At 41.0% G+C, this 40,799-nt stretch carries 36 protein-coding genes and 1 pseudogene; 18 read left to right on the top strand and 19 right to left on the bottom strand.

Annotated elements, in window-relative coordinates; all coding sequences use genetic code 11:
* Window positions 1–67 precede the first annotated feature (67 nt).
* Together FC093_RS19775 and FC093_RS19780 are read right to left on the bottom strand one after the other, a co-directional pair.
* Window positions 68–796, bottom strand: a complete 729-nt coding sequence (locus FC093_RS19775; protein ID WP_137263547.1) for a hypothetical protein — start codon at window positions 794–796, stop codon at window positions 68–70.
* Between the two features lie 338 nt (window positions 797–1,134).
* On the bottom strand, window positions 1,135–3,786 hold the full coding sequence (locus FC093_RS19780) for a TonB-dependent receptor (protein ID WP_137263548.1): 2,652 nt from the start codon (window positions 3,784–3,786) through the stop codon (window positions 1,135–1,137).
* A 265-nt stretch (window positions 3,787–4,051) separates the two neighbouring features.
* Here FC093_RS19780 and FC093_RS19785 point away from each other — a divergent pair, with 265 nt between their 5' ends.
* Window positions 4,052–4,573, top strand: a complete 522-nt coding sequence (locus tag FC093_RS19785) for a DUF2911 domain-containing protein (RefSeq protein ID WP_137263549.1) — start codon at window positions 4,052–4,054, stop codon at window positions 4,571–4,573.
* 233 nt (window positions 4,574–4,806) lie between these two features.
* Entirely contained in the window at window positions 4,807–5,214 is a 408-nt protein-coding gene (locus tag FC093_RS19790) for a hypothetical protein (RefSeq protein WP_137263550.1), read from the top strand.
* 284 nt (window positions 5,215–5,498) lie between these two features.
* Here the strand turns inward: FC093_RS19790 and FC093_RS19795 are convergent, their stop codons facing one another.
* Entirely contained in the window at window positions 5,499–6,215 is a 717-nt protein-coding gene (locus tag FC093_RS19795; protein WP_137263551.1) for a LytR/AlgR family response regulator transcription factor, read from the bottom strand.
* A complete protein-coding gene (locus tag FC093_RS19800; RefSeq protein WP_137263552.1) occupies window positions 6,215–7,255 on the bottom strand; it encodes a sensor histidine kinase in 1,041 nt (346 codons plus the stop codon). Before FC093_RS19800 ends, FC093_RS19795 begins: the two co-directional genes overlap by 1 nt.
* A 497-nt stretch (window positions 7,256–7,752) precedes the next feature.
* Here FC093_RS19800 and FC093_RS19805 point away from each other — a divergent pair, with 497 nt between their 5' ends.
* The 5 genes from FC093_RS19805 to FC093_RS19825 all read left to right on the top strand — a co-directional run bounded on the left by FC093_RS19805 (window position 7,753) and on the right by FC093_RS19825 (window position 15,490).
* A complete protein-coding gene (locus FC093_RS19805) occupies window positions 7,753–10,506 on the top strand; it encodes a DUF1553 domain-containing protein (RefSeq protein ID WP_137263553.1) in 2,754 nt (917 codons plus the stop codon).
* Window positions 10,507–10,780: 274 nt separating this feature from the next.
* A complete protein-coding gene (locus FC093_RS19810) occupies window positions 10,781–12,283 on the top strand; it encodes a DUF1501 domain-containing protein (RefSeq protein ID WP_137263554.1) in 1,503 nt (500 codons plus the stop codon).
* A gap of 406 nt (window positions 12,284–12,689) precedes the next feature.
* Window positions 12,690–13,619 carry a sugar phosphate isomerase/epimerase family protein gene (locus FC093_RS19815; RefSeq protein WP_137263555.1) on the top strand — a complete coding sequence of 310 codons (930 nt, stop codon included), beginning with the start codon at window positions 12,690–12,692 and terminating at the stop codon, window positions 13,617–13,619.
* Between the two features lie 67 nt (window positions 13,620–13,686).
* Window positions 13,687–13,896: a four helix bundle protein gene (locus FC093_RS19820; protein WP_137263556.1), complete on the top strand. Its 210-nt coding sequence runs from the start codon at window positions 13,687–13,689 to the stop codon at window positions 13,894–13,896.
* 187 nt (window positions 13,897–14,083) lie between these two features.
* Window positions 14,084–15,490, top strand: coding sequence for a c-type cytochrome domain-containing protein (locus tag FC093_RS19825; RefSeq protein ID WP_137263557.1), 1,407 nt, complete (start codon window positions 14,084–14,086; stop codon window positions 15,488–15,490).
* 90 nt (window positions 15,491–15,580) lie between these two features.
* Here FC093_RS19825 and FC093_RS19830 read toward each other — a convergent pair whose 3' ends face one another.
* A complete protein-coding gene (locus FC093_RS19830) occupies window positions 15,581–17,338 on the bottom strand; it encodes a UvrD-helicase domain-containing protein (RefSeq protein ID WP_137263558.1) in 1,758 nt (585 codons plus the stop codon).
* Window positions 17,339–17,766: 428 nt separating this feature from the next.
* Window positions 17,767–18,264, bottom strand: a complete 498-nt coding sequence (locus FC093_RS19835) for an FKBP-type peptidyl-prolyl cis-trans isomerase (RefSeq protein WP_137263559.1) — start codon at window positions 18,262–18,264, stop codon at window positions 17,767–17,769.
* A 303-nt stretch (window positions 18,265–18,567) separates the two neighbouring features.
* Here FC093_RS19835 and FC093_RS19840 point away from each other — a divergent pair, with 303 nt between their 5' ends.
* The 4 genes from FC093_RS19840 to FC093_RS19855 all read left to right on the top strand — a co-directional run bounded on the left by FC093_RS19840 (window position 18,568) and on the right by FC093_RS19855 (window position 22,795).
* Complete coding sequence (locus FC093_RS19840; RefSeq protein WP_137263560.1) at window positions 18,568–20,043, top strand: hypothetical protein; 1,476 nt, start codon at window positions 18,568–18,570, stop codon at window positions 20,041–20,043.
* Between the two features lie 102 nt (window positions 20,044–20,145).
* Complete coding sequence (locus FC093_RS19845; RefSeq protein WP_170971163.1) at window positions 20,146–20,739, top strand: Lcl C-terminal domain-containing protein; 594 nt, start codon at window positions 20,146–20,148, stop codon at window positions 20,737–20,739.
* Between the two features lie 202 nt (window positions 20,740–20,941).
* The gene (locus FC093_RS19850; RefSeq protein WP_137263562.1) at window positions 20,942–22,603 is read left to right on the top strand and encodes a sodium:solute symporter family protein; all 1,662 of its coding nucleotides are present in this window, start codon (window positions 20,942–20,944) and stop codon (window positions 22,601–22,603) included.
* A 12-nt stretch (window positions 22,604–22,615) separates the two neighbouring features.
* Window positions 22,616–22,795, top strand: a complete 180-nt coding sequence (locus tag FC093_RS19855; RefSeq protein WP_137263563.1) for a hypothetical protein — start codon at window positions 22,616–22,618, stop codon at window positions 22,793–22,795.
* A gap of 94 nt (window positions 22,796–22,889) precedes the next feature.
* Here the strand turns inward: FC093_RS19855 and FC093_RS19860 are convergent, their stop codons facing one another.
* Genes FC093_RS19860 through FC093_RS19875 form a run of 4 tightly spaced genes read right to left on the bottom strand, consistent with a single transcriptional unit; the run spans window position 22,890 to window position 25,083 of the window.
* The gene (locus tag FC093_RS19860; RefSeq protein ID WP_137263564.1) at window positions 22,890–23,798 is read right to left on the bottom strand and encodes a TIGR01777 family oxidoreductase; all 909 of its coding nucleotides are present in this window, start codon (window positions 23,796–23,798) and stop codon (window positions 22,890–22,892) included.
* Window positions 23,799–23,810: 12 nt separating this feature from the next.
* Entirely contained in the window at window positions 23,811–24,206 is a 396-nt protein-coding gene (locus FC093_RS19865; RefSeq protein WP_137263565.1) for a hypothetical protein, read from the bottom strand.
* Entirely contained in the window at window positions 24,203–24,577 is a 375-nt protein-coding gene (locus FC093_RS19870; protein ID WP_137263566.1) for a hypothetical protein, read from the bottom strand. The genes FC093_RS19865 and FC093_RS19870 overlap by 4 nt, the downstream gene beginning before the upstream one ends.
* Window positions 24,574–25,083, bottom strand: coding sequence for a GbsR/MarR family transcriptional regulator (locus tag FC093_RS19875; protein ID WP_137263567.1), 510 nt, complete (start codon window positions 25,081–25,083; stop codon window positions 24,574–24,576). Before FC093_RS19875 ends, FC093_RS19870 begins: the two co-directional genes overlap by 4 nt.
* Before the next feature lie 271 nt (window positions 25,084–25,354).
* Between FC093_RS19875 and FC093_RS19880 the strand changes: the two genes are divergently transcribed.
* The 4 genes from FC093_RS19880 to FC093_RS19890 all read left to right on the top strand — a co-directional run bounded on the left by FC093_RS19880 (window position 25,355) and on the right by FC093_RS19890 (window position 30,242).
* A complete protein-coding gene (locus FC093_RS19880) occupies window positions 25,355–25,852 on the top strand; it encodes a DinB family protein (protein WP_137263568.1) in 498 nt (165 codons plus the stop codon).
* Between the two features lie 812 nt (window positions 25,853–26,664).
* Window positions 26,665–27,123 (top strand): MaoC family dehydratase, encoded by a 459-nt coding sequence (locus FC093_RS19885; protein WP_137263569.1) that lies wholly within the window; start codon window positions 26,665–26,667, stop codon window positions 27,121–27,123.
* A gap of 296 nt (window positions 27,124–27,419) precedes the next feature.
* Window positions 27,420–27,587: a hypothetical protein gene (locus FC093_RS23845; protein ID WP_170971164.1), complete on the top strand. Its 168-nt coding sequence runs from the start codon at window positions 27,420–27,422 to the stop codon at window positions 27,585–27,587.
* A 267-nt stretch (window positions 27,588–27,854) separates the two neighbouring features.
* A complete protein-coding gene (locus FC093_RS19890; protein ID WP_137263570.1) occupies window positions 27,855–30,242 on the top strand; it encodes an alpha-L-rhamnosidase-related protein in 2,388 nt (795 codons plus the stop codon).
* A 118-nt stretch (window positions 30,243–30,360) separates the two neighbouring features.
* On the opposite strand, the gene FC093_RS19895 is transcribed toward FC093_RS19890, so the two are convergent.
* The 4 genes from FC093_RS19895 to FC093_RS19910 form a co-directional block, all read right to left on the bottom strand.
* Entirely contained in the window at window positions 30,361–30,603 is a 243-nt protein-coding gene (locus FC093_RS19895; protein ID WP_137263571.1) for a hypothetical protein, read from the bottom strand.
* A 114-nt stretch (window positions 30,604–30,717) separates the two neighbouring features.
* Complete coding sequence (locus tag FC093_RS19900) at window positions 30,718–31,134, bottom strand: hypothetical protein (RefSeq protein ID WP_137263572.1); 417 nt, start codon at window positions 31,132–31,134, stop codon at window positions 30,718–30,720.
* Between the two features lie 171 nt (window positions 31,135–31,305).
* Window positions 31,306–31,884 carry an NUDIX domain-containing protein gene (locus FC093_RS19905; protein WP_137263573.1) on the bottom strand — a complete coding sequence of 193 codons (579 nt, stop codon included), beginning with the start codon at window positions 31,882–31,884 and terminating at the stop codon, window positions 31,306–31,308.
* 45 nt (window positions 31,885–31,929) lie between these two features.
* Entirely contained in the window at window positions 31,930–32,661 is a 732-nt protein-coding gene (locus FC093_RS19910) for a YoaK family protein (protein ID WP_137263574.1), read from the bottom strand.
* 409 nt (window positions 32,662–33,070) lie between these two features.
* Between FC093_RS19910 and FC093_RS19915 the strand changes: the two genes are divergently transcribed.
* Both FC093_RS19915 and FC093_RS19920 read left to right on the top strand, forming a co-directional pair.
* Window positions 33,071–33,652: a DUF892 family protein gene (locus tag FC093_RS19915; RefSeq protein ID WP_137263575.1), complete on the top strand. Its 582-nt coding sequence runs from the start codon at window positions 33,071–33,073 to the stop codon at window positions 33,650–33,652.
* 413 nt (window positions 33,653–34,065) lie between these two features.
* On the top strand, window positions 34,066–35,376 hold the full coding sequence (locus FC093_RS19920) for a hemolysin family protein (RefSeq protein WP_137263576.1): 1,311 nt from the start codon (window positions 34,066–34,068) through the stop codon (window positions 35,374–35,376).
* 297 nt (window positions 35,377–35,673) lie between these two features.
* Here FC093_RS19920 and FC093_RS19925 read toward each other — a convergent pair whose 3' ends face one another.
* The 4 genes and pseudogenes from FC093_RS19925 to FC093_RS19935 form a co-directional block, all read right to left on the bottom strand.
* The gene (locus tag FC093_RS19925) at window positions 35,674–35,973 is read right to left on the bottom strand and encodes a DUF6582 domain-containing protein (RefSeq protein ID WP_137263577.1); all 300 of its coding nucleotides are present in this window, start codon (window positions 35,971–35,973) and stop codon (window positions 35,674–35,676) included.
* Window positions 35,974–36,079: 106 nt separating this feature from the next.
* Window positions 36,080–36,568, bottom strand: coding sequence for a methylmalonyl-CoA mutase family protein (locus tag FC093_RS24295; RefSeq protein WP_317129057.1), 489 nt, complete (start codon window positions 36,566–36,568; stop codon window positions 36,080–36,082).
* A pseudogene (locus FC093_RS24300) lies at window positions 36,551–37,345 on the bottom strand (methylmalonyl-CoA mutase family protein); the annotation flags it as partial. The gene FC093_RS24295 and the pseudogene FC093_RS24300, both read right to left, overlap by 18 nt.
* Window positions 37,346–37,634: 289 nt before the next feature.
* A complete protein-coding gene (locus tag FC093_RS19935) occupies window positions 37,635–38,138 on the bottom strand; it encodes a DUF7935 family protein (protein WP_137263578.1) in 504 nt (167 codons plus the stop codon).
* Window positions 38,139–38,245: 107 nt separating this feature from the next.
* On the opposite strand from FC093_RS19935, the gene FC093_RS19940 reads away from it, so the two are divergent.
* A complete protein-coding gene (locus FC093_RS19940) occupies window positions 38,246–38,590 on the top strand; it encodes a HesB/IscA family protein (RefSeq protein WP_137263579.1) in 345 nt (114 codons plus the stop codon).
* Window positions 38,591–38,760: 170 nt separating this feature from the next.
* Here FC093_RS19940 and FC093_RS19945 read toward each other — a convergent pair whose 3' ends face one another.
* Window positions 38,761–40,218 carry a DUF6600 domain-containing protein gene (locus FC093_RS19945; protein WP_137263580.1) on the bottom strand — a complete coding sequence of 486 codons (1,458 nt, stop codon included), beginning with the start codon at window positions 40,216–40,218 and terminating at the stop codon, window positions 38,761–38,763.
* Window positions 40,219–40,799 lie beyond the last annotated feature (581 nt).

Consider the following 40,799-nt stretch of genomic DNA (forward strand, 5'->3'; position numbering starts at 1 on the left):
GTAGAAACAAAGGGTACGATTGCTCCATTTTTATGAGAAAAGGATTGTAATTGCTTATTGTCTTTATTTACTGTTTAGGCATATCGAATATGGTAGCATCTACTGTTGGGTTAACGTCTACTTTGGTAACCTTCGCGGTTATGGAAAATTGCCCACCCATGTCTGTTTGTATAGCGCGCGGAAACACATAACCTTCCGGTGTCTTTTGAAAATCGGAGTTGGTAACTGTAATCGTAACCGGGTTACCCATCATTTCGCCATTTACACTCATCTGAATGATGTAATAAGTATTAGGGTCAATGTAATAGGTAGCAGCATTGCCGGCTTTGTTGGTTATTTTCAGTTTATAGGCATTTACATCGCCCACTTTTTCCTGTCCCTGCAACTCCAGGGTGCTTCCTTTTTCGGTATAGTTGTATAATGGGCTGGTAGCATAAATCTGGTTTGCTCCTTGTTTATACTGCTCTTCGGGCATAGCTTGAGCAGTAGCAGCACCCGCCATCGGGTTAATCATCCAGCCGCTGGTGTCGGTTACTACCTGTATTACTTTCTGCCCCATCACATCCGATTCGGACCGGCTTCCTTTACCTTCTACGATAGTAACCGAAGAGAGTGCTTCATTGCCCATTATCTGCATAGTCATGTCCATGTGAAGGGATTTTAACTGTGCCTGTTTGTCTTTGCCACCCATTGCTTCAATATGTTTGTTTACAATATCATCGGTAGTTTGCGCATGTACCTGAGCAAAACATACCAATGCCGTTAATAACAGCAGGCTGTGTTTAAGCGTTTTCATGTGTTGTTTGTTTTGCGTTTAATAATTTGCAGTAGAGATTGTGAATGTATAATTTTTACAGATGCGTTAGGAGGTCTATAATTTGTACGGCGAAGTAATGTTTTGGCCGCGTAAAAAGCTGTTTGAGATAATTATTTTAACTACAAACCTGCCTGCCGGTAAAACGAGGGTATTAAGACCTCGAAGCTTACGAAAATTTAATAAAGAATACTTTGTATAACTTATATTCTTTTTGCCTTAATGGTTTTAATTTTTAAACAATTTCTCATAAGAACTTTGCCTTACATAGTATAAAAGCCGGTGCAATGATGCACCAGCTTTCTATGTTCCACTCACCATTACATTCCTTGCGTAGCGCCCTGCATTCCTTCAGCCTGGCTCTTCATATTGGTACGTTTAAACAGGTTTACATCCATTTTGCCAAAGCGGTAAGTAAAATTGATTCTTACCTGTTGTGGATTGTTCAATCTATAATAGTTCTGCACAAAGTAGTTGCTGTACGAATACTGGTCTTGTTTGCGTGTTCTGAAAATATCATTCATACTTACACTTATTGTTGCCGCATTATTTTTCAGGAAGCTTTTTCTTACAGCTATATCGGTACCCCAGAAAGAGCGGATATAACCTTGCGAAGAAGACTGTGCCTGGCTCATTGGAGGTCCCATCCGCTGGCCCGAATTGTTATCAACCGGCAGGTTGGTTTTGCTTTGATAATCGGCAGACAATTGGACAGCAAAGTTTTTAGGCAACTTGATGCTGTTATTCAGTTTGCCAAACCAGCTCCACATTGCAGCTTGCTGAATGGCATTGCTGATGTTATCGGTGTTAATTTTTGAGTTATATACATTCACGTTGGTAGTGGCATCCCACCATTTGGTAAGATGGTTTACAGCAGTTAACTCTGCACCGTAAGCATAGCTGGAATTAGCATTGATAAACGTGTTGATCAGGTCTTCTTTACCAGTTATATCATTAATGTCCTGCTGCAAATAGCGCGTAATTAAATTGTTGGTATGCTTGTAATAGATAGAAGTTAATACGTTGTTGCCACCTTTGAACGTTTTACTGTAGCTTACTTCATAAGAATTGGTAAACTCTGGTGTTAAGCTTGGGTTACCTCTTGTGATGTTAAGACTATCTGTATAATCTGTATAAGGAATTACCTGGAAGAAATTAGGACGGTTTACACGACGTGTAACGCTTGCCTGCAACTCCTGGTTCTTCTTCAGTTTTTGGCTTAAGAAAACCGAAGGAAATAAACTGATAGGATATTTGTTGCTGAAGGTTTCGCCGGTGTTAGTCAGTTCACCTTTATAGTCCGAACTTTCTGCGCGCAAACCTACCTGGTAGCCAAAGTTTTTAATGGCGCTCTTTACGCTTACATACGCTGCATATACGTTATCGTGATTTTTGTAATTGGTAGAGCCGGTATAAACCTTGGTAAACTGGTCTTTTGTTGGTCCCACATATGTTTCATTATCGTTGGTAAGCTGGCGCAACTGTGCACGTACACCGGTTTCCAGTTTGGTACTTTTACCAATGGGTTGTGCATAGTCTGTTTGCAGGGTTAAAAACTGGTTGTTGCCATCGCTTACTACCCTTTGCAGTCCTGTTCCGTTGATGGCGCTGCCATTGTAGTAATTAGTGGTGTACAAGGCATCACCGCTGCTTTTACCAGAGAAATAATTCAGATCGGCAGTCCACTGCTGACCTTCTTTGGCAAAATTGTGTACCATACCGGCTTGCAAACCATTGGCGTTGAAGGTGCGCTGGCTATTGGCAATACGCTGGCTGTACATACTTTTTATACCACTATTGAACAAACTATCAGTAGTAATATCCGTTGTTTCATTAGGCTTAAACTCACCGTGCACTTTAATGCCGGAAATAGACAATGTGGTTTTATTGGTAACAAAATAGTCTAAGCCAAGCCTGCCAAACATAAAGCCACCACGGGTTTTATTCAGGTTACTTTGATACACGTGTGTTTGTGTATCACCGAGGTTGAGGCGGTCGGTGGTGCCTGTGGTTTGGTTGCGCATCATGTTGGTCATTACGGCTGCACTCAGGTTTATTTTGCCTTGCCGTACATTAAAGTTGCCACCGCCGTTTATGCCGCCACGGCTATCCACACCTGCCATAATATTGCCATTGTAGCCGGTCTTTTTGTTTTTCTTCAATACAATATTCAGAATACCGGCATTGCCGCCCGAAGCATCGTATTTAGCCGAAGGGTTGGTAATTACTTCTACGCTTTGAATGGCATCGGCAGGAATCTGGTCGAGGGATAACGTAGTAGGCTTTCCATCCACATAAATCTGCGGCGAAGCATTGCGCAGCTTTACATTACCATCTATATCCACCTGGATAGAAGGCACGTTGCGCATTACATCTACGGCAGTACCGCCGGCACTTACAATATTTTTTTCTACATTAAATACTTTTTTATCTATATCCATCTTCAGGGCAGAAGAGGTGGTGGTAACGGTAACGCCTTGCAACTGTGCTGCATCGGCGGTCATTTCCAGTTTGCCTAAGTCTTTATCAAACGAAGATGGGAAAGCGGGCATTCCGCCACCGGAAGTTGCAGCAGGTGTGCTACCCGTAGTGCCTTGCGCAGGCTTTTGCATTTTAGAAGGGTCTAGGAACTGCACCGGTTGGTTCAGCTCTTTAAATCCGGTAGCCGAAATCTTGATTTTGACGCCCATTAACGGCAATTCTTCTGCATTAAATTCGCCCTTGTTATCGGTAGTTAATCCTTTTACCAAAACTTCTTTCATCTTTTTGGTAGCAGAGTCAAATTTTGATTGCAGTATTAGCACAGATGCATCTGCAATGGGTTTGCCGGCACTGTCCACCAGTTTACCATACAGGCGGCCCAGATTAGGCATATTGGGCATTTTGCCAGCCTTTACATTTCCGCCCGGAAGCTGTGCCGAAACACTCAGGCAAAACAGGAAGGCTACTGCCACAAACAACAACTTTTTCATAAAGAATTAAATTAATGACGCAAAGCTATTATTGCGCGAAGGCGCGTTTGGAGCAAATGAGACGATTCCGCAAAATGTTGCGACAAAAAAGATAAGGCTGTGATGAACGGTAAAAAAGTAGAGATGAAATGGAAAAGTTTATAATTTTAATGAATAATGTAAGCCTGGTTTTTTCAGAGGCATTATAATAGCACCTTAAATAACATGAATATTACTAACATTAGCTAACCTTTTTACTAATTTTCCATTACTAAAAACAAATATTATGAAACGCAAACTATTCCTCTCTTCCGTTCTTTTGGCAGCAGCCAGTTTGCTGGTGCCTTTTGCTGTAACGGCGCAAAGAGTAAGCCCGCATGATACTGTAACGAGTGTAGTGTCGGGGGCTAATATCAAGATTACCTATGGCAGCCCTGCGGTGAAAGGCCGACAGATTTGGGGCGGTCTGGTGCCCTATGATAAAGCATGGCGTGGAGGCGCCGATGAAGCCACACTGTTTACTACTGATAAAGACATTATGCTGGGCGGCAAAAAGTTACCTGCGGGTACATATAGTGTATTTGTAATTCCGTCCCAGAACCAGTGGACGTATATTTTTAACTCGCAAACCGGTCAATGGGGAATCAAACAAGGCGGCGTTGCCAATTTTGATGAATCGAAGAATGTGCTTACGGTAACGGCTACCCCTAAACAGGCTCCTATGGCAGAACATCTGACCTACCAGGCAAATGACGAAGGATTTGGATTGCATTGGGAAAACCTGGAGGCTTTGGTGCCTATTAAATAACGCAAAATTTAGTGAAAAGAGGATGAGACGAACGCTTGTTTCATCCCCCTTTTTTATTCCGGCAGAGCAATGTATTGGTAATAAATCCTTTTTAAGGCAGCGTATAATAAGTTTATTGCAATAGCATCGCCATTGTTGCTGCATTATTTGTGTATTTGCGTATCGAACACAAAGCAGTAATGGAAATCAGTACATAAAATTGAAGACAATTAAAACACTTGCACTAAAAAATTATGAGAAGTATTTTATTCCTACTCTTTACCCTTTTAGTCTCAGGATTGTCAGCACAATCAAGTGAACCTTCTACTAATTTTTTCGGCTATCTGAATGATATTCGGTTGGATAGTATCAACGCTCATTATGCCGAAGTATATTTTAAATCCGAAATAAGTAAACAATCAGTTGATTACGGGAACAGCAGTATTTACGTAAGCTCACCCAAACTTTGCTTTACTTTTCAACCGGAAGACAACAAAAAAGATGCGTTTATCAGAGATAGTAAAGGAAATACGGTTTCTTTTAGAGGAAATATGGCTGCTGCACTTAACTTTTTGTATTTTAATGGTTGGGATCTTGCAAACATTGTTTATGAAGATTCCTCCATGCATAGCTATTATTTTCTATTAAAAAAGAGAATATAGACCTCTGTATCAATTGATGAGGCATCAGATGAAAAAAAAATACATTCATAGGCAACGCTGACAAGGTTTAAAACCTTAGAGTTCGAAACCTGCTAAAGTGCAATCTTACACTACGCCATTGCGAACGGAGTGAAGCAATCTGTGGATGGTAGTACAATCAAACTAAGCCATCTATATTGATGTAAGGTTGAGCACAAACTGCTTTGCTTAAGCCCGCAGTGACGATATTGCTTTACTCCCAAATACAACATTCATATTTAGAACACTGTTAGCGTTAATTAAATTTATAAACTCTGCCTTCCCGTCAAAGCCGCCACTGCATCGCGGTAGTTTTCCCCTACGGGAAGCTCCATATCATCCATAAAAACACTGTTTTTTCTAATGGCAGTAATATAGTCAACAGAAACTATATACGACTTGTGAATGCGTAGAAATCTGGCAGGCGGCAACTGGTCTTCTATCGTTTTCATATTCATGCGCGTAACCACCGGCTTGTTATTGTGCAAGTGAATTTTGATGTAATCTTTCAGTCCTTCAATCCACATAATATTGGCAATCACCAGTTTTACCAGGCTGTATTCTACATTTACAAAAATATATTCCGGGGCACTTTCTTTTTCAACAGCAATAGGCTGTTTTGTTTTTAACTGGTACAACTCCCACGCTTTGTTGCAGGCTTTAATAAACCGCTCCAAAGAAACCGGCTTTACGAGGTAATCAATCACATCTAAGTTGTAGCCATCCAATGCATATTTTTCGTATGCAGTGATAAGGATAAACATGGGTTTTTTTGCCAGACTTTGTATAAACTGCAAGCCTGTTAAGCCGGGCATTTGTATATCCAGGAAAATAAGATCAACGGATTGTTGTTGCAACACCTGCATTGCTTCCAGCGGGTTGGAACAAAGGGCAACTAATTCTAAATAAGGCACTTTGCTGATGTTATCTTCCAGCAGTTCGAGTGCAAGGGGTTCATCGTCTATGGCGAGGCAACGCAGCATTAGTGCAGTTTTAATTGCAGCGAAGTTACAAACCAGCCATTCTTATCGGCAATTTGCAAAGAATGATTTTTGCCATATAGTAAATTCAAACGCCTTTTTACATTGGTAAGACCAATGCCCGAAGCCTTATCTTTCACTTCGGCTGTGTTACAGTTAAATTTGTTTTGTACCGTCAAATACAGCACGCCCGCATCGGCTTTTAATTGCACACTAATCACCGGTTCCTCTATCATGCCGGTGCCATGCTTAAACGCATTTTCTATAAACGGTATCAATAGCATGGGTTCTATTTCGTAACAGCAATCCTGTATATCAATATCCACTTTCACGGTTAGTTTTTTGCCAAAGCGTTGCTGCTGTAAATCAATATAACTATGCAGGTATTCTACCTCTTTTTCCAGCGGTACCTTTGCCTCATCCGTTTCGTACAACATATAGCGCATCAGCGAAGAAAGCTTGATGAGCGAAGGCTCTAATTGTTCTGATTGTTTACGCGCCAGCGCCACCATATTGTTTAGCACATTGAACATAAAATGCGGACTTACCTGCGAGCGCAAAAAAGATAATTCCGTTTTCAGGTTTTCATTTTCCTTTTCTTTCAACAACCGTTCTGCTTCCATTCTGTCTTGTATCATGCGGTAAGCAGTACTGCATGCAAGAATAAAAAGGTATGGAAAAATATTAAAGAAGATAAAGCCGCTGATATTGAATGGTATTTTGATAATGAATGTAAAGAAAATCCACTGAAACAACGTAAGCACTGCTATAATTAGTAGCTGAAGCAACACATAATAAGAAAGCTTTCTTTTATAAATAAACCTGGGAATTAATACTAAAGAATTCAGGTAAAATAAAACAACCCAGAGAATATCAGTAAAAATGGTAAGATAAACAAACCAGCTTCTGTCGGCTTCTACGTGCTCTCTTTTTCCACGCTGAATAGATTGCGACAATAAAAGCGGAAGCAAAAAAATTAATGTCCATACAGCCGTATGCAGTAAAACAATTACCCATTTTCTCTTGTACCATGCTGTTGCCATTTGGCAAAATTAAATCAGTTATAACCGTTGCATCGGAATATTGCGACAAAAGCGGGAAATGTGTATATGTACAGGCTTCACGTTCTTAAATGTTGGTAGCAGAACGAAAATCTGGATGTATTGTAGCCCATTAAACTCAGTATGTTATAGCAGTTTATAAAAAAGCTACCTTTATACTGTTCGTTAACGAATTGCTGAAAGCATTTATACTGATAGCTGTTTGAGCTATTCACTTGGCGCAGGTAATTTACCTGGAAAATCTGCTTATTTTTTACGATTGCTTTGATTGTAGCTGTTCGGTTCGTCACGATGGTGTGAGAAGGTACAATTAATTATTCCAGGCTATTAAGTACTTCAGCGCAGTACTTCTATTCTTGGTCGCTATTATCCAATGATTGCCATTTTTAAACTGTTCTGCCTTTATTACATGATTATAAAACATGCTTTTAACAGTAAATAGTTTACTAATTTGTATTTTAGACCATTGAAAATATTTCATGCGATTGCTTTATTCCAAAAAAACCATTGTTGTCTTGTTGCTTGCTGTGACTACGCTTTCTTTTGTGCTGTTCACAAAAGGCGACCGGGTAGATTACAGCACACAGGTGAAACCAATAATCAATAAAAACTGTATAAGTTGCCACGGTGGTGTGCGTGCCAAAGGCAATTTTAGTTTATTATTTCGCGAGGAAGCCCTCGCCAAAACAAAGAGCGGCAAGTACGCGATTGTACCCGGCGACCCGGATAACAGCGAAATGATCCGCCGTCTTACGCTAACCGATCCTGAAGAGCGCATGCCTTACCACCACGAGCCATTAACCAAAGAAGAAATAGACCTCCTGAGCAGGTGGATAAAGCAGGGCGCACAATGGGGCGAAAACTGGAGCTATGTAGCATTAAAACCCATTGAAGTACCCATGCCCAAGAAGTTTTTCGGGCTGGTAAATACTACAAGTGATTGGGCAAAAAATGAAGTGGATTATTTCATCTTAGATAAATTAAATCAGAATAATTTAAATCCTTCGCCACAGGCAGACAAAACCACTTTATTGCGCAGGGTAAGCCTGGATATTACCGGTATGCCCGCGCCACAAAGCATAGCAAATAAATTCCTGAACGATGAAAGCAATCATGCTTATGAAGACCTGGTAGATAGTTTACTCGCATCAAAGCGGTATGGTGAAAAATGGACTTCCATGTGGCTAGATTTGGCGCGCTATGCCGATACGAAAGGCTACGAGCGGGATGACAACCGCAATATCTGGCGTTATCGAGACTGGCTGATAAAAGCGTTTAACAAGGACATGCCGTATGATAGTTTTTTGATAAAACAAATTGCCGGAGATTTGTTACCTAACGCTACAGATGAAGATTATATAGCAACGGCTTTTCACCGCAATACGATGACTAATGATGAAGGCGGCACCGATAATGAAGAGTTTAGAACATCTGCTGTGCTCGACCGTGTAAACACCACCTGGAATGTGCTGGAAGGCACTACTTTTTCATGTGTGCAGTGCCACAGCCATCCCTACGATCCCTTCAAGCATGAAGAATATTACCAGTTTGCTGCTTTCTTCAACGATACCAGAGATGAAGATACTTATGCCGATTATCCTTTGCTTCGTATTTACAACGATAGCATGCAGCAACAACTAACTGAAGTGGTGAATTGGGTGCGCAACAATACTTCGCAACAGCGCGCCAAAGAAGTGAAAGAATTTTTAAAAACCTGGCAGCCTGCTTATAATTCGCTTGCCTGCGACAGCTTTACAAACAGCGAACTGAATGATACAAAGTGGGCCTCCTTTCGCAACAATGCCATATGCCGTTTGCAGCACGTGGACTTAACCGGCAAAAGCCACCTTATTTTTCGCTACCAGGGTTGGATGGATGGCGGTGTATGGCAAATACATTTGGATGATGTACATGGAAAAGTAATAGCCACCATACCATTAGCCAAAACTTCCGGCTGGCAAATAACCGAAACAGACATTGAGCCTGCCACTGGCATGCATCATCTTATCTTTACTTATACCAACAGCAACCTGCAAAAGCCAACGGATGCCGGCGCTATGCTCGATTGGTTATATTTTACACAGCCATTCCCCGGCAAAGACCAGCCGGGCTATACAGCGGTAAAAAATGAATTTTGGAAACTGCTGAATGCAGATGTGCCTACTACGCCGGTGATGATAGATAACCCGCCCGCTATGCACCGCACTACTAATGTATTTGAGCGCGGCAACTGGCTGGTAAAAGGCGATAAAGTGTTGCCCGGTGTGCCTCATATTTTAAATCCTTTTCCGGCAAAGCAACCACGCAACAGGCTGGGGCTCGCCATGTGGATGATTTCCAAACAAAACCCACTCACCGCACGTACAATGGCCAACCGTGTGTGGGAGCAACTCTTTGGTGCCGGCATCGCCGAAACATTGGAAGACCTTGGCACACAGGGCATTCCACCCACGCACCCGGAATTGCTGGATTGGTTAAGTTATCAGTTTATGACTGAAGATAACTGGAGTATAAAGCAGTTGATCAAAACCATTGTGATGAGTGCCACCTATCAGCAAACCTCTAAACTTACTCCCGAATTACAACAAAAAGATCCTTTTAATAAACTCTATGCACGTGGCGCCCGGGTGCGCCTGTCTGCCGAAGCAATCAGAGATCAGGCATTGTGTATTGCAGGCGTGATGAACGATAAAATGTATGGTCCGGGCGTAATGCCTTACCAGCCGCCGGGCATCTGGCAGTCGCCCTGGAACAGTGCCGAGTGGGTGCAAAGTACCGGTGGCGAGCAATACCGCCGGGCTGTTTATACGTACTGGAAGCGCTCGGCTGCTTACCCGGCTATGCTTACGTTTGATGCTGCTTCGCGCGAAGTATGTACGGTACGGCGCATTAATACCAATACGCCGCTGCAGGCGCTCACTACGCTCAATGACAGTGCCTTTCTTGATCTTGCGCGCCACTTCGCTTACCGTATGCAAAACGAGGGCGGAGAGAACGTGGTGCAGCAAATAAAGAAAGGTTATACTATAGTCACGTATCACAACATAGATAATAAAAGTCTGGCGGCATTGCTAAAACTATATAACACCGCGTATGAACAGTTTAAAGCAGATAAGCAAAAGGTGTATGAAATAATTGGTGGCGTTAATGAACATACCAATGCGCAAACAGCGGCCTTAACAGTGGTTGCCAATGCGATGCTGAACCTGGATGAAGTAGTAACAAAGAATTAAGAAGCAGATTTAGGATAAAGGAAGTTGGAATGGTGCAGATGCTCTGAGGGTACAAATTATAATTTTAGAAAACAAAATATCGCTGTTATTTTTAAAGTATTAAAGCAACCCATTCATCCGCCCAATGAAAAACGCAGAATGATAAGCTTTAAGCAAGATGAAGAAAATGAATGAGTTGAAATAAATAATGGTTTAAAAATTAACGAATACAACAGTAATTACAGATAAAAAAGTTCTCGCTCTATTCCGTGGAGCGGGGCAGGGGGTGAGGCTTATGACACAACAGGAACTACACAACCAGCGATTGCTTCGCGAAGCAGAACATGCTGTATTGCGCATGCATACCCGCCGGCACTTCATAAAAGAAAGTGCGATGGGTTTGGGCGGGCTTGCACTCGCAACTTTATTTGGTTGCTCGCAAAAGAAAAGTGCATCGCCCATTGTCTTCGATCCGGCACATCCATTAGCGCCCAGGCAGCCACCTTTTTTAGCCAAAGCAAAAAGTGTTATTTACCTGCACATGGCGGGTGCACCTTCACAATTAGAGCTGTTTGATTACAAGCCGGAACTGGCAAAAATGGACGGACAATTGTGTCCGCCTTCTTTGTTGGAAGGAAAACGTTTTGCCTTTATTCGTGGTGTGCCAAAGATGCTTGGTCCGCAGGCAAAGTTTGCACAGCATGGCGAGAGCCGCGCATGGGTAAGCGAAAACATGCCGCACCTGGCTTCCATTGTAGATGAAATATCCTTTCTGAAAGCTGTTTCCACCGACCAGTTTAATCATGGTCCGGCGCAGCTATTAGTACATACCGGATCGCCACGCCTGGGGAGAGCGAGCCTTGGAAGTTGGGTAACATATGGCTTAGGAACAGAAAACGAAAATTTGCCCGGTTTTGTAGTGCTCACAAGCGGCGGTAAAAATCCGGACGCAGGTAAAAGCGTATGGGGCAGTGGTTTTTTGCCCAGCGTTTATCAGGGCGTGCAATGCCGCAGCGAGGGCGATCCGGTGTTGTTCATCAAAGACCCTGATGGTATGAGCCGCGATTTGCGCAAAGCAAGTATTAATGCCATAAATGAAGTAAATGCGGAGGAATACAAGCAGTACAATGATCCTGAGATTCTGTCGCGCATTTCGCAGTATGAGATGGCGTATAAGATGCAGATATCTGTGCCCGAAGTGATGAATATTAATAATGAGCCGCAGTATATTCATGATATGTATGGCACCAAGCCAGGGCAGGCGTGCCTCGCTAATAATATTTTACTCGCCAGAAAACTGGTAGAAAAAGGAGTGCGATTTGTGCAAATATTCGACTGGGGTTGGGATAGTCATGGTACCGATTCAAGCCTTGCCATTGATATTGGTTTTATTAATAAATGCCGCCAAACTGATAAAGCTGTTACAGCATTGATTTTAGATTTGAAACAGCGTGGATTGCTGGATGAAACGCTGGTTATCTGGGGTGGTGAATTTGGCAGAACGCCGATGATGGAGAACAGGGAAGGCAAGCAAAATCCATATAAAGGGCGCGATCATCATACCGAAGCATTTACCATCTGGATGGCGGGTGCAGGCGTTAAGAAAGGTTTTTCTTACGGAGAAACCGATGAGATTGGTTACAGCGCTATCAGTGGTAAAGTAGATTGCTTTGATGTGCAGGCAACTATCCTCGACCAGCTTGGTTTTGATCATGAGCAATTCACGTACGACTTTCAGGGAAGGCCATTTAGATTAACGGATGTAAAAGGGAGAGTAATCGAGGAGATTTTAGTGTAGGATTTTTTAATACATAGCATAATAGGAACACAGGAAGAACATAGCAGGAAATTGGAATAATGTTTATGTAATAATTGAATGTATAATAAATCAACCTGATTAAAAGCAATGCAGCCCGTCATTCCGCAACGCCGCCAGCACGAGAACTCTGCTTTCTAAGAATTTGCGCCAGCTTTGTGCGGAATCTGTGGATGGTGATAGATAAATGTTACTGCTCACAGTATTGATCTCTAACAATTAGTTCAAAGTAAAGGCTGACTGCAGATTCCATACAAGGCCACCGCTAAGTTTGCTTTTATAAAGTCACCTTGCTGGCAGCAATGGAATGACAGACAATATCACCTTACCTTAATTTTACAGGAGTACTTATATTCATATGGTCTTATGTGTTTAACAAAATAAAAATATGCCATTCACCAGGAGAACTTTTTTACAAACCACTACCAAAACCACCACAGCATTACTGCTCTCTTCTATGAGCGCACTAGCCATACCACAAACCATCAACAACATGAATAACAATTTTAAATTGAAAGTTTTAGCAACCAACTGGGGCTTTCCCGGAACTACAGATGAGTTTTGCTCGAGAGTAAAAAAGGACGGCTACGATGGTATTGAAATCTGGTGGCCGCTACAACAAAAAGAGCAGGATGAGTTGTTTAATGCCCTGCAAAAATATTCGCTGGAAGTAGGCTTTTTGACCGCAGGTCATGAGAGCGATTACCAAACACATTTCAACACGTTTACTGGTATGATTGATGCGGCTGCTACCAATACAATGCAGCGACCGTTATACATCAATTGCCATTCCGGTAGAGATTATTTTTCTTACGAACAAAACAAGACATTCATTGCCCATACCGTACAGTTGTCCCGGCAAACCAGCATTAAAATTTGCCACGAAACACATCGTTCCAGAATGTTGTTTGCTGCACCGGTGGCGAGGCATTATTTAGAAACAGTTCCTGCATTAAGAGTAACTTTTGATGTATCGCATTGGTGCAATGTAAGTGAAACACTCCTGGAGGATCAGCAATCTACGATAGACATAACATTGCCAAGGGTAGATCACGTTCATGCGCGCATTGGCCATCCCGAAGGTCCGCAGGTGAATGACCCGCGTGCACCGGAATGGGATGAGGCTGTAAAGGCGCATTTTGCATGGTGGGATAAAATAGTAGCATTGAAAAAACAACAAGGCGATACATTAACAGTTTTAACAGAATTTGGTCCGCCTACCTACATGCCCACACTGCCTTATACACAGCAACCTTTAGCCGACCAATGGACGATAAATGTATATATGAAGGAGTTATGGAGGAAAAGATATAGTTAGAGAAGCTGCATGCTATGGGTTTGAGCTACGAGCAATAAAAAGAAGATAAAGTAAAAAACCAAATACGATGAGAAATTTTAAGGAGTTGAAAATCTGGCAAAAAGATTTTGAAATAGCAGTAAACACTTATAGATTGATTCAAAGCCTTCCTGTTTTGGAAAGGTTTGGTATCATACAACAAATAATGAGCGCAGCGGTATCTGTTCCTTCAAACATTGCTGAAGGAAGCAGTAGAACAAGCGAAAAGATTGCAGGAGATTTATTGAGGTTCCGTTAGGTTCATCGTTTGAATTGGAAACACAGTTGCTTATTGCAAAGCAGTAAATTTTGGAGATGCCTTTATGATAGATGATACATTACGCAAAACAGATGAAGAACAGAAAATATTGATTGCTTTTGCTAATAAACTTACTCACCGATTTTATTAAAACACTAAATGCTTACGGCTCATAGCTTCTTTTCTTATGTCTGAACTCTTTGGTCACTTTCATCCGGTATTGGTTCATTTGCCTATTGGTATTTTAATGGCTGGCTTGCTGTTGCAATGGCTTGCCGGTAAAGAAAAATACAAGTCATTGCAATCCGCTGTTCCTATTGTTTTGTTGGTAGGCGCTGTGAGTGCTTTATTTTCCTGCATTACCGGTGCTTTACTTTCTACTACAGACGATTACAATACCGCTTTAGTATCGTGGCATATGTGGATGGCAATTGCATTAACCTTAGTTGCCGGCATGTTATATGCTAAAGCAAAAAATCCGCAATTTCCCGCAAATAAAAATGTGTTAGCCATTGGCTTGCTGGCGTTGATTATAATTACTGGTCACTTAGGTGGTTCACTTACGCATGGCTCCGATTATCTTACCAAACCATTAGTCAATATTTTTTCCGGTGATAGCAATTCATCACTCACCATAAAGCCGGTACCAAATGTACAGGAAGCACAGGTATATACCGATGTAATAAAACCTATTTTACAAACACGCTGTTACTCCTGTCATGGTGCCGAAAAGCAAAAAGGCGGCTTGCGTATGGACGATAGCTTACGGCTGATAAAAGGTGGTAAAGACGGGATAGTAATTGAAGCGGGTAGCGCCGAAAAAAGTGAATTGATTAAGCGGCTTGCTTTATCACTAAGCAATGATGATCATATGCCGCCCAAAGAAAAGCCGCAGCTTACCAAAAGTCAAATTGCATTACTGCATTGGTGGATTGATAATGGTGCTGACTTCAATAAAAAAGTAAAAGAAATAGAGCAATCATCCGATATTAAACAGCATTTATTAGCACTGCAATCACCGCAGCAGAAAGCAGCGGAAATAACTACAATACCTGATGCGCCTGTTAGCAAGGCAGATGAACAAGTCATAGCAAAATTAAAGACTGCCGGTGCGCTGGTTTTGCCCGTTGCCCAAACCAGCAATTACCTTATGGTGAGCTTTATTACCGATACTACTGTAAGCACAGATGCTTTGCGTTTGATACAGCAGTTAAATAAGCAAATCGTTTGGCTCAAACTTGCTAATACTAACATAAGCGATGCAGCATTGCAAACTGTTGAGCAGCTTACACAACTTACTAGGCTTGACCTTTCCAACACGGGCGTTACCGATGCCGGATTGAAACAGCTTACTCCATTATCTAATTTGCAACACCTCAATCTGGTAAACACAAAAGTTACGATAGAAGGAATTACTTCATTGAAAAATATAAAGACATTGAAGGAATTGTACTTGTATAAAACAGGAATAAATCAATCCGGTTATACCGATTTAAAAAAAATATTTCCGCATACAACTATTGATACTGGTGGCTATATAGTGCCAACTTTTGCAACAGATACAACGGTAGTGAAGGAGAAAAAGGAGTATTAGGTTTTATACTGATGATAAGGTTATTATTATATTGAAAAACTTATTAAAACCTCTTTTGCAGTGTGCCCGCATAAATTATAGGTAGCAATCTTATTCCAATGCCAACTCATTCAATCTTGCTTTAATGACGCTGTATGTTTTGCCAAAATGCTTTGCCATTATGCCAATGGTAATGCCATCATAATACATTGTCATCAGCTCATGGTCAAGCTCATCTGTCCACGGCTTGTAAGCAACTTTATGTACTGTTCTTACTCTTTTATAAGTATTACTTTTCTCCTTTATCTCCTTCCGGTTGTATATAGGAGTAATTGCAGCTTTTTTCTTTTCTTCTTCCTTTACAACAGGAATGATTTGAATGTTGGGTGAAGAAGGAAAATCAGCTCGTATTAATGTATCGGGGATATGCAGTACATTCTTTGTTCGCGTAATGGCTACATACAGCAAGTTGACTTCTTCATTCAGTTTGTCCGTATTACAATTCTCTTTATCTTCTTTTAATTTTTCTAATCTTTTCTCCGTAATAAAATCATCCACCAATTGCACATAATCGTACTCCATTCCTTTGCAGCGGTGAACGGTGGAAAAAATCATTTCAGCCTGCGCTTTATCATCGCTATCTATGTGTTTGTCTTTAATCTTTTTCAAGATGTTTGGAATATCATTCTCGTATTCTTTCACGATTTCCACCATCATTTGAAGTTGTGTATCTTCGGTTTTTTCAATGTATTCTTCCAGTTCTTTCATGTCTTTCATTCCTTTAATCAGCTTGTCTCTGATGAGGTCATGCTTTTTATTGTACAGGTTCAACACATCATACAGCGATGCGCCTTCATCTGCATACGTGTAAGAGTGAATATTGCCTTCAAAATAAATGTGCTTAATGTACTTTTTGGTAGTTACATACTCTATAGCTTTTAGTAATAAGCCAAGGTTTGTTCTTGCCAAAACAGCCTTTGTTTTTTGTTGTTTGCTGCTGCCTTTGCCGGTAATGGCAATTTGTTTTTCCTGTTCAATGTGTCTTTTCCATTGCAACACTTCCATTGCCAAATCCGCCACATCCTGACTAAAGCGAAAGCTTGTGGAAAGATGGTATGTTGCAAAATTCGCTTTCTCCAACGAGTTCACTGCATAGCGCCAGCCATATATCTGCTGATGCGTATCGCCCACGATTACTTTGGTTGCTTTTTGGTTTAAAAATACATCCAGCATTGCCGGGGATGCATCCTGTCCTTCATCAAACAAAATATAGTCGTAGTACAACACCGGATTGGATAACTGAAATTTTTTGAGATAAAAATCATGTGTTATTTCAATTGCGCCTTTATCCATTTTGCTAAGGAGTAAGCGCGTTTTGTTTTCGATGTAACTATAAAATGTTTTTACAAATGCCTTTGCCTTTTCGTCATAAATGGTATTTAAATAATTTAATTCCTGTACTTTTTTCTTATCGCTGTTACAGAAGTAAGCGATGAATTTGTTGATATGGTTGGCAATGATGTACTCCGCATGTTTTTCGCCGCTTGCTTCGAGGTGAAGCATTTCTGCAATCTCGGCTGTTTTATAGCCTTGCGGTTTTATTTTGTAGTTGTTGTAATGCACAATATGCTTATACGCCAGCGAATGGGCCGTTTCTACTTTTACATTGTGCAGTCCTTCGTCTGCAAACCGTTTAGCTGCTTCCAGTTTTACCGATTTATTAAAAGCGAGATATAAAATGCGGCTGTTTGCGGGCCTCGTTTTTGCATATTCAATGATGGTGGTGGTTTTGCCGGAACCTGCAACTGCATTGATTTTTATATCGCCGGCAGCATTGATGATAGCCTGTTGTTCAGGGGTTAATTCCATAGGTAATTAAGAAGAAAAATATAGCTGATACAGCAAAGATTACTAAAAATTGTTAGGTCAAAACCATTGCGGTAAATACTTTTAAAACGGTGTTTTGAAAACCTGCAAATTTAATTCAAAAACCTGTAATTAATTGATGTATTACGGATTTTTATACCTTTTATTGCATATTCTTTATCGAAGGATGACAGTCATTTTTTGCAGCTAAAGAAGACATTTTAGTGATTAACGGAGGCGAGAAAATCTATTACTTTTTTACGGCTAAAGCATCTTGTAACAACAGGAACACAATGTGCTGTTTTTGTATGAATATTTTCCGTGTGATCATCTTTATTCTGTTGTTTCTGTCTTGTTGTTACAGCAAGCATAAAATAAAATCGCCGCTACAATATACCTGTAGCGGCGATGTGTTTTATGCACAATAAAAATTAATTAAAAGCCCAAAGTTTGATGTTGAATATCAGGTACGAATTGCCCGGAATGCCCTGATAATCGGAAGCGCCATACGCCAGACTTGGTGGCAGGTATAAATTGATGATACCATCCTTTTTCATAAGGGGTAAAGCCTCTTGCCAGCCAGCTATGGTACCCGACAAATTAAAAGAAATGGGCGTACTGGCGCCGGTGCTATCGAATACGGTACCATTTAAATAAGTGCCGGTGTAGGTTACACTTACATCGGAACATCTGGTAGGATGCGTAGTATCGGTACCTGAAGATTCAATGGTATAGAAAAATCCTCGGCTATCCTGTATGGCGCTAATACCACTAGAATCAAGATATGCTTTTAAGTTGGTAACTTCGATGGCAGGAGCAGTTACGGTGAGCGGTGTGCAGACCGGTTGTGCAGTATCGTTCTTTATACAACTGCTGATGCCTAAACTTAACACAGATACTATCAAAACAACTGGAATCCATTTTTTCATAAGTATAAATTTTGGCGCGCAAAATAACACCCCTCGCAAGAAATACGCGTTATGATTTCCTATAGTTATGTGAATAAATGTGTGGGTACAACAATAAAGGAGGATGCGTTCGGGAAATACTAATTCGCGCTATTAAAATTACCTGAAGCTTTTTCTATCCCTGTTGATAAAGAACATTGCTGTTGTAGTGAATGTTGTGTCATTACTTTACTCTGCTTACAATTATGCGGCAGTAAATTGAGACTGGATGATGACGTAGGATTTAATGGCACTTAAATTTGAATAACGGCTTAATTTAGCATTATGCTTATTGCTGCTATACAAAAACCTGCTGTTCTCTTTTGGTGCATTATTGCTTTTTGCTTTTCGGTTAACGCTACTGCTCAAAATACCTTACGGTTATCTCCGCAAAATCATCATTATGTAACGTACCGTCAAAAGCCTGTGTTGCTCATTACCTCAGGAGAGCATTATGGTGCCTTGCTTAATCTGGACTTTGATTATATCGCTTATTTGAATGCCTTGCAAAAAGAAGGTATGAACAACACCAGGGTTTTCTCCGGCGCTTATGTAGAACGTAAGAACGATATCAAGTGGATGCTGTACAACAATACGTTAGCACCAAAGGAAAACCGGCTTATTGCGCCTTGGAAGCGCAGCAACATTCCAGGATACATCAACGGCGGTAATAAGTTTGATTTAGACCAATGGGACGATCAATATTTTATACGATTGAAAAACCTCCTGCGGCAGGCGGCTATGCGGAGCATCGTGATAGAACTTACACTATTTGGCAATCAATACAACGATTCTATTTATCAGTATTCCCCGCTTTATCCCGATAATAACATCCAGGGCAAAGGTCCGAAAGGAGAGAACAGTTTTTTGCTTTTTCAATCACTTGCCGATACGGCATTAGTTGCAAGGCAGGAGAAAATGGTGGTGAAGCTGGTGCAGGAACTGAATGCTTTTGATAACCTGTACTACGAAATATCGAATGAGCCATACAACGAGGTAAAGGATTCTGCTGTAGTAGATAAATGGAACGCGCACATGGCAAAACTCATCAGGCAAACGGAAATGCTGTTGCCCAAAAAGCATTTGATTGCGACTAATCAATCAATAGTAGATAATAAGGCGGTGGATATTGCCAACTATCATTATGTACATATTTCCAACATGCCAGGTTTCGATTCGTTGTTGCGCCTAAACAAAGTAATTGGTATGGATGAAACAATGGGCTCTTTGATACATGCAGATGTAAATGATGTGCGTGTAGAAGCATGGGATTTTATACTGCATGGCGGCGGTGCTTACAACAACTTAAGTTGGGAATATACCCCATCTGCACCACAAGGCACGTCCGGTGCAGATACTATACGGCAATACCTGAAGCATCTGCAACAGTTTATGAGTACATTCCGTTTTGTACACATGCAATACAGCCCTGGGTTGCTGGTGCTTTTACCTGCAGAAGCAATTACACGGGTACTGGCGGAAGAAGGGAAGCAATATGCAGTGTACATCCATCATAGTACGCCACATGATATGGAGCCAGTAACTGCTGCTTTTGTAAGTAAATATGAAGCGGATACTTCCTCCTTCAAAGATTCGGTGGCGCTGTCGTTACCTGCTGGTAAATACACAGTACAATGGTACAACCCGGCAAAAGGAAACTGGTATGGAAACCGGCGAACACTGCAACACAAGGGTGGAGTTTATACCTTTCATACGCCCTTGTTTACTACTGACATTGCACTAAGCATTGTAAGAAAGTAAACGCTTTCCGGCTGAAGGATGGTGCAGATGAGCAGATTTGCTTTAAATACTTTCATATATTTGACTGACCTTCATTTTAAAACTTCAAAACCCCTTCCAATCATGAAAGCGATCATTAAAACCAGCCTTTCCTTTTTCTTATTGCTTGCTGTTACTTCCTGTACAAAAGAGCGTATTAATAGCACTGCAACGCAGTCGTTAAACCAAACAGCAACAGCAGCAGATGCAAGCATACAAGCTACTTTGCGTATTGGTGATATGCATGCTGGTGGCATTATCTTTTATCTCGACTCTACCAAAAAGCATGGTTTAGTGGCTGCCACCAAAGACCAGAGCAGCGGTATAAAATGGTACAACAATACGTATATTGTTACCGGCGCCAAAGGAACTATTATTGGTACCGGTGCGAGCAACACTACTAAAATTGTAAATAAACAAGGTAGTGGCAAATATGCTGCAAAGCTGTGTGCCGATCTGGTGCTTAATGGTTTTAGCGACTGGTATTTACCATCAAAGCAGGAACTCAATCAACTGTACAAACACAGAAGCAAAGTGCCCGGGCTTGCAGCAACGAACTACTGGAGTTCAACAGAATCAGATACAAATAATGCATGGGACCAGGAATTTGGTGGCGGCTTCAAATTTGCGGATGATAAAAGCTTTACAATACATGTAAGAGCTGTCCGTTCTTTTTAATTACAAGTATTTTCATACACCAACTAAATAAATCATAGCAGGTTTAAAGCCTGCTATTTTTGTTTAAGTAATTGCCGAAAGATATAGTTTAACGTAGCGAAATCTGTTATTCCTTTTTACATTGAAGAAAATAAATCTTACTATAACACACTTATAAACCAATAAGCACTAAATTTCCGCCTTCATTTACAACGGATTGCCTATGAATCTTCATTTTGCCGATTACCTCATTATTGCTGTTTATTTTTTGTTTGTAGTAAGTGTTGGGTTTATTATTAAGAAACGAATTAAATCAAGTAATGATTTTTTATCAAGCAACCGTAACATTCCTTTGTGGATAACAAGCCTTGCATTCATCTCTGCCAACCTTGGTGCGCAGGAAGTATTGGGTATGGTAGCATCTGGCGCCAAGTATGGTATTATGACGGTGCATTTTTATTGGGTAGGCGCCATCTTCGCTATGGTGTTTTTGGGTGTATTTATGATGCCGTTTTATTATGGCAGCAAGGCAAGGAGTGTTCCTGAGTATTTGTCCATGCGCTTCGATGAAAAAACAAGAGGACTAAATGCTATTACATTCGCAGTAATGACGGTGTTTTCCTCTGGCATTTCGTTATATGCTCTGGCAAAACTGCTCGAAGTAATTTTGCACTGGGATTTTGATGTGTCTATCTGGCTTGCTGCAGGCATTGTAATGGCTTATACTTTTTTGGGCGGACTCACCAGTGCTGTGTATAACGAAGTACTACAATTTTTTCTCATCGTGTTAGGCTTTACGCCACTCGTCATAGTTGCCTTGCATGATGCCGGTGGATGGAGTACCATTAAAGCCTCTTTGCCACCACAATATACCCATGCATGGAAGTATATGGGCAATGCAGATACCAACCCGATGGGCATCAACTTTATGTCGCTCATTTTCGGGTTAGGTTTCGTAATGTCGTTTGGGTATTGGTGTACCGATTTCCTTGTGGTGCAGCGGGCAATGATGGCCAGGAATATGAGTGCTGCACAGCGCACGCCTATTATTGCTGCCATTCCTAAAATGTTAATGCCAATAATCGTTGTTTTGCCGGGCGTGATTGCCATTACGCTGATGCAGCCTGCTTTAGCATCTAAAGGCTATAGCATTCCACAGGATGCCAGTGGCGGTTTGGATTATACCATGACCTTGCCTTCGCTGATTGCGCATTATTATCCCACCGGTTTGCTGGGCGTAGGTATTACGGCATTTATTGCTTCTTTTATGAGCGGCATGGCGGGCAATGTAACGGCTTTCAATTCTGTATTTACGTATGATATTTACCAGAGTTATTTTGTAAAAAACAAAAGCGACCGGCACTACCTGATGGTTGGGAAAGCGGTAACGGTTGCAGGCATTTTGTTATCTATTGTTACTGCTTATATTGCCAAGAGTTTTAATAATATCAACGACTTTTTACAGTTGGTGTTTTCTTTCGTGAACGGTCCCTTGTTTGCCACCTTTTTGCTCGGTATGTTTTGGAAAAGAACCACCAGCGATGGCGCCTTTTGGGGATTGGTGGCAGGTACATTAGCTGCAGCCTGCACACATGGATTGACCATTGCCGAAGGTAAAGGCGGCTGGATTTATCCCTGGTATGAAATCAGCAGTGGCATGGGGCAGGCATTTATTGTAGCGTCTGTTTCGTGGATTGCCAACTTTTGCACCACTATTCTGGTGAGTTTGATTACAAAGCCCAAACCGGAAGAAGAGTTGCAGGGGCTGGTGTATTCCTTAACGGTAAAGCAGTCTTATTTTGGCAATAAATGGCATCAAAAAGTGGTGCCATTAGCTATTATCTTAATAGTGGTTACGCTTATACTCAACATTATTTTCTTTTAAACTGCACGTGTTATGTTCAATAAACTCAATAACCTCGGTTTTATCATCGGTATATTCTTTATTATTGTCGCATTGATATTGTTGATTGGCGGATTGCTTTCTCCGGCACTTGCGTATGCATTGAACTTTTATACAGGCGGTGCGTTTTTAGTGTTTGGAGTGGCAATGGCAGTGGGGAGTGGAAGGAAGTAAAGAATCAGTGCAATTAATATAGAACCAAAGTATCTTTAAATAATTACTTTCTTTTAAATCTGTATTGTACAAACCTAAAGGATAGGATAGAGATTTAATTAGGAGATTTATACTCCTCATTTAAAATATTTTGCAGTGCATTTCTTAAATCCGGATACTTAAAAACATAACCAGTATTTAGAAGCCTTTCGGGAATAACCCAGCGGCTCTTCAGTATCAATTCTGTTTCTGTTTGAATGATGATTGCTCCGATCTTAAGTAGCCATTCAGGCATCGGTATTCCTCCTTTCATTTTCATTACTTGTCGCAATGTTTGCATCAGTGTTTGATTGTTTACCGGATTAGGGGACGAACAATTAAAAACACCATGTAGTTCTTTATGTGATTGTAAAAACAAAATAATGCGGAACACGTCTTCAATATGAATCCAACTGAACATTTGGTTGCCTTTGCCTTGTTTGCCACCTATACCAAAACGTACCAGATGTAAAAGTGGCTTGAGCGCACCTCCTGATTTACCTAATACAATTGCCATTCGTAATGCAATTTGCCTTGTAGCAGGCGGCTGAAACGAGAAGAAAGCAGCTTCCCAGCTTGTTGCAACATTTACGGAGAAGCCACTTCCTATTTCACCATTAGCTTCTGTCATTGGTCTGTCTTCGGCATGGCGGTAAATGGTTGCCGTGCTGGAATTAATCCATAACCCCGGCGGGTTTTTGCATTTTAGAACCGCTTGTCCGAGTGCCTTTGTTGTTTGCAGTCTTGATTGCAGGATGCCGGTTTTATTTCTTTCGTTGTATCTGCAATCAACACTTTTACCGGCAAGATTAATCAGCATTGCTGCACCTTCCAGGGCTGCTATAATTGCTTGTTCATCATTCCAATTGATGTGTTTTTTATCTCTTGAAACAATTGCAACCTGGTAACCACTTTCAATAAATCTTTTATGTAAATACTCGCCTATAAAGCCAGTGCCGCCTGCAATGACTATTTTCTTTTCCACTGTTTATTTTGTTTACGGGTTAATAGCTGTTGTTGCAGAAATCGGTAAGCTGATGCTTCTTTGTTTAGATATTCTTTTGCCCCTGAAAAAGAAATACATGTTTATAAAAAGCATCACACCAAGGTAAATGCTGAACCCGCCAACTTTTTTGCTCAACACCTCAATGGTTGACTGTGCAGTGTTGGTGGCATCGGTTATCTTTAAAATGTATAAGGCAAAGCCTACATTCAACAAATAAAATCCAATTTTAAAAAGCGTGTTCGTAGCAGCGGCTATCTCTAAGCGCCCGTTGAATATGTCTTTCATATATACAATGCTGTTTTTAAACAAATTGTTTGCTACATAAAATGTAAGTAAAACGACAATTGGCAAATAAATGCTGTAAGCAAGAACAATTAAATCTTTCATAGCTGAACAGTTTTTGATGTGGTTAAATGATGATCTTTTTTAGAAAGAAAATAAATAAACAATATGTTGAAGTAGTGTGTTACTGCCAGAATCATCACCAGTATGCTTGTTTTAGTTGCAATGGAAGCTATCATTGTAGCTGTATCAGAAACTTTTTCCCAAAAACTGAATTGGATAACAGCATAACCGATGTTGAATAAATAATAAGCCATTAGCAGCAGGTTATTGGTAGTATCTGTCATCGCCTGGTTTTGGTGAAAAAGCCGCAGGATAAAGATTCTGCCGTTGCGGTAAAAGGCTTTCCCTACCCAATAAATGATGTACACGGTAATACATCCATAAATAAGATAAGAAAGTATATTGTAGTTCATTTCATAACGATTTTCAAAAGCTTTAGTAGCAGCTCTCCGCGGTTTGAACTCATGATTTTATCTGCCAGACTGCAAAACTGTTCTGTGAAGGTGTGTATGTCATTTACCATTGCATAAAACTCTTTTCCTTCTTCTGTTTTATTTTTTTTTGTCGCTTCTTTCAAGTCGCTCAACACATGCATCACCGGGTCAATTTCTTTTTGCTTGCGCATCATGGCTATTTTTACAGCCCACTTCCAAATGTCCTTTTCTGCAACAAAGTATTCCTTTCTATCGCCGGCAATTACTCTTTTATAAATAATTCCATAATCAAGTAACTGACGAAGGCTCATATTTGTATTGCCACGCGATATTTTTAATACTTCCATAATTTCGTCGGTAGAAATTGGATTTGTCGAAACCAGCAGCAATGCGTGAACTTGTGCTACCGATTTATTAATACCCCACTCGCTGCCAAGTGAGCCCCAAGTGTTTATGAATTTTTGTTTTGCTGCCTGTATTTCCATGAAAACGTATTATGGCAGCAAAGATAAATAAGTTCCTGAACTTTCAAAAAATATTGAAAATAAAATAAGTTTTATTTCATTGATTATTGGAAAACAAACTTCATATTTAGTTATGAAATTCGAATTGTAATCTCTGGTGCAGACAGATACTTTTCCGATTAAAAAGTAGTTGATAGTTCTACAGAATCATTTTATCTTTTACCTCAGAATACAATGTGCTAACATCCGAAGGGTGTGCTTATTCTCCAATTATTTTAATAAATAGTTTCCTATGAATAATCAGAACAATGCATCTCAGCAACTAAAAAAAGAACTGGCAACCTTGCTTACAAAAAGTCATGCCCATGTTTCTTTTGATGATGCCATTAAAGACATTCCTTTTGAAGATTTGGGTAAGAAACCAAATGGCGTTCCCTACAGCATCTGGCAACAGGTTGAACATATCCGCATTGCACAAAAAGATATTCTTGATTTTTCCGTCAACAAAAATTACAGGGAACTGAATTGGCCTGCTGATTATTGGGTGGAAGAAGCTGCACCAACAGATGAAGCAGCATGGAATGAAAGCATTGGCAAGATACAATCAGATTTAAATGCATTTATTGAATGCTTACAACACGTGGATGATGTGTATGCACCCTTTAAACATGGAAGCGGACAAAGCTGGCTGCGCGAAGCACTGGTGTTATTTGATCACAACAGCTATCATCTTGGGGAAATCATTGCATTGAGGAGATTGCTTGACAACTGGAAGTCTGAGGTTCGTTAAGACACGAATCAAGACAGGAGCAAGGCACTTCAAAAACGACTTTGTCCTTCTTTAAATTCAGTAATAATTGTACTAACTTTTGATCTGTATATTATTTAGAGTTCAGGATTATTTCATATTAACACTCTTCAATCCATATTGTTTAAGGATTAGCACAGACCGATTGGTAAGCTTGCGTGACGCTTGTTGCCCTGCCTTCAAATATATAATGCATGTTTTGAACACCTATGGTTTTAAACTTCGCCTGGGTTGACGAATATGGGAACAGCGGAACATGATTGGAAATGAAAAAGGGCAGTTTTTCAACTGCCCTTTTCTGCAAGAGTTAACTGCTAAGGACGAAATAACAAATTTAACTGATTTACTAAAACAAGAACTAATAAAAGTACATATTTAAATAAAAGAATAAATACACTAAACGAGAAAAGAGTTAACCGCTTGCGATGTAAAGATAGAAGGAAAAAAGAAACCAAACTAACTTATTTTTAATATTAACATCTTCCGGTTCTTCGAAATTAAACAATGCTGTTAATCATATAGAAAATGGACAAAAGATAAGTTTTGTAGGTTGCTGAATACCAATCGTTTAAATTGTATTTATACAGCGTGTTAGCGCAGCGCACTCCGAAGTGCTGGACAACGGTGATGCTCCCTAGTGATCCATTACTATCCTTAAGCCGGAGAAATTTGCAGGTTTTATAAGCTTCGCCGGATTGTGCAGGATTTTTATTTATACACAGCGTTGCACTACGCACATACTTTGACGAACACGAATATATTTTTGAGAAAGGAAATTATATATCTTAGCCGCTATGGTTATCATAAAAAGTCATGCAGAATTCGAATCGCATTTAGGTCAAGAACTGGGTGTTTCGCCCTGGCATAAAATTACACAGGAGCAGATCAATCACTTTGCAGATGCTACCTTAGATCCTCAATGGATACATATTGATCCTGAAAGATGCAAAAGTGAAAGCCCTTTTAAAACCACCATTGCACATGGGTATCTCACCCTTTCGTTGCTGCCTTATTTTTGGAGACAAGTAGTAGATGTTCAAAACCTTAAAATGGAGGTGAATTATGGAATTGAACAACTAAAGTTCGGACAGGCAGTGGTGGTTGATAGTGAAGTGCGGTGCCGGGTTTCGCTGAAATCTATTGTAAATTTAAGAGGAATTACCAAAGCAACGCTGTTCATTCAGGTGGAGATTAAAGATCAGCCAAAACCTGCCTTGGCAGGCGATGTTGTATTTCTTTATCATTTTATGTAACGATTGTTGAATGGTGGCAAACACCATTTTTTTTCAGCAATGTCTTCCGGTACTTATGCGCGGCAGGCAAGAGCCATTGTAAAAAAAAGTATAAAATACTTCCTTTTATCTGCAACCACCGCAATGTCCTTTACTATACACAACGCGTTGAAAGGAGATATTGAATAAGTGCATGTAATGGCAGAAAGCAGTACGGTGGTGCTATTTTGAGCATGGTAAGTAAATGGTGATAAAAGAAAAGCCTTATCTGAAAATTTAGTGAAAGTGAATATCGCAATTTCAAAAATGGAATTCTTATGCAATTAACCGGTGAACATTGGACGCACATCGCGCTAAGACGTTCTGAGATTGCAGATTATTACTATGATATATTGAATGCGATTGAGAACCATGACATTATTTATGAAGGAAATAGCGGTGCAAAAATTGCCATGTTCCCCATCTTCTTCGATGTGTTAGCATAGCTACTGCGACGTAAAGGACAATACCAGACCTCTGATCTGCATTATATTTACAACGGACTTTATGCTTTTCCCGGAAATTATACTTAAACGATTCTGAAGAATCATTTTATCCCATTCTTCAAAGTGTGCATGCTAACACTTGAAGGACATATGAACATAGCTGCATTTTTAAGTGTCCTCATTTTATTCAATTATCTTCCCTTCAACCCTTATTTTTATCCCTCCAATTTCACCAACAAACCACAGCCATAAAACGCTATATGCCTTATGAAAAAAGCTATACTTATGCTCTGTATTGCATCCCTCTTTTCATTGTTTGCAACAGCACAAAACATCAACGATTCCATACTGCACAAAAGATGGGATGCCAAATGGATTCTGGCAGATCCGGCTGCACCGCATCAGTACGGCGTGTATCATTTTAGAAAAACAGTCCGGTTGGATAATGTACCCCCTCACTTCATCGTGCATGTGAGTGCAGATAACCGGTACAAGTTGTATGTAAATGGCACAATGGTGTCGCTCGGTCCCGCAAGAGCCGATTTGTTCCACTGGAATTTTGAAACGGTAGATATTGCGCCGTATCTCAAAAAAGGAAACAATGTACTGGCATCTGTAGTGTGGAACTTTGGCGAGTGGCGGCAGGAAGCTCAGATCACGTTGCAGACGGCTTTTATAATGCAAGGCAATACTGCAACAGAAGCAATAGTGAATACAGATGCCTCGTGGAAGTGCGCCAAAGATACGGCTTACAACCCGCTGCCAGTGGATATTCATTATGCGTATTATGTGGCGGGCCCGGGCGAAAGAGTGGACTTCAATGCTTATCCGCAGCGATGGGAACAGCCAGATTTTAACGATGAAAGCTGGAAGCAGGCATCGCCTGTTTTTAACGGCTTGCCCAAAGGCGTATTTGACTACACCTACGGATGGATGCTCGTACCCAGAAGCATTCCGCAGGTAGAACTCACGCCACAACGCCTGCAAAGTGTAAGAACTGTAAGCGGAACAACAATACCGCCGGCTTTTCCTGCCACTAAACAAGCATTTACGGTACCCGCTAATACACAGGTAAGCATTTTATTAGACCAGGGATTTGAAACAAATGCCTATCCGGTATTGCAGTTCAGCGGTGGAAAAGGAGCTACCATTACCATAGGCTATACCGAAGCGTTGTATAAAAAAGAAGGCGATAAAGTAATATATCAAAAAGGCAACCGCAATGAAGTAGCCGGCAAAGCATTCGTAGGCGTGTTTGACGAGGTAACTGCCGATGGAAAAAATAATCAAACATTCACTGCTTTATCATGGCGCACCTTCCGGTATGTACAACTAACTATTCAAACCAGCGCAGCACCATTAACCATTAACGATTTTTATGGCATTTACACTGGTTATCCTTTTCAATACAACGCTACGTTTGATGCCGGCGATACGTTGTTGAATACCATACTCGAAGTGGGCTGGCGCACTGCCAGGGATTGTGCAGTGGAAACTTATATGGACTGCCCTTACTATGAGCAATTGCAATATGTAGGCGATACGCGCATACAGGCACTGGTATCGCTGTACAATAGCGGCGATGATCGGTTGATGCGTAATGCTATTAAACAAATTCACGATTCACGCCTGGCAGAAGGCATTACACTAAGTCGCTATCCCTCATATACGCCGCAGGAAATACCTCCTTTTTCCCTATGGTGGATTGGGATGGTGCACGACTATTGGATGTACCGGGATGATACTGCTTTTGTAAAACAGTTTTTACCCGGTGTGCGGGATGTATTGACTTTCTTTTCGCGCTACCAGGGTGGAGACGGCTCGCTGCAACACGCACCCTATTGGGAATTTACTGATTGGAGCGAAGGCAATGGCTGGCAGAATGGAATGCCACCTTTGGGAAGTGATGGCGCTTCTGCGGTATTGGATTTTCAACTACTGTGGGCGTACCAGTTGGCAGCACAGCTGGAAGAGCAGTTGGGAATGCAGGAATATGCACAATTGTATAAACAGAAAGCGGTACAATTAACGCAAACTATCAATACAAAATATTGGGACGAGGGCAGGGGCTTATACGCAGATACAAAAGAACATAACTTTTTTTCTCAGCACGCCAATACATTGGCTGTTTTAACCGGCACCGTTGATGAAAAAAAAGCAGCAAATATTGCTAATAAGCTTTTAAACGATACATCTCTCACGCAAGCAACTGTTTATTTTAAGTATTATGTAAACCGCGCTTTGGTAAAAGCCGGATTGGGCGATTTGTATTTGGATCAATTAGGGTTATGGAAAGATAATCTGGCATATGGTATGACTACATGGGCAGAGATGAGTGATATTAATGCTTCCCGCTCCGACTGTCATGCCTGGGGAGCCAGCCCGAATATTGAATTGTTCAGAACGGTGTTGGGAATAGATTCAGACATGCCGGGATTTAACCATATTGCCATTACGCCACATTTAGGAAAATTAAAGAATGCTTCAGGCAGTATGCCGCATCCAAAGGGGATGATTGCTGTAAGTTATCAATTGAATAATGGAAACTGGCAGGCAAGTATCGAATTGCCAGCAGGAACCGATGGAACATTACATTTCAGGGGTAAAACCTTTGCATTGAAGGCAGGAAAGAATGTGTTAAGTGGGAGAGAGTGATATGATGTAGCTATGTCGTTCCGCAAATGCCGCCAATTTAAACTTGCTTTACTTCTGTCTTATCAGCAGCATTTGCGGAATGACGTAGCCTATTATTTCAGTCACATCTGTGAGCAAATTATTTCGAACTCTGGTTGCTTTTTCCCTGGCTGCCACCTTCATTAGCTTTTCTGCTTGCTCGTTCAGCTTCCTCGCCCGATAATCTTCCTGCTCCATCCGTTACATTTTGCGCTTCCTGCGGATTAATGGGATTGTCCTGTTCATCAGCAGGTTTGGGTGCACCATATCTGTCGGTATTGGTGCCTGCAAAGTCGGATTGATTGTGGCCTGTTGTTTCGTTTTTATCGTTGTTGGTGCTCATAGGTATTGTTTTAAGTGAATCGGATAAATTTTATGCCAGATGTTATTCGTCTGTTATTAATATACCAGCCGGCTGTTGTATATAATTGATGGATGTAAAGTGGGGAGGATAAAATTAATGTGTTGCAGATTGCATGTGTACAATGCTATCTACAATATAACGGCTAAAGCCGCGCCATGGCAATGTATTTTTATATTCTTTATAATGCAAATCGTAGTAAGCACCGCTGTTGCTCATCAGCACATTGGCAAGGCTGTCGTTTTCAACCGAAAACTCAAACTCGTAAGATTGTATAGAACCAGGTTGCTGCGAGCGAATACCGCTTTGAATGAGTTTGCCTTCGTAGGTTTTAAAAAGGTTACCTTTCTTTACAATGTAATTGAGTTGTCCGCTTTTTACACCTTCGCCAAAAACGTATAAATAACTCCACCAAAACCAAAAGCCAATTATCAATATCAAAATGAGTACAATAATGGTAATTATCTTTTTGAAAGAAGATTTGCGTTGTAAATGATAACCTGGGAAAGCCATAATGATAGCATTTGTAGTATAAAGCTAATCTATTTCAAGAATAATGTTGTTGCTTGCGAATTGTATAGATGAACACGGATGAAGCATAATGAATGATAAATTATCTGTCCAATCTCAACCTTACTATTCACAAAAACACCTGTGCTTATCTGTACAGTCTGCGATGAACTTTTATATCAAACTCTTCAAAAGTGCATACTGCAACAAAATGATGGTTTTAGCATCTTGTATCTCGCCCTTTTCCAGCATTTGTACAGCGTCATCAAAAGGAATTTCCATTATTTGTACATCTTCGCCTTCTTTTTGCAATCCGCCACCGCCACCTGCTTTTTGGTCTTCGGTGTAAGAGGCAACATACAGGTACAACAACTCTGTAAGCGAACCTGCCGAAGTATATGCCTGATATACTTTTTCTACATTCTCTACTGCATAGCCCGTTTCTTCTTTTATCTCCCTTTTAATAGTTGCTTCGGGCGATTCACTTGTATCTATTAGTCCTGCACAGGTTTCGGTAAGTATCCCGTCCTCGTTGCCATTTACATACGTAGCAATTCTGAACTGCCGTGTAAGGATAACCGTTTTGCTTTCTTTGTTGTACAGCAGGGCAGTTACTGCATTGCCGTGGTCAAATACTTCTCTTTGCTGGTTTTTCCATTTACCCTCTTCCTGCTGCAGTTCATAGTCAATTCTTTTAAGTACATAATGCTCATCCGATAAAATTGTTGTATGCTTTATTTTTACCTGCGGCATATTGTTTTTGGTAAATGGGTGCAAATAACATGCGCATCTTCATAGTTATTTCGATTGTATTTTTCGCTTGATACGGTAATACCGAAAACGCATATTATCGTAGTAAAAAGCAATGAGTAAAAAAGCAGATGCAAACAACAATGTTTTTAGCCTGAAGGTGCTGTACATCAATCCCGCACTAATACCACCAAAAAAAAAGCAACTGATAATTGCCAGCTTTAAGTAGATGCTTCTGGTTAATTGATGAATACTGTTTGTTTTACGATAAAAAAACAGTTGCGACAATTCAATACCCAGATCGGTAAACGTGCCGGTTAAGTGCGTGGTACGCACTACCGACTGCGAAACACTGGTGACCAGCGCATTTTGCACACCCATAGCAAACAACAGTGAACAAGCCATAAGCCGACTGTCAACGGCCGATGATAAAAAAGGATCGCCGGTAAGGCCTATAGTAATAAGTATACTTATTTCAATAAACATGGGCAAAACGTGTCCAATGGCAGGTTTTATTCTTACAGTAATTTCTGTTAGCAGGTTGGATACGAAAGCACCGGTTAAAAAGGAAAGCACGAATGACAAATAAGTCAGCGCCATTCCATAGTTTTTAACGGAAAAATCCTCCGCAAAATAAGCAAAATGACCCGTGAGGTTGGTAGTAAGTGTATGTACAGATAAAATGCCGGTAGTATTAACCATGCCTGCAACCAACGAAAGCATAGATGCCAGCTTGAGGTTATGAATATACGTTCTGCTTTTGCCCTTGTGCCTGAACATTACTCTTAAATAAAATAAGCGGCAAAAGTAGCCCATTGCGGGTTGCTATACATGCAGCATCAGATTTTAAAAATATTAAAATATTAATTGGAATCCCGCTGTGCCGTTATGCCTGATGCATGTTTATTCTGTTGTATAACACTGTCCTGTGTGGCGTCTACAACACAGTAATGCAACGAACTACCCACCTATCGCATTTACCTTATTACATTGTTGCAATAAAGAAGATTATGGTTAAAGCGCTTAAACAATCACACCACTTTCAAAACATCTGATATCTAGGTAATAGTAAAAAAATATGCCTTATACGGCAAATGCCAGTTTCTTAAGTAATGTATAAATAATCTTACAGCAATAGCACAGGGCACAGTTTTGGGGCGCAGTAGTATTCACCCAAAAAACTATTATTATGGACCAGATGAATGATTTAAAAGCATTATTAAAGCACGATGTGCAAATGCTGGTGTCGGTAGAAGACCAGATAATTGAAGCCCTGCCGGCAATGATTAAGCGCGCCACCAGCCAGCAATTGAAGAAGGCTTTGGATGAGCATTTAAACATTACCAAAAGGCAGCGCCAACGCCTCGACCAAGTGAATCAATTGTTGGGTGCCAGCGAGGAAGATGCTACCAGATATTCCGGCGTATTGGCAACGCTGATGGGCGGCACCAAATGCAAAGGCATGGACGGCATTATAGATGAAGGCGAAAAAATAATGGCCGAAAATCTGAGCGAGGAAGTAATGGATGCAGCCATAATTGGTGCCTGCCAAAAGGTAGAACATTTTGAAATTGCATCGTATGGTACTGCCCGCACGTATGCGCAGGAACTTGGGTTGGCACAGGTACAGCAACTGCTGCAGCAAACACTCGACGAAGAGTATATGGCAGACCAGGAACTGACCGGGCTGGCAGAACAGCGCATTAACCAGCGTGCAATATCCGGCGCTGCAATGTCGGGTTCCATAATGCCGGGCTCACGAACTTTATAAAGGACTATTTAACAGCAAAAACTTTCAAAAATCCGTGACTGTATAGCGTCACGGATTTTTTGTGGGGAATGTCTTATAAAATAATTATCAACAATCAGGTTATAAAACAGCACTGCTGCAGCTTGGACACTAAAGGCATAATAATATAGTACTTGGGAGCAATACAACATACAAACGGCATTGCTGTATCTGAAATGCAGAAGGCTACCAACTGTAAAAACGGTGAAATTTCAACATTAAGCAACCACGGGCCAAACCATTGTTTGTTTACAGTAATACACCTTTTGGCAAAAAAATAAGTCTTTTCTCCGGTGCTGTTGTATATTATTTACTAACAATCAGTTATTACTTATACATTCGGCATAAAGCTTTAGGACAAATTATTGCTGTTTAACTAAATTTGCAGTTTAACTATGATAGAAGTCCTGATAATTCTTGCGCTGATTATCCTGAATGGCGTTTTTGCCATGAGTGAAATGGCATTGGTTTCGGCACGCAGGGCAAGACTGGAAAGCCAGGCTGCCAAAGGCGATAAGAAAGCCCGCGAAGCACTCGATTTAGCCAGTCACCCCGATCAGTTTATTTCTACGGTTCAGTTGGCCATTACGCTTATTACTTTATTAAATGGTATTTTCTCCGGCAAAAATATAGAGGATGATATAATTACTTTTCTAAACCGCTACGAAGTAGTGCGCCCATACAGCACCAATATTGCTACCGTGCTGGTGATAATTGTTATTACATACTTTTCGCTGGTGTTGGGCGAGCTGGTGCCCAAAAGAATAGGGCTTAGCAACCCCGAAGGCATTGCAAAAAATATTGCCGGGCCTATGCGCATTGTTTCGCGTATTACCTATCCCTTCATCTGGCTGCTGGGTAAAAGCAGTAATGCCATTATCAAGCTGTTCAACATTAAGCCTAACGAAACGCCGGTAACCGAAGAAGAAATAAAAGCGATCATTAGCGAGGGCACTGAACATGGCACTATAGAAGAAGCAGAACAGTTAATTATTGAGCGCGTATTCAGGCTGGGCGACCGCAATATTACGTCGCTAATGACGCACCGCAGCGATATTACATGGCTGGACGTAAACCTTACCGTAGCCGATGTGAAAAATAAATTTGATATACACTCGGTGTATCCGCTTTGCGAAGGCAGTATAGACCAGATAAAAGGTGTAATTTATTTAAAAGATTTATTTGTTGCCCAACCCGAAACACCACTAAAAGACATTGCCCAACTGGCTATGTATGTGCCCGAAAACAATACAGCATACCACGTGCTGGAAAAATTTCAAAGCTCCAAAATTCACTACGCTTTTATTGTGGATGAATATGGTACACTGCAAGGCATGATAACGCTCAATGATATATTGGAAGCCATTGTGGGCGATATAGCACAGCCGCACGAAGAAGACTACGAGATTGTAGCACGTGAAGACGGAAGTTTTTTGGTGGATGCTCAGTTGCCCTTTTTCAATTTCCTGTCGCACTTTTACAAAACCGACTGGTTGGGAAATGACGAGGAGGAAGATGATTTTAATACACTTGCCGGCTTTATCCTGTATCACTTAGAACGCATACCGGTAACTGGCGACAAGCTGGAATACCGCGGTTTTACCTTTGAGATAGTTGATATGGACGGGCAGCGTATAGACAAAGTGCTCATCACCCTTTCGCCCGAAGAAATGGAAGCTTATACAGCGAAGTTGAATGAGGAATAAAAGCTGTTCTGAACCGTAAAAACGCGGGCACAAAGTTGTACGAAGAGGAAAGTTATGAATAAACATGTCTTTGCCAAGACCTGAGCAAAGAACATGGACTTGTGAGCGTAGAGAGCAACCTCATTGCGAGCGCGAGTGAAGCAATCTGAGGATTATAATATAGTCAAAACCGCCATCAATAATGATTTAAGGCATAGGTTGCTTCATTCCTCCAATTATGCACGCATTCTGAGTACTACTTGTAGTTCTTCCTTGAACCCCGGCAGAGAAACACCTTAACACCTGTAAAATTTTACCCTATTTTGATGAATTTTTAGTGTGCGGTTTTTTACCCAATTCGTGCCAGTCTTTTTCCTGAATTGTGATACCGTAATGATCTGCGGCTTTTTTAATGTTGGCAAAAGCCAAATCACGGTCCTCATCCGATACACCTTCCACCTGATCGAAACGTGCGAGTGCATTCTTAACATGCGATGCATCTGTCAATGGCTCTTTGCGCTGTTTGGGAAAAGCAAAGATGCTTTCAGGCAAATCGTTTTTTTCTTTTGTACTTAAATCGCCGTGTTCTGTATGCGGCTTCCATGTTGTTTTAGACATTATTCACCTCCTGCAGTTGTATAATAAACAATATACATCCATTTTCAATAAACCTGCCAGTCCTTACAGTTGCAGTATGTGATAAAAATTAAATACGCTATTGCTTTTACTTATATTCGCCAAACACTCCTCGCAACACATCGCTTATTTCTCCAAGTGTGCAAAAATTTTCTACGGCGGCAATTACCAAAGGCATCAGATTGGCAGTGCCTTGCGCACCTATTTTTATTTGTTGTAAGCAGTGGTTTACCTGTTCATTATTCCGTTTCTCTTTTAATGCCTTCAACTGTTCCGTTTGAATGATCCGGATGCTTTCATCTATTTTAAAAGGTGGCATTGTTGCTTCTTCGCTCCAAAATTTATTCACACCTACAATTATCTTATCACCACTTTCAATTTGTTGCTGGTATTCATACGCGCTCCGCGCAATTTGCTCCTGCATAAAGCCGCTTTCTATGGCACTAATACTGCTGCCCATGGCATCAATTTGTGTTATTAAAGCTGTTGCATTGGCCTCCATTTCATCCGTAAGGTTTTCTATAAAATAAGCCCCGCCCAGCGGGTCTGCGGTTTGCGCATGAAAACGCAGCATCATCGCTTTTTCGTCTGTTGCACCAAGGCTGCGCATCATCTTTGCCCATATACGGCGTGCTGCCCTGAATTTTGCCACTTCTTCAAAAAGGTTGTTGTGTGCATTAAAGAAAAAAGAAAGCCGCTTACCAAACACATTGATATCTAAGCCTTTTTGCAAAGCAGCCTGCACGTATGCCTTGCCATTTGCCAATGTAAAAGCAACCTCCTGCACTGCCGTACTGCCTGCCTCGCGAATGTGATAGCCCGAAATAGAAATGGTATTCCATTTAGGCAATTCGTGGCTGCACCATTCAAACACATCGGTAATGATGCGCATGGAAAGCTTGGGCGGATAAATGTATGTGCCGCGTGCAGCGTATTCTTTCAGGATATCATTTTGGATGGTTCCGCTTATAGTGGATAAATCGGCACTTTGCTGTTTTGCCACTGCAACATACAATGCCAGTTAAATGTATGCAGTAGCATTGATGGTCATCGAGGTAATAATGTTTTGCAGTTGAATGCCCTTAAAACGGCGTTGCATGTCTTCTATGCTATCTATTGCCACACCTACTTTGCCTACCTCACCTTCGGCGAGCGGATGATCACTGTCGTAGCCGATTTGGGTAGGCAAATCAAAAGCTACACTTAAGCCATTTACTCCTGGCGACAATAGATAGTGATAACGGTGGTTGCTTTCTTCGGCGGTTGAAAAACCAGCATATTGCCGCATGGTCCATAACTTGCCACGGTGCATATCGGGCTGAATACCGCGTGTAAAAGGGAATTGTCCAGGCAATTCTTACGGCTTGTTTTGAGTATCTTTTGCCGTATAAACAGGCTTTATTTCAATGCCGGAATCGGTGGTAATTTTTTGAGACATGGCAAGTTGGAGTTGACAGCAAAAGTAGTTGACATCTGTTAGATGACCATTGACAGATTAGACAGTATGGCTAATGATTGTACGGATGATAAAGGTTAAAAGTGCTGATAAAACTGGTTAGCATGGCTTATTCATACACCGTATAGAAAGGAGCATTATACCAAAATTAATTAGCAGCTCTGCAATTTATTATCCAGGATTAATTCTACAATAGCTTCTTTGCTTCGTAGCTGAGCACTTCGCTCACTACTTCGTGCAGCGCACCTTTCTTATCATTCATTAAATACTCCAGCAAAAACTTGTTCAGGTCAAGTCCGGTAGCCTGTGGCGGCAGGGTGTTGGCAAACTGGTTGATTACGAGGATGTTTTGCTCTTTCAGGTTTTTAATGGCACCCCAGGCATCGGCGCTTACATAAATCTGCTGCGAAATATTATACTCATATTCCTGCTTGATGCTTTGCACCAGCAAATGCTGCATTTCTTTGGCAGTAGCGCCCGGTTGATTGAGGCGGCTGATTAAATTGGGCAGCGAAATACGGTCAACGAGCAGTATTAAACGCTCATAGGCTGCTAACTGCATTTGCCGTGTGGCACTATTAGCAGCTTCTTTACCTTCAGGCTCCTTGCTTCTGTTGGTAAACAGATAATATACAAAAGCAATGAGCAAAACTGCCAGGATACCCAGTACTATATTGGATGAAATTTCCATGAACTAATTTTTACAAATGTAAGCGAAAGGTCATCTTTTGGATGAATACCTGCGCATTATAAAAGCGTTAAAGAGGGATTGTTTATTTTTGTAGAAAATATTTTTGTATGGAAATGATAACAACAGCTCCCGTAAGCCTGTCTGCCAGTGCAGTAAAAGAACTGAAGCGACTGATGAGCGAGCCGGATTTCGATACTTCTAAAAAACTGCGCGTTGGTGTGAAGGGTGGTGGTTGCACCGGTCTTTCCTATGTATTGGGGTTTGATGATGAGCAGGAAGGCGATGTTGATTTTGATATAGAAGGTATACCTTGTGTTTTGAATAAAAACCATGAACTTTATTTGTATGGTATGCAAATAGATTGGCTGGATGGGCTGAATAATCGCGGCTTCACTTTTAAAAACCCGAATGCTTCCTCTACCTGCGGCTGCGGCAGTTCGTTTGCAGTATAATATTTTTATAGTTAATATCGGTTTTAATCAGGTTACAAGCAGCAAGCGTTTAGCTGCAAGTAGAAACTATAAAGCATGGTAAATTAGTCAATTAAAAATAGTACAATTTTAAAATAAAAGCGGCTTTCAAGTGAAAGCCGCTTTTATTTTCATCAAAGTTGATTGATTATTTATCCATTTTTCCTGTTGTGCTGTTGAGGCTGAAATTGCCTGCCACCATTTTGCGGAGCGTTATTGCTAAAGTTCCTGTTTTGCATTTGCTGCTGGCGTTGTTGTAGTTGTTGTCTTTGCTGCATTTGCGATTGCCTTTGTTGCTGTTGCCGTATTTGTTGTTGCTGGCGTTGCTGCTCCAACTGTTGCTGGCGGCGATCATTTTGCTGCTGACGCATCATCATATCCTGCTGGCGACGGTTTTGCAACTCCTGCTGACGTTGCTGTTGTTGCCTGCTATTATCCGGCTGCATGTTTTGCTGGCGCTGATTATTCTGCATTTCCTGCAATCTTTGCTTGCGGTTATTTTGCTGCTGTTGCTGGTTATTCAACTCTTGCTGCCTTCTTTGTGTTATACGTTGCTGTCTGTTGTTCCTTTGCTGCTTGCTATTGTTATTATTTACGGCATCATTATCCGGTCTGTTTTGCTGCTGGCTGTTCCAGGCTCTGGCGGGCAGGTTGTTGCGGTTGGTATGCTGCTGTGCGTTGTTATTATTATTGTTTTGAATAACATTCGTATTATTATTCTGCACATTGTTTTTAACCACATTCCTGTTGTTTATAACCGTTTTTGGCTGTGGACGATAAAGGTGAATGCCCCTATTATCCTGCCTTTGCACATTAGTACGGTTAGAAACATAGATGTTTTGAGGCTGTATGCGACGTCCGGTATAGCGCTCAACTTCCTGCTTTTGCGGACCTACTACATACCGCGTGTTTTTATACACATTGGTATTGTTGATAATAGTAGTGTTGCGGATAATAGTAGTGTTGCGGCGCGTATTTACATAATAGGGCGAAATATTGCGATGACCCATATACCGGTGCGGCATAAATACCCAGTTTGCTGCTGCAATACCACCGCCAAAACCAACACCGATGCTTACGTTAATGCCGGGAGATAAAGGTGCCCAGCCATAATAATCACCACCATGACGCCAGCTTACCCAGGCCGGTCCCCAAGTGTAACCCGGAACCCAAAACCATCCATAAGCAGCATCAAAAGCCCAGCGTCCGTAGTGGAAGGGAGCCCAGCCCCAATCATAATCGGATACCCAGGTCCAGCCATAATGTGTGTAAGCCCAGTGTCCGCCGGTATAATAAGGGCGGAAGCCTGATATATTTGTAACCCACACACGTCCATAGCTCGGATAATCTATCCAGCGGCCATGCGGACTTAAATCGTTGTAAAACTGGTCGAAGGTTACATCCTGGTCAGGCTGTATCAAAGGCTCCTCGTCGCCTTGATAATTATCGCCGTTCTGAGCATAATTATCGCTGTTGTCGTAATTGTCGTTATTGCTATAACCATTATTGTCATAATCATCCTGTCCATACGCTTTTTGGGTAGTAGAACAGGATACAGCCAGCAACGTCACAAGTACTGCAAGGGGAAGAAAACGAAAATTAAATTTCATGGCTGCAATTTTGTTTTTAAATGTTTTTATAAAATGTATCTATCAATATGCCACTTAATTGAAAGTACGAAAAGACATTATAATAGACTGCTAAAAGAATAAAAGTTTAATTTATATAAACGTAAAAAACGTTCCTTTCGCATTAAAAAACAGGCTTTTAACCGAAAACTAACAAAAGTTAGGAGTAGTGTGCCTGAAACCGGACTTACCGGCAAAATACAGGCTTAGAGATGCTATATGAAACATGCGTTTGCTATTTAGCAATAAGTATAATATCAGTGTTGCGTTTGACTAATTTTTATGTACATATTCCACACTACTTATTCTCAACCGGGAAGCCGGTAAGTTTGTATCTGCTATTTGCACCTAATGGACAGCCTTATCGCTGCCGAGAAGGAAATAGCTTTGATTACATACCTTAATTTTAGGTGGCTGAGTACACTGTTAGCTAGCTTATTTCTAATCTCTTGGGGTTAGTTCCGCGAAGCTCTGCTTCGCCTTTGGTATTATCTTTATGTAGTGAGTGAATATATCCATAAGAGTCATAATGTATCAGTTTTATTGTATCATTATGTATGTCC

This window comes from Ilyomonas limi, from assembly GCF_005233845.1.
Classification (GTDB): Bacteria; Bacteroidota; Bacteroidia; order Chitinophagales; family Chitinophagaceae; genus Ilyomonas; species Ilyomonas limi.

What these genes read in the sequence shown, in the direction of transcription:
- FC093_RS19775 (WP_137263547.1), bottom strand. Translation starts at nt 796, where the DNA reads ATGAAAACGCTTAAACACAGCCTGCTGTTATTAACGGCATTGGTATGT.
- FC093_RS19790 (WP_137263550.1), top strand. Translation starts at nt 4,807, where the DNA reads ATGAGAAGTATTTTATTCCTACTCTTTACCCTTTTAGTCTCAGGATTG.
- FC093_RS23845 (WP_170971164.1), top strand. Translation starts at nt 27,420, where the DNA reads ATGCAATTAACCGGTGAACATTGGACGCACATCGCGCTAAGACGTTCT.
- FC093_RS19870 (WP_137263566.1), bottom strand. Translation starts at nt 24,577, where the DNA reads ATGAACTACAATATACTTTCTTATCTTATTTATGGATGTATTACCGTG.
- FC093_RS19910 (WP_137263574.1), bottom strand. Translation starts at nt 32,661, where the DNA reads ATGTTCAGGCACAAGGGCAAAAGCAGAACGTATATTCATAACCTCAAG.
- FC093_RS19935 (WP_137263578.1), bottom strand. Translation starts at nt 38,138, where the DNA reads ATGGAAATTTCATCCAATATAGTACTGGGTATCCTGGCAGTTTTGCTC.
- FC093_RS19825 (WP_137263557.1), top strand. Translation starts at nt 14,084, where the DNA reads ATGTCTGAACTCTTTGGTCACTTTCATCCGGTATTGGTTCATTTGCCT.
- FC093_RS19900 (WP_137263572.1), bottom strand. Translation starts at nt 31,134, where the DNA reads ATGGCTTTCCCAGGTTATCATTTACAACGCAAATCTTCTTTCAAAAAG.
- FC093_RS19840 (WP_137263560.1), top strand. Translation starts at nt 18,568, where the DNA reads ATGCTTATTGCTGCTATACAAAAACCTGCTGTTCTCTTTTGGTGCATT.
- FC093_RS19865 (WP_137263565.1), bottom strand. Translation starts at nt 24,206, where the DNA reads ATGAAAGATTTAATTGTTCTTGCTTACAGCATTTATTTGCCAATTGTC.
- FC093_RS19830 (WP_137263558.1), bottom strand. Translation starts at nt 17,338, where the DNA reads ATGGAATTAACCCCTGAACAACAGGCTATCATCAATGCTGCCGGCGAT.
- FC093_RS19880 (WP_137263568.1), top strand. Translation starts at nt 25,355, where the DNA reads ATGAATAATCAGAACAATGCATCTCAGCAACTAAAAAAAGAACTGGCA.
- FC093_RS19885 (WP_137263569.1), top strand. Translation starts at nt 26,665, where the DNA reads ATGGTTATCATAAAAAGTCATGCAGAATTCGAATCGCATTTAGGTCAA.
- FC093_RS19920 (WP_137263576.1), top strand. Translation starts at nt 34,066, where the DNA reads ATGATAGAAGTCCTGATAATTCTTGCGCTGATTATCCTGAATGGCGTT.
- FC093_RS19850 (WP_137263562.1), top strand. Translation starts at nt 20,942, where the DNA reads ATGAATCTTCATTTTGCCGATTACCTCATTATTGCTGTTTATTTTTTG.
- FC093_RS19780 (WP_137263548.1), bottom strand. Translation starts at nt 3,786, where the DNA reads ATGAAAAAGTTGTTGTTTGTGGCAGTAGCCTTCCTGTTTTGCCTGAGT.
- FC093_RS19855 (WP_137263563.1), top strand. Translation starts at nt 22,616, where the DNA reads ATGTTCAATAAACTCAATAACCTCGGTTTTATCATCGGTATATTCTTT.
- FC093_RS19945 (WP_137263580.1), bottom strand. Translation starts at nt 40,218, where the DNA reads ATGAAATTTAATTTTCGTTTTCTTCCCCTTGCAGTACTTGTGACGTTG.
- FC093_RS24295 (WP_317129057.1), bottom strand. Translation starts at nt 36,568, where the DNA reads ATGATGCTGCGTTTTCATGCGCAAACCGCAGACCCGCTGGGCGGGGCT.
- FC093_RS19925 (WP_137263577.1), bottom strand. Translation starts at nt 35,973, where the DNA reads ATGTCTAAAACAACATGGAAGCCGCATACAGAACACGGCGATTTAAGT.
- FC093_RS19835 (WP_137263559.1), bottom strand. Translation starts at nt 18,264, where the DNA reads ATGAAAAAATGGATTCCAGTTGTTTTGATAGTATCTGTGTTAAGTTTA.
- FC093_RS19915 (WP_137263575.1), top strand. Translation starts at nt 33,071, where the DNA reads ATGGACCAGATGAATGATTTAAAAGCATTATTAAAGCACGATGTGCAA.
- FC093_RS19875 (WP_137263567.1), bottom strand. Translation starts at nt 25,083, where the DNA reads ATGGAAATACAGGCAGCAAAACAAAAATTCATAAACACTTGGGGCTCA.
- FC093_RS19810 (WP_137263554.1), top strand. Translation starts at nt 10,781, where the DNA reads ATGACACAACAGGAACTACACAACCAGCGATTGCTTCGCGAAGCAGAA.
- FC093_RS19820 (WP_137263556.1), top strand. Translation starts at nt 13,687, where the DNA reads ATGAGAAATTTTAAGGAGTTGAAAATCTGGCAAAAAGATTTTGAAATA.
- FC093_RS19940 (WP_137263579.1), top strand. Translation starts at nt 38,246, where the DNA reads ATGGAAATGATAACAACAGCTCCCGTAAGCCTGTCTGCCAGTGCAGTA.
- FC093_RS19785 (WP_137263549.1), top strand. Translation starts at nt 4,052, where the DNA reads ATGAAACGCAAACTATTCCTCTCTTCCGTTCTTTTGGCAGCAGCCAGT.
- FC093_RS19845 (WP_170971163.1), top strand. Translation starts at nt 20,146, where the DNA reads ATGAAAGCGATCATTAAAACCAGCCTTTCCTTTTTCTTATTGCTTGCT.
- FC093_RS19815 (WP_137263555.1), top strand. Translation starts at nt 12,690, where the DNA reads ATGCCATTCACCAGGAGAACTTTTTTACAAACCACTACCAAAACCACC.
- FC093_RS19805 (WP_137263553.1), top strand. Translation starts at nt 7,753, where the DNA reads ATGCGATTGCTTTATTCCAAAAAAACCATTGTTGTCTTGTTGCTTGCT.
- FC093_RS19895 (WP_137263571.1), bottom strand. Translation starts at nt 30,603, where the DNA reads ATGAGCACCAACAACGATAAAAACGAAACAACAGGCCACAATCAATCC.
- FC093_RS19905 (WP_137263573.1), bottom strand. Translation starts at nt 31,884, where the DNA reads ATGCCGCAGGTAAAAATAAAGCATACAACAATTTTATCGGATGAGCAT.
- FC093_RS19795 (WP_137263551.1), bottom strand. Translation starts at nt 6,215, where the DNA reads ATGCTGCGTTGCCTCGCCATAGACGATGAACCCCTTGCACTCGAACTG.
- FC093_RS19800 (WP_137263552.1), bottom strand. Translation starts at nt 7,255, where the DNA reads ATGGCAACAGCATGGTACAAGAGAAAATGGGTAATTGTTTTACTGCAT.
- FC093_RS19890 (WP_137263570.1), top strand. Translation starts at nt 27,855, where the DNA reads ATGAAAAAAGCTATACTTATGCTCTGTATTGCATCCCTCTTTTCATTG.